This is a genomic window from Mycobacterium sp. AT1 (assembly GCF_002043095.1).
In the GTDB taxonomy this organism is placed as follows: domain Bacteria; phylum Actinomycetota; class Actinomycetes; order Mycobacteriales; family Mycobacteriaceae; genus Mycobacterium.
The window spans coordinates 1-57008 of the sequence record NZ_MVOC01000066.1; the positions used below are offsets into that span (position 1 = coordinate 1).

The 57008-nt window shown below is 67.9% G+C and carries 56 protein-coding genes and 1 other RNA gene (1 of these 57 running past the window's edge); 45 read left to right on the plus strand and 12 right to left on the minus strand.

Annotated features, from left to right (window positions below):
• On the plus strand, window positions 1-454 hold a 454-nt coding region (locus B1790_RS27815; RefSeq protein ID WP_233165355.1), incomplete at its 5' end, for a PPOX class F420-dependent oxidoreductase.
• Window positions 455-464: 10 nt separating this feature from the next.
• On the opposite strand, the gene B1790_RS27820 is transcribed toward B1790_RS27815, so the two are convergent.
• Window positions 465-1829, minus strand: coding sequence for an FAD-dependent oxidoreductase (locus tag B1790_RS27820; RefSeq protein WP_079926524.1), 1365 nt, complete (start codon window positions 1827-1829; stop codon window positions 465-467).
• Between the two features lie 122 nt (window positions 1830-1951).
• Here B1790_RS27820 and prfB point away from each other — a divergent pair, with 122 nt between their 5' ends.
• From prfB to B1790_RS27875, 11 genes are all read left to right on the plus strand, one after another.
• On the plus strand, window positions 1952-3058 hold the full coding sequence (gene prfB / locus B1790_RS27825; protein ID WP_079926525.1) for a peptide chain release factor 2: 1107 nt from the start codon (window positions 1952-1954) through the stop codon (window positions 3056-3058).
• Window positions 3048-4019: a mechanosensitive ion channel family protein gene (locus tag B1790_RS27830; protein ID WP_079926526.1), complete on the plus strand. Its 972-nt coding sequence runs from the start codon at window positions 3048-3050 to the stop codon at window positions 4017-4019. Before prfB ends, B1790_RS27830 begins: the two co-directional genes overlap by 11 nt.
• The gene (locus B1790_RS27835) at window positions 4016-4555 is read left to right on the plus strand and encodes a hypothetical protein (RefSeq protein WP_079926527.1); all 540 of its coding nucleotides are present in this window, start codon (window positions 4016-4018) and stop codon (window positions 4553-4555) included. The genes B1790_RS27830 and B1790_RS27835 overlap by 4 nt, the downstream gene beginning before the upstream one ends.
• A gap of 41 nt (window positions 4556-4596) precedes the next feature.
• Entirely contained in the window at window positions 4597-5286 is a 690-nt protein-coding gene (gene ftsE, locus B1790_RS27840; RefSeq protein ID WP_079926528.1) for a cell division ATP-binding protein FtsE, read from the plus strand.
• On the plus strand, window positions 5287-6183 hold the full coding sequence (gene ftsX / locus B1790_RS27845) for a permease-like cell division protein FtsX (RefSeq protein ID WP_079926529.1): 897 nt from the start codon (window positions 5287-5289) through the stop codon (window positions 6181-6183).
• 2 nt (window positions 6184-6185) lie between these two features.
• Window positions 6186-6686, plus strand: coding sequence for an SsrA-binding protein SmpB (smpB, locus tag B1790_RS27850; protein WP_056549511.1), 501 nt, complete (start codon window positions 6186-6188; stop codon window positions 6684-6686).
• A gap of 8 nt (window positions 6687-6694) precedes the next feature.
• Window positions 6695-7528: a DMT family transporter gene (locus B1790_RS27855; RefSeq protein ID WP_079926530.1), complete on the plus strand. Its 834-nt coding sequence runs from the start codon at window positions 6695-6697 to the stop codon at window positions 7526-7528.
• A 54-nt stretch (window positions 7529-7582) separates the two neighbouring features.
• Complete coding sequence (locus tag B1790_RS27860) at window positions 7583-8815, plus strand: AAA family ATPase (RefSeq protein WP_079926531.1); 1233 nt, start codon at window positions 7583-7585, stop codon at window positions 8813-8815.
• The gene (locus tag B1790_RS27865) at window positions 8812-9843 is read left to right on the plus strand and encodes a tetratricopeptide repeat protein (RefSeq protein WP_079926532.1); all 1032 of its coding nucleotides are present in this window, start codon (window positions 8812-8814) and stop codon (window positions 9841-9843) included. The genes B1790_RS27860 and B1790_RS27865 overlap by 4 nt, the downstream gene beginning before the upstream one ends.
• Window positions 9844-9957: 114 nt before the next feature.
• Window positions 9958-10326, plus strand: a transfer-messenger RNA (tmRNA) gene (ssrA, locus tag B1790_RS27870).
• Window positions 10327-10417: 91 nt separating this feature from the next.
• The gene (locus B1790_RS27875) at window positions 10418-11191 is read left to right on the plus strand and encodes a DUF4239 domain-containing protein (protein ID WP_079926533.1); all 774 of its coding nucleotides are present in this window, start codon (window positions 10418-10420) and stop codon (window positions 11189-11191) included.
• 24 nt (window positions 11192-11215) lie between these two features.
• On the opposite strand, the gene B1790_RS27880 is transcribed toward B1790_RS27875, so the two are convergent.
• Window positions 11216-13282, minus strand: coding sequence for an FUSC family protein (locus B1790_RS27880; protein ID WP_369832446.1), 2067 nt, complete (start codon window positions 13280-13282; stop codon window positions 11216-11218).
• A 131-nt stretch (window positions 13283-13413) separates the two neighbouring features.
• On the opposite strand from B1790_RS27880, the gene B1790_RS27885 reads away from it, so the two are divergent.
• The gene (locus tag B1790_RS27885; RefSeq protein WP_079926587.1) at window positions 13414-14187 is read left to right on the plus strand and encodes an SDR family NAD(P)-dependent oxidoreductase; all 774 of its coding nucleotides are present in this window, start codon (window positions 13414-13416) and stop codon (window positions 14185-14187) included.
• 9 nt (window positions 14188-14196) lie between these two features.
• On the opposite strand, the gene B1790_RS27890 is transcribed toward B1790_RS27885, so the two are convergent.
• Both B1790_RS27890 and B1790_RS27895 read right to left on the minus strand, forming a co-directional pair.
• The gene (locus tag B1790_RS27890; protein WP_079926535.1) at window positions 14197-14892 is read right to left on the minus strand and encodes a helix-turn-helix domain-containing protein; all 696 of its coding nucleotides are present in this window, start codon (window positions 14890-14892) and stop codon (window positions 14197-14199) included.
• Complete coding sequence (locus B1790_RS27895) at window positions 14883-15968, minus strand: substrate-binding domain-containing protein (protein ID WP_079926536.1); 1086 nt, start codon at window positions 15966-15968, stop codon at window positions 14883-14885. Before B1790_RS27895 ends, B1790_RS27890 begins: the two co-directional genes overlap by 10 nt.
• Before the next feature lie 210 nt (window positions 15969-16178).
• Between B1790_RS27895 and B1790_RS27900 the strand changes: the two genes are divergently transcribed.
• The 8 genes from B1790_RS27900 to B1790_RS27935 all read left to right on the plus strand — a co-directional run bounded on the left by B1790_RS27900 (window position 16179) and on the right by B1790_RS27935 (window position 24531).
• Window positions 16179-17234 carry an autoinducer 2 ABC transporter substrate-binding protein gene (locus tag B1790_RS27900; protein WP_079926537.1) on the plus strand — a complete coding sequence of 352 codons (1056 nt, stop codon included), beginning with the start codon at window positions 16179-16181 and terminating at the stop codon, window positions 17232-17234.
• 30 nt (window positions 17235-17264) lie between these two features.
• A complete protein-coding gene (locus B1790_RS27905) occupies window positions 17265-18776 on the plus strand; it encodes a sugar ABC transporter ATP-binding protein (protein ID WP_079926588.1) in 1512 nt (503 codons plus the stop codon).
• Entirely contained in the window at window positions 18773-19783 is a 1011-nt protein-coding gene (locus B1790_RS27910; RefSeq protein WP_079926538.1) for an ABC transporter permease, read from the plus strand. The genes B1790_RS27905 and B1790_RS27910 overlap by 4 nt, the downstream gene beginning before the upstream one ends.
• Entirely contained in the window at window positions 19780-20862 is a 1083-nt protein-coding gene (locus B1790_RS27915; RefSeq protein WP_079926539.1) for an ABC transporter permease, read from the plus strand. Before B1790_RS27910 ends, B1790_RS27915 begins: the two co-directional genes overlap by 4 nt.
• A gap of 25 nt (window positions 20863-20887) precedes the next feature.
• Window positions 20888-21655, plus strand: a complete 768-nt coding sequence (locus B1790_RS27920; RefSeq protein ID WP_079926540.1) for an SDR family NAD(P)-dependent oxidoreductase — start codon at window positions 20888-20890, stop codon at window positions 21653-21655.
• Between the two features lie 127 nt (window positions 21656-21782).
• Complete coding sequence (locus B1790_RS27925) at window positions 21783-23894, plus strand: alkaline phosphatase family protein (protein WP_079926589.1); 2112 nt, start codon at window positions 21783-21785, stop codon at window positions 23892-23894.
• Window positions 23895-24007: 113 nt separating this feature from the next.
• The gene (locus tag B1790_RS27930) at window positions 24008-24229 is read left to right on the plus strand and encodes a hypothetical protein (RefSeq protein WP_079926541.1); all 222 of its coding nucleotides are present in this window, start codon (window positions 24008-24010) and stop codon (window positions 24227-24229) included.
• Between the two features lie 41 nt (window positions 24230-24270).
• Window positions 24271-24531, plus strand: coding sequence for a hypothetical protein (locus B1790_RS27935; protein ID WP_079926542.1), 261 nt, complete (start codon window positions 24271-24273; stop codon window positions 24529-24531).
• 4 nt (window positions 24532-24535) lie between these two features.
• Here the strand turns inward: B1790_RS27935 and B1790_RS27940 are convergent, their stop codons facing one another.
• Window positions 24536-25363, minus strand: coding sequence for an aminoglycoside phosphotransferase family protein (locus B1790_RS27940; RefSeq protein ID WP_079926543.1), 828 nt, complete (start codon window positions 25361-25363; stop codon window positions 24536-24538).
• A gap of 101 nt (window positions 25364-25464) precedes the next feature.
• On the opposite strand from B1790_RS27940, the gene B1790_RS27945 reads away from it, so the two are divergent.
• From B1790_RS27945 to B1790_RS35115, 7 genes are all read left to right on the plus strand, one after another.
• On the plus strand, window positions 25465-26223 hold the full coding sequence (locus B1790_RS27945) for an SDR family oxidoreductase (RefSeq protein WP_079926544.1): 759 nt from the start codon (window positions 25465-25467) through the stop codon (window positions 26221-26223).
• A gap of 65 nt (window positions 26224-26288) precedes the next feature.
• Complete coding sequence (locus B1790_RS27950; protein ID WP_079926545.1) at window positions 26289-29060, plus strand: AAA family ATPase; 2772 nt, start codon at window positions 26289-26291, stop codon at window positions 29058-29060.
• Between the two features lie 101 nt (window positions 29061-29161).
• A complete protein-coding gene (locus B1790_RS27955) occupies window positions 29162-29830 on the plus strand; it encodes a nitroreductase (protein WP_079926546.1) in 669 nt (222 codons plus the stop codon).
• A gap of 115 nt (window positions 29831-29945) precedes the next feature.
• Window positions 29946-30560 carry a sigma-70 family RNA polymerase sigma factor gene (locus tag B1790_RS27960; protein WP_079926547.1) on the plus strand — a complete coding sequence of 205 codons (615 nt, stop codon included), beginning with the start codon at window positions 29946-29948 and terminating at the stop codon, window positions 30558-30560.
• Between the two features lie 43 nt (window positions 30561-30603).
• Window positions 30604-31095, plus strand: a complete 492-nt coding sequence (locus B1790_RS27965) for a MarR family winged helix-turn-helix transcriptional regulator (protein ID WP_079926548.1) — start codon at window positions 30604-30606, stop codon at window positions 31093-31095.
• Window positions 31096-31115: 20 nt separating this feature from the next.
• Window positions 31116-31532 (plus strand): DUF5313 domain-containing protein, encoded by a 417-nt coding sequence (locus tag B1790_RS27970; protein ID WP_079926590.1) that lies wholly within the window; start codon window positions 31116-31118, stop codon window positions 31530-31532.
• Between the two features lie 39 nt (window positions 31533-31571).
• Window positions 31572-31718: a hypothetical protein gene (locus tag B1790_RS35115; protein ID WP_198952141.1), complete on the plus strand. Its 147-nt coding sequence runs from the start codon at window positions 31572-31574 to the stop codon at window positions 31716-31718.
• A gap of 40 nt (window positions 31719-31758) precedes the next feature.
• Here the strand turns inward: B1790_RS35115 and B1790_RS27975 are convergent, their stop codons facing one another.
• The 3 genes from B1790_RS27975 to B1790_RS27985 are packed head-to-tail and all read right to left on the minus strand — an operon-like array spanning window position 31759 to window position 34135.
• The gene (locus tag B1790_RS27975) at window positions 31759-32430 is read right to left on the minus strand and encodes a S9 family peptidase (RefSeq protein ID WP_079926549.1); all 672 of its coding nucleotides are present in this window, start codon (window positions 32428-32430) and stop codon (window positions 31759-31761) included.
• 18 nt (window positions 32431-32448) lie between these two features.
• Window positions 32449-33012 (minus strand): nuclear transport factor 2 family protein, encoded by a 564-nt coding sequence (locus tag B1790_RS27980; protein ID WP_079926550.1) that lies wholly within the window; start codon window positions 33010-33012, stop codon window positions 32449-32451.
• Window positions 32981-34135, minus strand: a complete 1155-nt coding sequence (locus B1790_RS27985) for an LLM class flavin-dependent oxidoreductase (protein ID WP_079926591.1) — start codon at window positions 34133-34135, stop codon at window positions 32981-32983. Before B1790_RS27985 ends, B1790_RS27980 begins: the two co-directional genes overlap by 32 nt.
• Before the next feature lie 192 nt (window positions 34136-34327).
• On the opposite strand from B1790_RS27985, the gene B1790_RS27990 reads away from it, so the two are divergent.
• Window positions 34328-35224, plus strand: coding sequence for a PHB depolymerase family esterase (locus tag B1790_RS27990; RefSeq protein WP_369832443.1), 897 nt, complete (start codon window positions 34328-34330; stop codon window positions 35222-35224).
• A 6-nt stretch (window positions 35225-35230) separates the two neighbouring features.
• Here B1790_RS27990 and B1790_RS27995 read toward each other — a convergent pair whose 3' ends face one another.
• Entirely contained in the window at window positions 35231-35728 is a 498-nt protein-coding gene (locus B1790_RS27995; protein ID WP_079926593.1) for a DUF302 domain-containing protein, read from the minus strand.
• 97 nt (window positions 35729-35825) lie between these two features.
• Here B1790_RS27995 and B1790_RS28000 point away from each other — a divergent pair, with 97 nt between their 5' ends.
• From B1790_RS28000 to B1790_RS35930, 3 genes are all read left to right on the plus strand, one after another.
• Window positions 35826-36365: a TIGR00730 family Rossman fold protein gene (locus B1790_RS28000; protein ID WP_079926551.1), complete on the plus strand. Its 540-nt coding sequence runs from the start codon at window positions 35826-35828 to the stop codon at window positions 36363-36365.
• Between the two features lie 15 nt (window positions 36366-36380).
• A complete protein-coding gene (locus B1790_RS28005; protein WP_079926552.1) occupies window positions 36381-37262 on the plus strand; it encodes a LysR family transcriptional regulator in 882 nt (293 codons plus the stop codon).
• Between the two features lie 90 nt (window positions 37263-37352).
• Window positions 37353-38585 carry an MFS transporter gene (locus tag B1790_RS35930; RefSeq protein WP_369832444.1) on the plus strand — a complete coding sequence of 411 codons (1233 nt, stop codon included), beginning with the start codon at window positions 37353-37355 and terminating at the stop codon, window positions 38583-38585.
• Here the strand turns inward: B1790_RS35930 and B1790_RS28015 are convergent.
• On the minus strand, window positions 38569-40125 hold the full coding sequence (locus tag B1790_RS28015) for a PTS transporter subunit EIIC (protein WP_079926554.1): 1557 nt from the start codon (window positions 40123-40125) through the stop codon (window positions 38569-38571). The two genes, B1790_RS35930 and B1790_RS28015, sit on opposite strands and share 17 nt — an antisense overlap.
• Before the next feature lie 115 nt (window positions 40126-40240).
• Here B1790_RS28015 and B1790_RS28020 point away from each other — a divergent pair, with 115 nt between their 5' ends.
• Genes B1790_RS28020 through nagA form a run of 3 tightly spaced genes read left to right on the plus strand, consistent with a single transcriptional unit; the run spans window position 40241 to window position 42643 of the window.
• Window positions 40241-40711: a PTS glucose transporter subunit IIA gene (locus B1790_RS28020; RefSeq protein WP_079926555.1), complete on the plus strand. Its 471-nt coding sequence runs from the start codon at window positions 40241-40243 to the stop codon at window positions 40709-40711.
• Window positions 40712-41497, plus strand: coding sequence for a glucosamine-6-phosphate deaminase (nagB, locus tag B1790_RS28025; RefSeq protein WP_079926556.1), 786 nt, complete (start codon window positions 40712-40714; stop codon window positions 41495-41497).
• Window positions 41498-42643, plus strand: a complete 1146-nt coding sequence (gene nagA / locus B1790_RS28030; RefSeq protein WP_079926557.1) for an N-acetylglucosamine-6-phosphate deacetylase — start codon at window positions 41498-41500, stop codon at window positions 42641-42643.
• Here the strand turns inward: nagA and B1790_RS28035 are convergent.
• Complete coding sequence (locus B1790_RS28035) at window positions 42581-43924, minus strand: MFS transporter (protein ID WP_079926594.1); 1344 nt, start codon at window positions 43922-43924, stop codon at window positions 42581-42583. The two genes, nagA and B1790_RS28035, sit on opposite strands and share 63 nt — an antisense overlap.
• A 142-nt stretch (window positions 43925-44066) precedes the next feature.
• On the opposite strand from B1790_RS28035, the gene B1790_RS28040 reads away from it, so the two are divergent.
• From B1790_RS28040 to B1790_RS28085, 10 genes are all read left to right on the plus strand, one after another.
• Window positions 44067-45434 carry an acetamidase/formamidase family protein gene (locus B1790_RS28040; RefSeq protein ID WP_079926558.1) on the plus strand — a complete coding sequence of 456 codons (1368 nt, stop codon included), beginning with the start codon at window positions 44067-44069 and terminating at the stop codon, window positions 45432-45434.
• Window positions 45435-45516: 82 nt separating this feature from the next.
• Window positions 45517-46788: a hypothetical protein gene (locus tag B1790_RS28045; RefSeq protein WP_233165356.1), complete on the plus strand. Its 1272-nt coding sequence runs from the start codon at window positions 45517-45519 to the stop codon at window positions 46786-46788.
• Window positions 46785-47747 (plus strand): glutamate ABC transporter substrate-binding protein, encoded by a 963-nt coding sequence (locus B1790_RS28050; RefSeq protein WP_079926559.1) that lies wholly within the window; start codon window positions 46785-46787, stop codon window positions 47745-47747. The genes B1790_RS28045 and B1790_RS28050 overlap by 4 nt, the downstream gene beginning before the upstream one ends.
• A 5-nt stretch (window positions 47748-47752) precedes the next feature.
• Window positions 47753-48892 carry a hypothetical protein gene (locus B1790_RS28055; protein ID WP_079926560.1) on the plus strand — a complete coding sequence of 380 codons (1140 nt, stop codon included), beginning with the start codon at window positions 47753-47755 and terminating at the stop codon, window positions 48890-48892.
• Window positions 48889-51105 (plus strand): serine/threonine-protein kinase, encoded by a 2217-nt coding sequence (locus B1790_RS28060; RefSeq protein ID WP_079926561.1) that lies wholly within the window; start codon window positions 48889-48891, stop codon window positions 51103-51105. Before B1790_RS28055 ends, B1790_RS28060 begins: the two co-directional genes overlap by 4 nt.
• Entirely contained in the window at window positions 51102-52127 is a 1026-nt protein-coding gene (locus B1790_RS28065) for a PP2C family serine/threonine-protein phosphatase (protein WP_079926562.1), read from the plus strand. Before B1790_RS28060 ends, B1790_RS28065 begins: the two co-directional genes overlap by 4 nt.
• Complete coding sequence (locus B1790_RS28070; protein ID WP_079926563.1) at window positions 52124-53428, plus strand: VWA domain-containing protein; 1305 nt, start codon at window positions 52124-52126, stop codon at window positions 53426-53428. Before B1790_RS28065 ends, B1790_RS28070 begins: the two co-directional genes overlap by 4 nt.
• Window positions 53428-54039, plus strand: a complete 612-nt coding sequence (locus B1790_RS28075) for an FHA domain-containing protein (protein WP_079926564.1) — start codon at window positions 53428-53430, stop codon at window positions 54037-54039. Before B1790_RS28070 ends, B1790_RS28075 begins: the two co-directional genes overlap by 1 nt.
• A 123-nt stretch (window positions 54040-54162) precedes the next feature.
• Complete coding sequence (locus B1790_RS28080; protein WP_079926596.1) at window positions 54163-55506, plus strand: cell wall metabolism sensor histidine kinase WalK; 1344 nt, start codon at window positions 54163-54165, stop codon at window positions 55504-55506.
• Window positions 55507-55676: 170 nt separating this feature from the next.
• Window positions 55677-56552: a potassium channel family protein gene (locus B1790_RS28085; RefSeq protein WP_233165357.1), complete on the plus strand. Its 876-nt coding sequence runs from the start codon at window positions 55677-55679 to the stop codon at window positions 56550-56552.
• On the opposite strand, the gene B1790_RS28090 is transcribed toward B1790_RS28085, so the two are convergent.
• A protein-coding gene (locus tag B1790_RS28090; RefSeq protein ID WP_079926566.1) for a carboxylesterase family protein crosses the window boundary here: on the minus strand, window positions 56549-57008 show its 3' end. 875 nt of this gene lie beyond the right edge of the window; only the last 460 of its 1335 coding nucleotides appear in the window; its start codon lies off the right edge, out of view — the gene reads right to left on this strand; it ends in the stop codon at window positions 56549-56551. The two genes, B1790_RS28085 and B1790_RS28090, sit on opposite strands and share 4 nt — an antisense overlap.

Below are 57008 nucleotides of genomic sequence, written 5' to 3' on the forward strand. Positions count from 1 at the left end.
CGTGTCGAACACGTGTTCGAGTCTACTTCGGGTGTATGACAAGGTCATGTCCCAATCACTCCCAGAAGGCCTGCTCGAACTCCTCCGCAAGCCGAGCCCGTGCTTCATCGCCACCCTGATGCCGGACGGATCCCCCCAGCTGACCGAAACCTGGGTGACCACCGACGGCGAGAACATCGTGATCAACATCGTCGACGGCATGCAGAAGGCGCGGAACCTCGCCCGGGATCCGCGGGTCGCCGTGAACGTCGTCGACCCCGAGAACGTCTACGGCTACTACGCCGTTCGCGGCCGGGTGGTGAAGACGACCACCGAGGGCGGGCGCGAGGGCATTGAAGAACTGTCGCAGAAGTACCTCGGCATCCCGTACCCCAACTTCAGCGGGAACCCGAACGAGACGCGGGTGGTGATCACGATCGAGGCCGACTCGGTGAACTCACCGCAACGGGGCTAGCTCATCGTCGTCAGCCGTGCCCGATCCGCAAGAACTCCGCCACATTGCTCAACTTCACCCGCGGCCGACCCAACGGACCACCGGTGTTCCGTTCGTGGGCGTCGATCAACTTCCAATGGTCGTTGGTGACGAGGTGAGGCTGGCGAGACAGCAGCCAGTCGAGCGTGTCCTCGCGCTCGTCGGCCAGATCGGTCGTCGCGAGATCGGCCAGCAGGGTGTCGACGGTCGCCGCCGAGTCCTTCTTGTTGCTGCCGATGACGCCTGACGGACCACGCTTGATCCACCCGACGACGTAGGAGTTGCGAGTGCCGTCGACGTGGCCGTCGGTGTGCGGAATCGTCCCCGACCGCTCGTCGAACGGCAGCCCGGGCGTGGGAACGCCGCGGTAACCGACGGCACGGACGACGAGCTGGGCGGGGAGTTCCTCACGTGCGCCGGTGTCCTTGGCCACCAGTCGACCACCGTCGTCCACCAACTCGTTGCGGCCGAGCACGATCGAAGTGACCCGGTCGTCGCCCTTGATCTCGATCGGCGAGGTGTGGAACCGAAACACGATGCGCCGCTTGGCTCCTCGCGGAGGCTTGTCCGCATAGGAACGCAGCACCTTGACGTTCTGCTTGACGGTCTTGCCCGCCGCCTCGAGGTCCTCGTCGGAGATGCCTGCGAAGTCCGCCGGGTCGACGATCACGTCCACGTCGGCCATCGCTTCGAGGTCACCGAGCTCCCGCAACTCCAGCGTGGTGAAGGTGGCCTGCAGCGGACCGCGCCGCCCGAGCACCACCACCTCCTCGACGCCCCTGGCGTGCAGCAACTCCAGGGCGTGGTTGGCGATGTCGGTGTTGGCCAGCGCGTCGGGGTCGCTGACCAGGATGCGGGCGACGTCGAGTGCCACGTTGCCGTTGCCGACCACCACGGCGCGCCCGGTCGACAGGTCCGGCGTCATCTCCTCGAAGTGCGGATGGGCGTTGTACCAACCGACGAAGTCGACGGCCGCGACACTGCCCGGCAGGTCCTCGCCGGGGATGCCGAGTGGTCGATCGGCCTGCGCGCCCACGGCGTAGATCACCGCGTCGTAGCGGTCGGCCAGCTCCTCGGTCTGGACGTCCTCGCCCACCCGGATGTTCCCGAAGAATCGGAAGCGAGGGTCGGCCGAGATCTTCTCGAACTGGGCACTGATGGTCTTGATCTTCGGGTGGTCGGGGGCGACTCCCGAACGGACCAGGCCCCACGGGGTGGGCAACATTTCCAGCACGTCGACGCGTACGTCTCTGGGGGCGTCGCCGTCTGCCGTGGAGTCCGCGAACTTAAGCAGCGACGCGGCGGCAAAGTAGCCAGAGGGTCCGGAACCGACGATCGCCACGTGATAGGGGCGCATCTAATAGCCCTCCAAGGGGAAGCCGAGTAGGCCCGGAAACGCGCAAGGGGCTGTCGCGTCGTCACCGGGCTGGTTACCAAGCCGATGCTAGACCCGGACAGCTGTCGGTAACCTGATCTCCCGTGGATCCCGACCGGCAAGAAGACATCGCCTCGCTCGACACGACTCTGACGACCGTGGAGCGAGTGCTCGACGTCGACGGGCTGCGCGACCGCATCAAGACATTGGAGGACGCGGCGTCCGATCCGAAGCTCTGGGACGACCAAACGCGCGCCCAAAAGGTCACCAGCGAGCTGTCGCACGCGCAGAGCGAACTGCGCCGCGTCGAGGAGTTGAGGCAGCGGCTCGACGACCTCCCGATCATGTACGAACTCGCCGCCGAAGAGGGCGGGGAGGACGCGTTGACCGACGTCAACACCGAGTTGGAGAAGCTGCGCGAGGACATCGCCGCAATGGAGGTCCGCACCCTGTTGTCGGGGGAGTACGACGAGCGCGAGGCCGTCGTGACCATTCGATCCGGTGCCGGCGGCATCGACGCGGCCGACTGGGCGGAGATGCTCATGCGGATGTACATCCGCTGGGCCGAGAAGCACAACTACGGCGTCGAGGTCTTCGACACGTCCTACGCCGAAGAGGCCGGGATCAAGAGCGCCACGTTCGCGGTGCACGCGCCGTACGCCTACGGCACGCTCTCGGTCGAGCAGGGCACGCACCGACTGGTGCGGATCAGCCCGTTCGACAACCAGAGCAGGCGTCAGACCTCCTTCGCGGACGTCGAGGTATTGCCCGTCGTCGACACCGCCGACCACATCGACATTCCCGACGGTGACGTCCGCGTCGACGTCTACCGATCCAGCGGCCCCGGCGGGCAGTCGGTCAACACCACCGACTCGGCCGTTCGACTGACTCACATTCCCAGCGGTATCGTCGTGACTTGCCAGAACGAAAAGTCGCAGTTGCAGAACAAGGTGTCGGCAATGCGAGTTCTTCAGGCAAAGTTGCTGGAGCGCAAGCGGCTCGAAGAGCGCGCCGAGATGGACGCGTTGAAGAACGACGGCGGCAGTTCGTGGGGCAACCAGATGCGCTCCTACGTCCTGCATCCGTATCAAATGGTCAAGGATTTGCGTAACGACTACGAAGTCGGCAATCCGGCCGCGGTACTCGACGGCGACATCGACGGATTCCTGGAAGCGGGAATCCGTTGGCGCAATAGGAAAGATGACGACTAACACGTATTTGGCCATCGGCTGGGCCTCGACCTGGCACGACTTCTGGCGCGGTGACATCGGCGAGTGGATCATCACGCGCGGTCTCCGGATCGTCATGCTGATCCTCGCCGCGATCCTGGCGGCCCGGTTCGTCCAGTGGACGGCAAGAAGGATCACCCGCCGGATCGACGCCGACTTCCGCGAGAGCGACGCGCTGGTGCGGTCGGAGACGACCAAGCACCGCCAAGCCGTCGCCTCGGTGATCTCCTGGGTGACGATCGCACTGCTGTGCGTCGTCGTCCTCGTCGAGATCACCGACATCGTGGCCATACCGGTGGGGTCGCTGGTTGCTCCCGCCGCCGTTCTGGGCGCCGCGCTGGGTTTCGGTGCGCAACGCGTGGTGCAGGACCTGTTGTCGGGGTTCTTCATCATCACCGAGAAGCAGTACGGCTTCGGTGACCTGGTCGCCCTGACCGTCGCCGGGATTGCGCTGCCCGCCGAGGGCACAGTCGAAGACGTCACGCTGCGGGTCACGAAACTGCGGTCCAGTGAGGGTGAGGTGTTCACGATCCCGAACGGTCAGATCGTGAAGACCGTCAACCAGTCCAAGGACTGGGCCAGAGCCGTGGTGGACATCCCGGTGCCGACCACCTCCGACCTCAACAAGGTCAACGAGGTGCTGCACCACGTCTGCGACGAGGCGATGCAGGACAAGCAGATGGCCGCGTTGATGCTCGACAAGCCGCAGCTGATGGGTGTGGAGAGCATCGAGCTGGACACGGTCAACCTGCGGATGGTGGCGCGCACGTTGCCAGGCAAGCAATTCGAGGTCGGTCGGCAGCTGCGTGTGCTCGTCGTCGCCGCCCTGCGTCGCGCGGGCATCGCGAGCCCGGCCGAATCGTCGCCAACGGTCGGCGCTCTGTCGCCGACGGCGACGTCGTCGATCGCCGAAGACCCAGAGAAGGGGGGTCACGACAAGTGAGGTTGAACTTCAACTTCCGCAAGGAGGGCGAGGGCCGCGAATGGCCGGCGTACCTGCCGGGTGGTCGGGTGCGCACGTCGACTGCCGCCCTCATCGCCGCCTTCTGCTTCACCTGGTGGCTGCACTCGACGTACGCCCCGCCGCCACCCGCCGCCTCGGAGCCCACTCAGGTGGTGCCGCCAGGGTTCGTCCCCGACCCGGCGTACACCTGGGTGCCGCGCACCAACGTCGAGCGCCCGAAGACGACTTACAGCACGCCGAGGACCTCGAGGACCGAAACCTCGACGACGGTGTCAACGACCCCGACGGAGACCACCAGCGGCACGGAGACCCCCACCACGACCGGACCCGAGACTGCGACGACCGTCGTCGACCCCGACGGGCCGGGACCGCTCCCGCCGACGACCCTGACCCAGACCCCGATCACGTCGCCGGGACAGCCGGTGCCGAACCGTTCGGGCACGTCCACCACCACGACGACGGAGATCCTGCCGGGCATCACGCTGCCCGTTCTGACGCCCCCGCCCCCCGGGTAGTCGGGGGCTCGAACTCGGCCCGGCTACACTGGCGTGCCGTGATGATCACCCTCGACCACGTGAGCAAACAGTACAAATCCTCGGCACGGCCAGCTCTGGACAACGTCTCGCTCAAGATCGAAAAAGGTGAGTTCGTCTTCCTCATCGGGCCGTCCGGATCGGGCAAGTCGACGTTCATGCGGCTGCTGCTCGCCGAAGACACCCCGACGCACGGCGACATTCAGGTCTCGAAGTTCCACGTCAACAAGCTGCCCAGTCGGCACATCCCGGGTCTGCGGCAGGTCCTCGGCTGCGTGTTCCAGGACTTCCGCCTGCTGCAGCAGAAGACGGTCTTCGAGAACGTCGCCTTCGCCCTCGAGGTGATCGGCAAGAGGTCCGACGTGATCAACAGGGTGGTGCCAGACGTCCTCGAGATGGTGGGCCTGTCCGGCAAGGCCAATCGCCTGCCGACCGAGCTGTCGGGTGGTGAGCAGCAGCGCGTCGCCATCGCGCGCGCGTTCGTCAACCGGCCGCTGGTGCTGCTGGCCGACGAACCGACCGGCAACCTGGATCCCGAGACCAGCAAGGACATCATGGATCTGCTCGAGCGGATCAACCGCACCGGGACGACCGTGTTGATGGCAACCCACGACCATCACATCGTCGACTCGATGCGCCAGCGAGTCATCGAACTCGAGCTGGGACGACTGATCCGCGACGAACAGCGCGGTGTCTACGGAATGGATCGCTAAGTGCGCTTCGGCTTTCTCGTCAACGAAGTCCTCACCGGGCTTCGTCGCAACGTCACCATGACGGTCGCCATGATCTTGACGACCGCCATCTCCATCGGTCTGTTCGGCGGCGGCCTGCTCGTCGTCCGCCTCGCCGACAGCTCGAAGGGCATCTACCTGGACCGTGTCGAGAGCCAGGTCTTCCTGACCAACGACATCTCGGCCAACGACCCGACCTGCGACGCGGACGCGTGCAAGGCGGTGCGCAAGACGATCGAGGACCGCAGCGACGTGAAGTCGGTTCGGTTCCTCAACCAGAGCGACGCCTATGACGACGCGATCAAGAAGTTCCCGCAATACAAAGACGTTGCGGGCAAGGACGCCTTTCCCGCATCATTCGTGGTGAAGCTCGACAACCCCGAGCAACACAAGGACTTCGACGACGCCCTCAAGCAACAGCCCGGTGTGCTCAACGTGCTGAATCAGAAGGACCTCATCGACCGGCTCTTCGCGGTGCTCGACGGGTTGAGTGCGGCGGCGTTCGCGATCGCCTTGGTTCAGGCCATTGGCGCAGTTCTGCTGATAGCCAACATGGTTCAGGTCGCGGCCTACACCCGAAGAACGGAGATCGGCATCATGCGCCTGGTGGGTGCGAGTCGCTGGTACACGCAGCTGCCGTTCCTCGTCGAAGCCATGCTGGCCGCGTTCATCGGCGTGGTGATAGCGATCGCGGGGTTGATTCTGGTGCGCGCGTTGTTCCTCGAAAAGGCGCTGCGGCAGTTCTACGACGCGAACCTGATTGCCCAGGTCGACTACAAGGACGTCCTCTACTTCAGCGCACCCATCATGCTGTTCCTCGGTTTGGCGATGTCCGGCGTCACGGCCTACGTCACCCTGCGGCTGTACGTGCGGCGCTAGCTGTGGCGAAGAAGTCGGCCGCCGAGGTCAAGAAGCACCGCAACAACCAGGTGGTGGCCACCAATCGCAGGGCGCGGCACAATTATTCGATCCTCGAGACGTTCGAGGCCGGGGTGGCGTTGGTGGGCACCGAGGTGAAGAGCCTCCGTGAAGGCCAGGCCTCGCTGGCCGATTCGTTCGCGACCGTCGACGACGGTGAAGTGTGGCTCCGCAACCTGCACATCCCGGAGTATCACCACGGCTCTTGGACCAACCACGCACCGCGACGCAACCGAAAACTGCTGATGCACCGCACCCAGATCGACAACCTGATCGGCAAGATCAGGGACGGCAACCTCTCGCTGGTTCCGCTGTCGCTCTACTTCACCGAGGGCAAGGTCAAGGTCGAACTGGCCTTGGCGCGAGGCAAGCAGGCGCACGACAAGCGTCAGGATTTGGCGAGACGTGACGCCGATCGGGAAGTGATTCGTGAACTAGGCAGGCGCTCCAAAGGCATGACCTGATCGGGGTCCTGTTAGCCCTGGTCTCCGGTATCGGATACGGGGTCAGCGACTTCGTCGGAGGTTTGGCGTCACGGCGGGTCGCCGCGCTGCGCGTGGTGCTGGTGTCCTATCCCGTGGCGCTGGTCCTGTTGACCACGATCTCCGTCGTCGTCGGTGGGCACGTGACGACGCCCGCGATCGTGTGGGGCGGGCTGTGCGGTCTCAGCCAGGCGTTCGGGGTGTGGTGGTTCTACGCCGCGCTCGGCGCCGGTCCGATGTCGTTGGTGTCACCGCTGACGGCGATCCTCGTCGCGGGCGTCCCCATCGTCGCCGGTGTGCTGCTGGGGGAGCGGCCAAGCCTGCTGGCCTGTACGGGCATCGGACTGGCGTTGATTGCGGTCGCGCTGGTGAGTCGCGAAGAGCGCGGCGAGCTTTCGACCGTCCAGCGCTTCACCCCCAAGGTGGCTTGGCTGACGCTCGGGGCCGGCCTCGCGTTCGGGCTTAACTTCGTGCTGATCGACCAGGCACCCCATGACGCAGGACTCTGGCCGCTGGCGTTCGCCCGACTGTCGGCGACCCTGGTGGTCGTCGCGATCGCGGTGATGTCGGGGAACTTGGCCGTGCCGTCCGGGGTCCCCCTCCGGTTGGCTGTGGCGGCCGGGGTGTTGGACACCGTCGCCAACGTGGCGATGCTCCTCGCGCTGCAGGCGTCGTTGCTGTCGCTGACCAGCGTCCTCATCTCGCTGTACCCGGCGGGCACGGTGCTGCTTGCCTTGGTGGTGCTGAAGGAGAGGGTGACGCGGTGGCAGGCGGCGGGAATGGTGCTGGCCGTCGCCGCAGTCGGCTTGATCGCCGCAGGGTAGGGCGCATCGCGGCGGTCAGTAGGATCGAGCGTGCGCGAGCGAAGGGGGTGCGGGATGGCGAGTGACGCCGTGATCCGCGAGTTGACGGCGGCCGTTCAGCGAACCCCCGAGGCCGTCGAACTCCGACTGCACCTCGTCGACCTCCTGATTCAGCAGGGCAATGTCACCGAGGCGCTCACCCACTGCAGCGCGGCCCTGGCGCAGGATGCCTCCAACGCCGCGGCGCTGAGCCTGTTGCAACGGTGCACCGCCGCACTGGCGACGGGCAGCGCACCCGCGGCTCCTGCGGAACGCCCGAACGCCGACTTCAACTGGTCGGCCGCCGAGGAAGAGGTCTCCGACATCATCGGCCCCGCCTTCGTCGAGGGTGCCGCCGAGACCGTCGACGGAGAGGGGGACGCCGACTTCGACGTCGTCCGGCGCAGCGACGTCACCCTCGCCGACGTCGCTGGTATGGAGGCGGTCAAGCAGCGGCTCGACGTGTCACTGCTGGGCCCCATCCGCAATCCCGAACTGATGCGCGCCTACAAGGTCAACGCCCGCGGCGGGTTGTTGATGTACGGCCCGCCCGGGTGTGGCAAGACGTATCTGGCCAGAGCGGTGGCAGGCGAGCTCGGGGCGAACTTCTACGCCGTCGGCATCGCCGACGTTTTGCAACATTGGCTGGGCGACAGCGAGCGGGCGCTGGCTAGCATCTTCGACACGGCCCGCCGAAATGCGCCGTGCGTGTTGTTCTTCGACGAAGTGGACGCACTCGGGCAGCGGCGCGCGGCGTTGAGCAACAGCTCGGGTCTTCGCGTCGTCGTCAATGCGCTTCTCGCCGAACTGGATACCGCCACGTCCTCCAACGACGGGGTGTACGTGCTTGCGGCGACCAACATGCCGTGGGACGTCGACCCCGCCCTGCGCAGGCCGGGCCGCTTCGACCGGATGATCTTCGTGGGTCTGCCGGACGCGGAGGCGCGCGCCGCGATCGTGCGGATGAATCTTCGCGACCGTCCGGTCGAGCGCATCGACCCGGCCTCCGTCGCGAAGCGGACCGACGGCTTCTCAGGAGCCGACATCGCCCATGTCTGCGACACCGCAACGCAGCTCGCGATGGCGGCATCGCTGCGCGCCGGCGAGGTGCGTCCGGTGCGCATGAGCGACGTCGACGCGGCGCTGCTGCAGATTCGCCCGAGCGCAGGCCCGTGGTTCGACACCGCCCGAAACGTCGTCGAATTCGCCAACGGTGACGGTACCTACGACGAGTTGGCGAAGTACTTGCGCCGCAAGAAGATGCGTTGACCGCTGCCGGCGACGCCGACGGGGCGGTCGCTCTGGCCACCGCCTACGCCGACGCCCGCAACCACGCCCGCGCCGAACAGGTGTTGCGGGACGCACTCGTCACGTCCCCCGACAACGCTGTGCTGTTGGCCAACCTGGCCAGGGTCCAGGTGCTGGCCAAGCAGTACGACGACGCCGCCCGGAATGCATATGCCGCACTGGCCATTTCGCCCGAGTACGGTTTTGCCATCCGGATCTACGCGATCGCGCTCGACGCGATGGGGTGGGTGGAACAGGCGCTCTACATGGCCTGGCGCGGGGTTGCCCTGCAGCCGCACGACCGCGTCGCCCACTTCGTCTACGCCGAGCTGCTGCTGAAGGTCGGTCGACCTCAAGACGCCCTGGTGGTCGTGGGAGAAGCGTTGCGGCTGGACCCCACTAGCGCGGACAGTCATGTGCTGCGCGGCCAGATCCTGGCCAGGCTCGGCATGTCCGGGGAGTCGACGGCGGCGTACGAGGAGGCGCTGCAGCTCGATCCGACCAACGCGTCGGCCGTCCACAACATCGGCGTCAACCGACTTGCCCGCAGCAAGTGGTCGGCCGCGATGAGTGGTTTCCTCGGGGCGGCGAGGCTCGACCCCGGTCTCGGCGACCTGGCGCGCCGCAACATCGGCATCGCCCTGGCCCGCCTCCTCCGGTTCGCGACGGTGGGTGTGCTGGCGCTGGGCTGGCTGATCCTGGTGAGCACCCCTGCCATTGGTCAGGGTGCCACATTGACTGTGGGACACCGCATTGCGATCGGCGTTGGCACGTTGGCGTTGACGGTGTACGCGGGATGGTTGAGCCGCGTCGTACCGATGCGCACGTGGCGCTCCACACTGCGAACCCAGCACACGCTCGCGCTCCGGGTGGGGTTGCTCGCCGGTGCGATCCCGCTCGGCCTCGTCGCGGTATTCGGCGACGGGTTGACGGTGCCCGGGGTCGTCGGCACGGCCCTGGTCCTGGCGGCCGTCGTCGTCGCCGTGATCGGGCGCTTCGCGGGCGGGTAGTGCCAATTCCGCCTCAAGGCCGCGACCGGCGGCTGACACCCGGGAATTAATCGCTGGGCATCCGCGCTGAAGGCGGTACGATGAACGTCCTGCTGAAGTCCGGCAGGGGTGCGAGGGGCTGAACGGTTTCGACATCGCGCATCGAATCAAGGGAAGCGTGCCGGTGCAGGCAAGAGACCACCGTAAGCGTCGCTGCAACCAATTAAGCGCCGATTCCAATCAGCGCGACTACGCCCTCGCTGCCTAAGCGACGGTGTGTCCGTCAGACCGAGAGAGCCCTCGACTCGGACCCTGGCGTCATCTAGAGGGACAAACCCATACGTCCGGTCGCGGGATGTACGGGGACATCAAACAGCGACTGGGATCGTCATCTCGTCTTGTTCGCGTGAACGAGAGATCCAAGTAGAGACATAGCGGACTGCGCACGGAGAAGCCTTGAGGGAATGCCGTTGGACCCGGGTTCGATTCCCGGCAGCTCCACCGGAAAGAAGCAGGCCAGGGACATAATCCCTGGCCTGCTTTCGTATGTGTCGGAGCACTGTGCCGCCCCCCTTGGGGTGGTACTTTTCGCCGGATGAGGGACTTTCTTCTCGCCATGCCGTCCGGGGCGGTTGCACTGGCCCTCTTCGCCTTCTTCGGTGCGGTGGCCCTCGGCGCTCGCTGGCTTGGCCGCCGGTGCGTGAGCCAGGAACGCCGCACGGATTTAGCCGAAGAAGCAGGTCGCCTCCTAACCGGTCTCGCGGCAACCTTCGCCTTCTTCGTCGGCTTTGCGATCACCGTCACGTGGGGCGCGGTCTCTGCCGGGCAGTCGGCCGTCGAGCAGCACGCGTCGGCCCTGAAGCAGATGAGCTGGAGCATCAACAGCGTCCCGGATCGCGCCGAGTCGACCGCGCTGATGGAGAAGCTTCGCGAGTACGCAACTGCGGTGGCCAACGACGATGCCGTGCACCTCGTGAGGGGAGACACCACCAAACTCCCTTCCGCCGACCAACTCGATCGTTTCGAGGACGCGTTACACACGTATGCGTACGGTCCAACTGCGCGTGGTCCTGAAGTCTCCAGTCTGGTGCGAGAGGCGGCGTCGGTTAGCGGGACGTCAGCCGAGGTGTCGGCCGTCGCGCAGCGCAGCCTGCCCGGCAGATTGGCGGCCCTCCTACTGGTGACGGGGGTTCTCGTCGCCGGCGTGATGGGCCTCACGACGGTCAACGCGCAGTACCCGGTACTGATGTTCGTCTGGTGCCTGATCCCGGCGCTGTCGATCACCGTCGTCGTCACCTTGGCGTTTCCGTTCGCCGGCGTAAAGATGGCTCCGCTCGTGTCGGTGGCTCAGCAGTTGGTCGTCCGCTAAGCCGCCCCCGGGCGTCGGTGGCCGTCACACCCGAGCCGTCACCTCGAGCAGCGCGCGGTCCAGGTTGCTCAGCGCCCTGATGGCGCCGCGCACGGGTCCCGGCGGAATATCCGCCGTACCGGCCACGGTCAGGATCACCGCGTTGGTCGCCTTGTCCGTCCGCTCGACCGCGGCGCCGTCGACCACCCGTTTCACCGAGTCGATGGTGTCGCAGACGTGCGCCGCGGCGTCGTGCAGCGCGGCCACCGTCTCCTCCGGAGGAGCGGTGTCGGCATCGGCCCGGGCCGCGTTGACGCCCGCACGGGCCAGCGCGTGGGCCGACCGGTTGCTCACCTGCAGCCCGCGCAGCAGGCGTTGGACGCCGCGTCGGCTGCGTACGGCGGGACCCATCTGCAGCGGCTTGCCCGCCGTGACGACGGCCTGCAGGGCGTTGTCGAGCCGTCGGGTCTCGGCCACGAGGTCGGTCTCGCCGCCGGGCGCCACCACCGACGCGATCGCCACGTCGATCAGGTCGGTCATCTTTTGCAGGTAGTCGTCGACCTTCTCGACGAAGGTGGTCCGCGTTCCGGTGGAGAAGACGAAGTACGCGGACGCGATGCCGACCACGCCGCCGACCGCGGTCTCGGCGATGCGCAACTCCAGCACCCCGACGCTGAAGTCGCCGAGCAGTCCGTACAGCATCGCCAAGAGCACGGTAACGAAGAACGTCAACCACGCGTAGGCCACCGTGACGAGGTAGAACGCGCAGAACACGCACGTCACCAGCAGCAGCATCTGCACCAGCGGGTGGTGCCCGACAAGGGTGGCCAGCAGGACGCCCGCCACGACCCCGGCGATGGTGCCCACGATGCGATGGCCGACGCGGGTCAGGATCTCACCGCGGGTCGACACCCCGGTGAAGACCAGGAACGCGGTCAGCACCGCCCAGTACCACCGATCGGGTGAGACCAGTTCGCCGAGGATGGTGGCCGCGCTCGTGGCGACCGCCACCTGGATCGCCGCCTTGGTGCTGGGGTTGAGCCCGGTGTCGGCGTCGTCGTCGGGTGCCGTCGGCTCGGGTTCGGCGGGGTCGGAGGCGCCGAGTGCGTTGGTGGTGATGTGGTGCAGCGCCAGGTGCGCCTGGGCGGCGCGGAATGCCACGACCGTCGCGATGCCCTCGGTGCCGGACAGGTCGGCGCGGTCCGACGCGGCCGCCGCACTCTTGCGGGCGGCCCGGAGCTGCTCCTCGGAGGGGTGGGGCCAGAGACACACCCGGACGGCGGCGACCGCGTCTTGGAGGCCTCGGGGCCACGAGCTCGCTGGCCCCAGTGACCACAGCATGCTCGCCAGTTGTTCCATGGCGATCTGCGCGTCGAACACCTTCAGGGCCAGATCGTCACTGGTGACGTTCAGCGACTGTGCGGCGTCGTGACGGTCGAGCCAGTCGTCGATCATCAGCGCGGTCTCACCCAGGCGATCCAACCGGCGGCGCAGCAACGCGAGGTCGAGCTCGTCGCGTTCCGTGGCGACGTCCAGCACCGCCGTCGACGCGCCGCGCAGCGCCCGCACCAGACGTCGCACCTCCACGGCGGGCCGGTCCGGCAGGATCAGCGTGCGCACCAGCAGGGTGGAGCTGATGCCTATCGCGATCGCCACGGCGAGCACCGGTATCTGACTCGGCGTGGCGCGCAGGAACAGCGCGAAGAAGTAGGAGATGAACGCGACCATTCCCAGGGCGTTGCCCCGGGGTCCGAAGCGGCGGACCCACACCGCGCCGAAGAGGACGGCGATGAACCCGACGTCGGCCACCTTGCCGAAGTGGCTCAACGTCGCCGCCAGCGACACGGCGGCCACGGCCGGGAAGAAGAGCAGCAGGGTGGTGACGACGCGGCTGTGCTGTTGACGGTCCTTGACCGCGGCCGCGGACTGCATCGCCACGATCGTGCCGAGCATGGCCACCGTGATCGGCTGACCGGCGACGGTGATGAATGCGTACGACGCACTCAGGGCCAGGACGAGCGCCAGGGTGGTCGTCGTGGCGCTGCGCAGCCGCAGACGACCGGGGTCGGAGTCGACCAGCAATCTCCTGACGGCCCCTCGACCAGCCGCCATGTTCATCCGTCGATTGTGCGGCACGCAGCTGCGAGGACCGGGCGCGGGCAAAGCGCGGACACCGCGGGCCAGCGGTGAAACGATGGCGTACCCCAACGCGACCAGCGGTGGACCGACCGCGACGGGACACCGTGACGCAACGACAAGGCCGCCTCAGTGGGAAGTCCGCCGTGATCACCGGTGCGGCGTTCGGGATCGGGCGGGCGACCGCCGAGCTGTTCGCCCACGAGGGCGCGCGGCTGACCCTGACCGACATCCAGGAGGAGCCGCTTCTCGCGCTGGCCGACGAACTGCGCAACGCCGGCGTCGAGGTCGAGACCGTCGTCGGCGACGTCTCGGTCGAGGAGGACGCGCGGCGGATGATCGGGACGGCGACGGACCGCTTCGGACGGCTTGACGTGCTGGTGGCCAACGCCGGCATCATCCCGCTCGGCGACGTGATGGAGATGACCGCCGCCGGTTGGGATCAGGTGATGGCCGTCGACGGCCGCGGTATGTTCCTCACCTGTAAGTACGCGATCGAGGCCATGCTGACGACGGGTAGTGGCTCCATCGTCTGCCTCTCCTCGATCTCTGGACTGGCGGGGCAGAAGCGTCAAGCCGCCTACGGGCCCGCCAAGTTCGTCGCCACCGGCCTGACGAAGCACCTGGCCGTCGAGTGGGCCGACCGGGGAATCAGGGTCAACGCCGTCGCCCCGGGAACGATCCGGACCGACGCGGTCAAGCGCATTCCGGAGCTGCCTGGCGGCGCGGAGTACCTGGCGGAGGTCGAAGGCATGCACCCGATGGGGCGTCTCGGCGAACCGGCTGAAGTGGCAAGCGCCATCGTCTTTCTCGCCTCCGACGACGCGTCCTTCATCACCGGCGCCGTGTTGCCAGTCGACGGGGGATACCTCGCGCAGTAGGGCAGTAGGTCAGCATGCGTTGGTGGCGGCGTTCAGCGCGCGGGCCGCCTTCAGCGTCGACGGCTCGGGCCAGCGGTCGGGCACGTGCAACGTCAACGCGAACCCGGTCCCGGGCACCGAACAGGCGAACTGCCGCCCCATCTGAGGGGACTGTGACTCGTAGACCTTGCGGCGGTGGCGGTGTCGCAACTGCAGGCAGCGCTGGACGTCGTCGTCGCCCAAGCCCAGATGGGCGGCCGCGGCGGACACGGTCTCGGCCGCCTCCTCCGGTGTCATCGCCGACAGGATGGCTGCCGCCCCGGCACAGCTCGCGGCAGGCGCGCGTTGTCCCGGTCGCGGCGTCAACGGCAGCGGCAACCGCCCGAGGTGGACGTCGACGAAGACGACCTGATTGCCGAACAGTTGCACCAGCGAGATCGTGTGCCCGTCGAGGTCCGGGGTGGCACACGCACGAAAGAGGTTGTGCGCCATGGCGTCGGGGTCGGAGAGATCCGACCAGCGCCTGCCCATGTGAAGGTCTCCGTCGGCCCCTCTGGCGACGAAACCCACCTCCTCAAGGGTGCTCAGCAGATCGGCCATCGAACTCTTCGGAAGGCCGAGCAGTCCGATCAACGCCGCGGGGGTGGTGGCGGCACCCGAGGAGACGGCGTCGAGAATGCGGGCACCACGGTGCACCGCCGGGGTCCGTGAACCGTCTATCCCCATGGTCGGTACCTCTCGACGTTGTGCGCGTCGATCAACCGCGGCGCGAGGTAGCGCGATCGTCTGGCGACATGCGCCCCGCCGTGAAGCGCGACCCCGATGTCTATCGCGGTCCGCACCAACGCCGGGGGATCCTGGGTGGCGGTGGCGATGATGGGGCCGCCCGCCCGGATCTCGTCGATGGCCCCCATGGCCCCGTCGACCCCGACGATCGGCACCGAGAGCTTGCGGCCGCGCAACACGCCCGAGATGCCGATGGCTATCTGGTCGTTGGCGGCGAAGAAGCCGTCGACCGTCGCGTGGACGGCGAGGATCTCCTTGGCGGCACGTCGGCCCGATTTGGCGTCCAGCTCGCCGTAACTCGTTGCCACCACCTCGATTCCGGGGTGGGGGACGATGGCGGCGAGGAAGCCGGCGATGCGGTCGGAGTTGGCGGTGATCGGTATCCCACCGACCACGGCCACGCGGCCTTGCCCGTCGAGGGCCCTCGCCAGGGCGGACCCGGCGAGGAAGCCCGCCTTGGTGTTGTCGGTCGCCACGACGGCGTCCGCACCGCTGACCGCCGAGCCGAGGGCCACCACGGGGATGCGCGCCGCACGGGCCTGCGCGCAGGCCTCCTCGAGGCCGTCGGTGGCCACCGGCTCTATGAGCACCAAGTCCACACCGGCACTGACGAATTCGAGGATCCGCTGCGACTGGTTGGCCGTGCGCTGCTTGGCGGAGTGCACGTGAAGCCGCGCGCCGAGCCGGTCGGCCTCGGTGTGCAGTGCGTCGATCTCGGCGAGGAAGAAGCTCTCGTCGACCGGATAGCTGAACCCGATGTCGTGGATCGGCCAGCTGTGCGCCCGCGCCGCCGACGCCAATTCGAACAGATGCGAACCCAGCGCGTAGGTGCCGTCGACGCCGCGCACCAGCAGGGCCTCGTGGGTCAGGGCATGGCAGATACCCATCACGCTGCTCTTGGGGAATCCCGTCCGCGACGCCAAGTCGGCAAGCGTCATCGGTCGACCCGTGTCGCTGATTGCTTGGAGGACGACCGCGGCACGGGCCAGCGCGGGCACGCGTCCTGGCTCCGCCATCGGCTCACCATAAGCGATGTGGCACTGGCGAAGACCGCAAATCGCGATGAGGTGGCGCTCCTGCGGAGTTGTTGACAACGTCACGAGGCGGTGCTTAGTGTGTGTTTCATCACTCGACGCTGAGTTCGATATATGAAACGGCGCCGGTGTTCGCCTGCCCGGGTAGGTCTCGGGCGAGGTGGTTCTCGCCCCAGGCCGAAGGATGAGTCGATGCCGATTTCCCAGCGTTTCGTCGGAGTGATCAGCGTGGCCCTGGCCATGGCGATGGTCACCGGCGGTTGTACGAAGAAGAACGACGAACCGGCCGCACCGGCGACGGGTGGCGGAAGCTCGTCGCAGGCCGCCTCCGGTGACAAGGTCAAGGTCGCCTTCGTACCCAAGCTGCAGGGATCGCCCTACTTCGAGGCCATGGACACCGGTGCCAAGCAAGCCGCCACCGACCTTGGCAACATCGAATGGCTGTACCAGGGCCCCACGTCGGCCGACGCCGCCGCGCAGGCGCAGATCGTCCGGTCCTTCATCCAGCAGAAGGTCGACGTCCTCGTTGTCGCGCCGAACGACCCCGACTCGATGGCGCCGCTGATGAAGCAGGCGCAGGACGCCGGCATCAAGGTCATGACCGCCGACACCGATGCGCCCAACTCGGTGCGCGAGGCCTTCGTGAACCAGGCCACCGCCGAGGGCATCGGCAACAAGACCGCTGAGACGCTGATGACGGCGATGGGCGGAAAGGGCAAGTGGGCCATCGTGTCCTGCGGCGAGACGGCCGAGAACCTGAACTCCTGGATCGCCGCCGAGAAGGCCTACGTCTCGGCCAAGTACCCCGAAGCCGAACTCGTCGACGTCGTGTACTCCGGTGAGGATCAGGCCAAGGGAACGCAGATGGCCACCGACCTGATGAGCGCACACCCGGACCTCAAGGGTCTGCTCGGGCAGTGCACCACCTCCGCCGTCGGCGTGGCGCAGGCGGTCAAGGACGCCGGCAAGATCGGCCAGGTCTTCTCCGTCGGGATCGGCACGCCGAAGTCGATGGCGCCGTACCTCGCCGACGGATCCTCGTCCGGCTCGATCCTGTGGAACGTGGCGAACCTGGGCTACCTGACCGCATGGGCCGGCCAGCAGCTCGCGAGCGGCAAGACCTTCGAAGCGGACAACAAGGTCAACGACCAGATGACCGACGTGAAGTGGGACGAGGCCAGCAAGACCCTGGTCCTGGGTGAGCCGCTGCTGATCACCACCGAGAACGTCGGTCAGTTCGATTACTGACCTGCCGATCCTCGCCCCCGGGAGGCGTTGATGTCGCAGGAGTCGCGACTGAGCCTCACCGGGGTGGTCAAGAGCTACGGTGCGGTCAAGGCCATCAGGCACGCGGACTTCGAGGTCCAGGCCGGCCAGATCCACGCCCTGGTGGGGGAGAACGGTGCAGGCAAGTCCACGCTGATCAAGATCATCTCCGGCGCCACGATGCCCGACGCCGGCTCCGTCACCTACGACGGTGAGACGGTGACGATCGCGTCCACCAACGACGCGATCGCACTGGGCATCGCGACGGTGTACCAAGAGCCCCAACTGTTCAGCGAACTCACCGTCGCGGAGAACGTCTTCATGGGCCGCGAGATGGTCACCCGTGGCCGGGTCGACTGGGCGGCCCAGAACGAGAAGGTCGTCGACCTGCTCGAGGCACTCGGCCTACCCGCCAAGCTCTCGACCGCCGTCGTCGGCAACCTGTCGGTTGCCACCCAGCAGCAGGTGTCCATCGCCAAGGCGTTGGCGGGCAAGTGCGGTGTTCTCATTCTCGACGAACCGTCGGCCATCCTGACCGACGCGGAGATCGACGTTCTGTTCGAGATCATCCGGCGACTCGCCGACGACGGCGTGGCGATCATCTACATCTCGCACCGACTCGACGAGATCGTCAAGATCGCCGACCAGGTCACCGTGATGCGCGACGGCAGCACCATCGGCACCCATCCCATCCAGGACATGTCGGTGCGGCGCATCGCCGAACTGATGGTGGGAGAGGCGCTTTCGGATCACGCGGGTCCCAGAACGGTGCCAAAGGGCGAACCCGTCCTCGAGTTGAAGTCCCTCGCGCGGGCCGGGGCCTTCGACGACGTGAGCCTGCAGCTGCGGTCCGGCGAGATCCTCGGCCTGTACGGGCTGGTCGGCTCCGGCGTCGCCGAGATCGCCGCGTGCATCTACGGACTGGACAAGGCCAGCGCGGGCGACATCGTGATCGAGGGGCGTGCGGTGGCGCCCAAGTCACCTCGTGAGGCGGCCGAGGCGGGCATCGCGCTGCTGCCTGCCAATCGCAAGACCGAAGGGATGTTCTCCTTCCAGTCCATCGCCTTCAACGTGTCGATCGGCCACCTGCAACGCTTTTCGTGGGGCAAGGCGTTCGTCGACCGCCGTCGCGAACGCACCACGGTCAAGGACCTGATGAAGCGGCTCGCGGTCCGCGCCTCGGACGAGAACCAGAACGTCGGAGACCTTTCGGGTGGCAACGCCCAGAAGGTGATGCTGGCCCGACAACTGGTCGAACGGCCCAAGCTGCTGCTGCTGGCCGAGCCCACCCAGGGCGTGGACATCGGGGCCAAGGAAGAGATCCACCGCATCATCACCGATCTCGCCGACAACGGCACCGCGGTTCTCGTCGTCACCTCCGATCTGCAGGAGGCACTGCGCATCGCCGACCGACTGCTGGTGGTGCGCGCGGGCTCCATCGCCGCGGAATTCGGGCCGGACGCCAAGCAGGTCGACGTCCTTGCCGCAGCCGCAGGCGACCGCGAAGGGACGGCCACCGCGTGACCACCTCGACCGACCCGACCGTCGCCGCCGTCAAGACCCGTGGGCGGGTGCTTCCCCCACCGGTGACCCCCGCCGAGATCGCGTTGGTCGCAGTCATCGTCGTGCTGTGGATCGCCCTGGCCTTCGCGACGCCCGCATTCCTCAGCGCAGGCTCGATCGTGCCGCTTCTCGTCGAGATGTCGCCGGTCGCGCTGATCGGCATCGGCATGACGTTCGTCATCGTCACCGGCGGCATCGACGTCTCCGTCGGCGGCGCAATCATGGTCTGCTCGGTGATCACCGGAAAACTGATGCGGGACCACGCATTACCCGTGTGGTGGTGCCTTGTCGTGGCGATCTGCACCGGAGCCGTCCTCGGCCTGGTCAACGGCGCCCTCATCGCCTACGGCCGAGTGCACGCCATCATCATCACCTTCGGCACCGCGAATCTGTTCCTCTTCATCGGCCTTCAGATCTTCGCCTCGCAACCGATCTCCGGCATGCCCAACACGCTGGCCTGGTTCGGGCGGGGAGTCGACGGCCGAACACTCGCCGTCCCACACAGTTTCGCGATCACCGTCGTCCTGGCCGCCATCGCCTGGTGGTATCTGCGGCACACCCCGGGCGGCCGCCACTTCTTCGGTGTTGGCGGAGATCCGGTCGCCGCTCGACTGGCCGGCATCAGGGTGCAGCGCCGCATCCTGATCGCCTACGTGATCACCGGCGTGCTCGTCGGCCTCGCGTCGATCTTCACGCTGGCGAAGGGCACCTCGAACCTCGACCAGTCGGTCGGGTCGGGCCAGGAACTCGCCGTGATCGCCGCCGTCGTCATCGGCGGTACCTCGATCATGGGCGGCCGCGGCTCGGTGCTCGGGACGGTGCTGGGCGCACTCCTGGTGCAAACCGTGAAATCGGGTGTCACCCAATTGGGTTGGCCTTCGCAGCTGTCCGACCTGTTCGTCGGGATCTTCATCGTCGTCGCGGTGGGAACCGATCTCGTCCGCCGCCGTGCCAGGAGAGACCCATGAGCGTCGAGACACCCGCTCCGGCCGCGGAGAAGTCCACGACGCGACGTCCCGTGGACCGGATCGTCGAAGCGGTCCTGACGCAGCGGATCGTGCTGCTCGGCGTCCTGATCGTCGTGGTCGTCGCGTGGTTGTCGTACATGAGCGCCAACGGGTACCTCTCTGGCGACTACGACTTCGACTACATGTCGGCCACCCTCATCGACGCAGTCCCGTTGGCGCTGCTCGCCTTTGCCGAACTCGTCGTCATCGTGTCCGGCCGCGGTGGGATCGACCTGTCGGTCGGCGCCATGGTGTCGTTGGTCGGAATGATCTTCGGCTTCGCCTACGGCAAGTGGGGTTGGCCCCTGCTGGCCGCCGTCCTGCTGGCGGTGGTCGCCGGTGCCGTGCTTGGCGCAATCAACGGCTTCCTGGTGGCCCGCATCGGCTTTCCCGCGCTGATCGCGACGTTGGCGACCTACTACGCATACAAGTCCATCGCCCTGGTGATCAACGACCAGAAGCCGATCAACAGTCCACAGATCCAGGACCTGTACACCCTCACCGGTTCGGTGAGCGTTCCGATCATCGGCGACTACGTCCCCGACGTCCCCCTTGGCGTGTTCACCTTCCTGGTTCCCGTCCTGGTGGTGTTGTGGTTGGCGTTGGGCCGCGGCACCTTTGGCCGGCGGCTCTACGGTGTCGGAACCAACGACGTCGCCGCCCGCTGGGCCGGAGTCGACGTTCCAGGCACCCGGATGCGCGCCTACGTCACCTCCGGAGTGTTGTCCGGCCTGGTGGCGGTTTACATCACCGCCGAATTCGCCTCGGCGCGGCCCGATTCCGGCACCGCGGGCAACGGGTTGGCCCTGCCCGCGATCACCATCGCCGTGCTCGGCGGGGTGGCGATCACCGGCGGCGTCGGGCGGTTGGCCGGTGTCCTGCTCGCCACGCTCCTCATCGTGTGGCTCAACGCCGGCATCATCCTGTACTTCGAGGGCAACACCGGCACCCAGTTCCAATTGCTCGCCCTCGGTGTAGTTCTCATCGTGGCCGCTCTGCTCAACGGGCTGACCACACGACGATTCCGCGGCGGCGATTAGCTCGCCAAGAAATGGAGAAGACCACATGACCGTTCTCGACGCGTTCTCGCTGGCCGGCAAGCGCGCCCTGGTCACCGGGGGCAACCGTGGCCTCGGACTGGCGTTCGTCCGCGGGCTCGCCGAGGCGGGTGCCGACGTCGTGTTCGTCTCACGGGACGCCGACCGCAACGCCGCCGCCGTCGCCGAACTGGCTCGAGACGGCCTCGACGTCAAGGCATTCGAGGTCGACATCACCGCCCAGGACGGTCCCGACGCGGCCATCGAAGGCGCCGTCGAGCGGCTGGGTGGACTCGACTTGCTGCTCAACAACGCCGGTCTTGCCCTCCACAAGCCTGCACTGGAGATCACCGACGACGAGTGGGACTTGGTCTTCGACGTGAACACACGGTCGCTGTGGCGGCTCAGCCAGCGCGCGGGCGCGTACATGAAGGACCACGGCGGCGGCAACATCCTCAACGTGGGCTCGATCAGTTCGCTCATCGTCAACCGGCCGCAGTGGCAGCCGTCGTACAACGCGTCGAAGGCAGCGGTGCATCAGCTGACCAAGTCGTTGGCCGCCGAGTGGGCGCCGTACGGCATCAGGGTCAACGCGATCGCCCCCGGATACGTCAAGACGGAGATGGCGCCAGTCGACAAGCCCGAATTCCGCCAGCACTGGATCGAGGACGCGCCGATGAAGCGGTACGCGCTTCCGGAGGAGATCGCGCCGACGGTGGTCTACATGGCATCCGACGCCTCGTCCTTCATGACGGGTTCGGTCGTCGTCATCGACGGCGGCTACACCGTTCACTGACCCAAGGACGACTTCCCCGATTCCGGGGTGGTCGGCGCCCGACTCGCGTAATTTTCGCCACAGTGAATTGACGGCGAAGGCTCAGCAAGTTGGCAGCCGACGCCGCGGCGAAACGGAGGACACCGTCGTGGGTCATGCCAGATACATCGGCCGGGTCGGAGCGCTTGCCGTGACGCTCGGGGTGGGAGTGGCAATGGCCACCACCCCGGGACTCGCCTACGCCGAACCAACCTCGGACTCGTCGACGTCGAGCGAATCCCCGTCGTCGGCAGGCACCGGCGCGCCGTCGACCAAGGAATCCACCGGTCCGGATACCGCGGCGGGGCCCAAGAAGCCGGTGTCTGTCACCGCAGGCGCCGGCACGACCGGGACGCACGGTAGTCCCAAGGCTGACGAGCCCAAGAGCGACGAGAAGGCGGACGAGCCCACGGGTGACCCGAAGGCCGACGAGCCGAAGGCCGTCGAGGAACCGCCCGCGACGGACGATGACACCCCGCCACCCGTCGTCGTCGACGACCCGAAAGTCGTTCCGGCGCCGGAGGTTGCGGTCGGTCAGCCGGCGTCGACCAGCCCGAAGAACGAGCACCCAACCGTCACCCCGACGGCCACCCGCGACGTCACGACGGTCGTCGCCTCGACCGGTCCGGCCCACCAGCAGTCGAAGACGGTCAGTCGCACCGCGTCGGTCGACGCTCCCGCGCCGGCCTCCACAGCGAGGGCCTCGCTATTGTCGGCCCCGAGCTCGACTCCCACGGCGGCGGCGGTCACGGCCCTGGCGCCGGTCGTCGCACCACGACCGCAGACCCTGGTGACGGCCATCGCCGACTTCGTCGACGCCCTGTTCCGGCCGCTGCTCAATCCGATCAGCGGGTCACCGTTCCAAATTCCGATCCTGTCGGCCGTGTTGTCGTTGGTGCGCAACGAGTTCGAGCGGGCGTTCACCCCACGCCCCGCGCGGGTGGGCTCGCAGCCGGTGGTCACCCAAGTCGACCCGACCAAGCAGCACGTCCTGGTCATCGGCGTGGACGGGACCAACCTGAGCAGGATCCTGGCCGACGCCGAGAACGAGAACTTCCTCGACCTGATGGAGCACAGCACGACCGCCGCGTCGAGCATCGTCGGGCACACCACCATCTCCAACCCGTCCTGGACGTCGATCCTGACCGGGGTGTGGGGTGAGCGGACGGGCGTGATCAACAACGTCTTCACACCATGGACCTACGACAAATGGCCGACGGTGTTCGACCAACTCGAGGGGATCGACCGGGACGTCAAGACGATGACCGTGGCCAACTGGAATGTCATCAACGCCATCTCGGGCGCAGGCAAGTATGGGGCCGACGTCAACACCTTCGTGTCGCAGGTTCCCGGTGACAAGAACTGGATCGACACCGACGACGCCGTCGCCAACGAGACGATCGCCGCGCTGACGGCCGCCAACACCCCCAACTTCCTCTTCTCCTACTTCGTCGGGGTCGACGAGAACGGGCACATGTACGGCGGTGCGTCGGAGGAATACAAGTTGGCCATTCAGAACATGGACGACAACCTCGGTCTGATCCGGGCCGCGATCGCCGACCGTGAGGCCGCGGGCGAGGACTGGACCATCATCGTCGTCACCGACCATGGCCATCAGCCGCAGGTGGGCTTCGGGCACGGGTTCCAATCACCGGATGAGACGGCGACTTTCGTCATCGCCAACGGCAGCGCCTTCACCGCAGGCGACGTCAACTCCGAGTACGAGATCGTCGACACGACGCCGACCGTGGTGAGCCTCTTCGGTGGCACGCCGAGGCCGAGATCCGACGGTGTGCCCCTGACGTCACTCGGCGGCGGCAGCACGCATCCAATTGATGTGAAGGCGGCGTTGCTGGCCGCGATCGCGCAGAACGACTACCCCGACCTCGTCACCAACGTGACGCTGGGCATCCGCACGATCTTCGCCACGATTCCGTACTACGTCTACACGTTCGGCAACGACAGCGCCGCGGGCCTGCCGAGTTTCCTGGTGGTCCCGGTGAAGGTCCTCTTCGACGGTCTGTACGTGATCACCAACGTGCCCGCTCAGGTCGTCGCCTTCCTGACCGGTGTCAGCGGCGCTCGTATCTTCCCCATCCTGCCGCCTGCCCAACCGATGTTCCCGCCGTCCGAGGGGGCCACGCTAATGAGCGCTCTGGTCTGCGGTGGCGGGTCCGGCGTCCCCGCGGACGCCTGGTGCGGCGCGGAAAGCGTCGCGTAAAGCCGCACTCGCAGAAAACGCCTCGGGTGAACGCGTTTGAGACGGGCGCTTACGTGGAACCTACTTACCTAGAGTAACGAACTGTTACTCGACGACTCTAGGAGAAGCCGCACATGAAGATCTTCGCCGTCATCGGAGGAAGCGCCGCCGTCACCGCCGCCGCCATCGGAATCGCCGTCCTGCAGGGACCAGCCAGCAGCGGCGCCGTTGCGGGTGACATGGAGACCGGGGTGACCATGACGCAGTCCTCGCCCGCCCCGACCGAGATGTCGGTCGCCCCCCAGATCACGGGTCCGGCCGCGCTGCCGCCCGAAGAGCAGGGTCTTCCCGGCTGATTCGGTCGATACCGCGGGCGCGATGCGGTAGGCAGTAACGCATGGACGCACGAAGCGAGATGACCGTATTCGGTCAGCAATACGAGACGCCGGACGGCGCAACCGTCATCCCGGTGTCCAAGCCAGTCGGCGTTTTCGTCGTCAAGGACGGCAAGCCCATCTGGTCACCCGCGACGGACGACACCCGCATCGCGCTGATGGGGATCCTCGTCGGGTTGATCGCGACGCTGCTCGCCGGGGTCGCCATGGTCCGCAGACCGCCGTGGCCCGATCTGCACGGTGAGGTGTCCAAGCACCTCTAGCCGGTCAATCCTGAACGGCCTTCGCCAGCGCCACGTACATGGTGAGTTGGGCTGGGCCAGAAGGTGATTGGGTCCGAAGCGCTCGCACCGCCTGGTGCACCACGCGAACGAGGACCCACGATCGTGCACGCGCCTCGTCGAAGCCGGCCGCCTCGACGAGGGCGTGCAAGCGCGTGCGGATGCCGCCGCGAACGTATCCCTCGAGTTCGTCCCAGCGGTGCCAGAGCATGGGAGCGATCTCGAAGTGCGGGTCGCCGTTCAGGGGTTTGGGTCCGATTGTCAACCAGGGTTCACGTTCGCCGGCGAGCACCTTCCGGTAGTGCAGATCGCCATGCAGAACGACGCCGGCGTCTGGGTCTGAGGTCAGCTCGCGCGCCGCGGAGATTGCCTGCTCCACCAGCCGATGAGGGATCGGCGCGCCGCGGGGAAGGTCCTCGAAGTCACGCACCCATTGCTCGACAACGGTTGCCAGGGAACGCAATTGGGGCAGAGCTGGAACGTGAATCCGCCGGTATAGTGCCGCCACCACCTCGCAGGCCTCGACGTCCCACAGCGTGTCGAGACTCTGGGTGCTCAGCCGCTCCACCAGCAGGGCGTGGCGGTGCGGGTCGGCCCGCAGCAGGCGAACCGCTCCGACACCGCCCCAGCGTCGGAGCGCGAGGTGCTCGTGTTCGGATTCGACGGCGGGGGAGGCGATCTTGAGGACCGCGGGCGTGTCGTCCGACGTGCGCACTGCCACCACGGTTGACGCGGCCCCGTGCATCACCGGTCCCTCGGCGGTGAGCTCCCATTCGTCGAGCTGGCTGCGGACGCCGGGTGGGAGGTCGGTCACCCACGAATGGTGACACGGCCGACGGGATGAATTTGCGCCGTCCCATCCGTTCTGACCGCCGAGCAGGTGCCGTCGCCGGACGGACCGGGAAGAGGCCCAGCGTGAGGATCGTCGTCGTCGGAGGAACCGGTCAGGTTGGCTCGAAGCTGGTCAAGACGTTGATCGCGGACGGTCACGAGGCCGTGGCAGCCGCGCCGTCGACCGGCGTCGACTGCCTGACCGGTGAGGGCCTGGCGGCGGCGCTCGCCGGCGCGTCGGCAGTGGTCGACGTGTCGAATTCGCCGTCCACCGAGGACGAGGCGGCGCTGGAGTTCTTCCGCCGGTCGACCACCCACCTGCTCGAGGCGGAGGCCGACGCGCGCGTCGGCCATCACGTGGTGTTGTCTGTGGTGGGCACCGACCGCTCTGCGCCGCAGAGCGGTTACTCCCGGGCGAAGTCGACGCAGGAAGCGCTCGTCGCCGCCGGGCCGATCCCGTACACGATCGTGCGGGCGACGCAGTTCTTCGAATTCCTCAAGACGATCGCCGATTCGGCAACGGTGGACGCGACGGTGCGGTTGCCTGCCGTGCTGATTCGACCGATGGCCGCCGCCGACGTCGCACGCGCCCTCGCCGCCGCCACGCTCGGCGAGCCGCGCAACGGCATCGTGGAGGTCGGCGGACCGCGGGAATTCGCGCTGCCGGAACTGATTCGGACGGGGCTCACCGCCCGTGGCGACGCTCGTCAGGTGGTCGTCGACCCTGCTGCGAAGTACCTGGGGCTCGCCGTCGAGGAGCGCACCCTGCTTCCCGGCGATGGGGTCGTCGCCTACGACGTCCGTTTCGAGGACTGGATCATCGAAACGGCAGCCAAGGGTTAGTCGATCCTCGACGCGTCGTTACGATCGGCGGGCAAGAGGGTTCACTCGAACAGACGCGGTGGTAGATGTCGGGCAAGGATCTGCGCGGGCGCGCCGGTGAATGCGCGACGCTGCGGCAGGTGTTGTCGAGCGTCCGATCAGCCGAGAGCCGGACGCTCGTCATCCGTGGGGAGGCGGGGGTCGGCAAGTCGGCGTTGGTCGACTTCGTCATCGCTGAAGCCGAGGGCTTCCAACTGGTCCAGGTGGCCGGTGTCGAGTCCGACATGGAGCTTGCGTATGCGGGGTTGCAGCAGCTGTGCGCGCCCCTGATGGATCGCGTCGACGAAGTGCCAGAGCCGCAACGCGAGGCGCTGTCGGTGGCCTTCGGCAGGGGAGTCGGACCCGCACCCGACCGCTTTCTCGTCGGGTTGGCGGTGCTCAGCTTGATGGCGGCGGCGGCCACCGATCGGCCGCTGCTCTGTGTCGTGGACGACGCGCAATGGCTCGACCAGGTGTCGGTGCAAACCCTCGGGTTCGTCGCGCGCCGCCTGATGGCCGAGCCTGTCGCCATGATCTTCGCGGTGCGCGACGGCGTCGCCGACGTCCTCGAGGGCCTGCCCGAGCTGAGGGTCGGCGGCCTCTCCGACGTCGAGGCGCGGGAGCTGCTCGAGTCGGTGGTCCTCGGCAAGATCGACGCGCGAGTGCGTGACCGCATCGTGGCGGAGACGCGTGGCATTCCGCTGGCTCTGCTGGAGGTGCCGCGCAACGTTTCCGCCGCCGAGCTGGCCGGTGGCTTCGGGACGGCGGTCCGGCGGACCTCCGCGGGTCAGATCGAGGACGGCTTCCTCAGGCGCATTCAGGCGCTGCCCGAGTCGACGCGGCGGCTGCTGCTCGTCGCCGCGGCCGAGCCGGTGGGGGACGCCGCCCTGTTTCTTCGCGCTGCGGCGCGGCTGGGGATCCCGGTCGACGCCCTCGCACCGGCCGAGGCCGCGGGAGTGATCGAATTCGGCAGGCGCATGCGGTTTCAGCATCCGTTGATGCGGTCGGCCGCCTACCGGGCCGCCGACCTGACCGAGCGCCGGGAGATCCACCGGGCGCTGGCCGACGCGACCGATCCAGAGGCGGCCCCCGACCGTCGGGCATGGCACGCCGCGAACGCCGCGTCGGGACCGGACGACGCGGTGGCCGCTGAACTGGAGACCTCCGCGGAGCGCGCCCAGAGCCGAGGCGGTGTGTCGGCGGCAGCCACGTTCCTCGAGCGTGCGGCGGTGCTGACCTCCGATCCGGTCCTGCGCGGGGCACGGGCCATCGCCGCCGCCCAGGCCAAGCGGGAAGCGGCCGCACCCGAGGCGGCCTACGAGCTGCTCGCGATCGCCGAACTGGGGCCCCTGTCGGCGCTGCAACGGGCTCAGATCGCCCGGATGCGTGCACAGATGGACTTCACGAGCAGCCGCGCCGGTGAGCCGGGGGCGCCGACGGCGGCCGACGCCGCGTGGCAACTCCTCACTGCCGCAGAACGACTCGACGGTCTCGCCGACGAATTGGCGCGGGACACGTACTTCGAGGCGCTCACCGCAGCCATGTACGCGGGTCGGCTCGGTGAGCCGGGCATGCTGTCGAGGGTGGCTAGGGCGGGCCGGTGGGCCGTCGGGCGCGTCGCAGAGTTGCAGCGTCCGATCGACTTTCTGCTGAGCGGCATGACGAGTCGAATCCTCGACGGTCCCGGCGCCGGTGCCGAACACATGCGATCGGCGCTGGAACTGTGGAACGTCCACGGCGGCAACGACACTGGTCAGGCCGTGCAATGGCCTTTTCCGATCGCCCAGGAATCTGCCGCGCACGAGCTGTGGGACGACGCGGTCCTTCAGCAAATTGCGACCGACACGGTGCGCCGCGCCCGCGACACCGGCGCCTTGGCCGTGCTGCCGCCTGCGCTCGCCTATCGGGCCGGGGTGCACGTGTACACCGGTGAATTCGGCATGGCGCAAACCCTCATCGAGGAGGCCAACGCCATCACCGCGGCGACGGGTTACACGCCGGTGAAGTACCACTCCCTGAACCTCGCGGCGTGGCGGGGCGACCCCGACGAGGCCGTCGAGAGGCTCGCCGCCGCCGCTGCGGACGGAATCGCAAGGGGCGAAGGACGACTCGTCGGCGTCAGTCGGTTCACCTCCGCGGTCCTCTTCAACGGGCTCGGCCGCTACGACGAGGCACTGGCCGCGGCCCGCGAGTGCTGCGAGTACGAGGATCTCGGGTTCTACGGGTGGAGCCTCTTCGAATTGATCGAGGCCGCAGCACATGTGGGTGATCACGAATCCGGTTCGTCGGCTCTGGCCCTCATCGAGCAGCGGCCGGGCGCAAGTGGCACCGACTGGGGATTGGGCGTGGTGGCTGCCGCCCGGGCCCTCCTGGCGACCGACGAGCGTGCCGAGGGGCACTTCGAGGAAGCCGTCGAGCGCCTCGACCGCGCCCGAGCGGCGCTGCACGGTGCGCGGGCCAGGCTGTCCTACGGCGAGTGGCTCCGGCGGGCGAATCGCCGCATCGACGCCCGCAAGCAGCTGAACGTGGCGCACGAGGCGTTCACCCGGATGGGTGCGGCGGCCTTCGCCGAGCGGACTCGGCGCGAGCTGGTCGCCACAGGCGAGAAGGTGCGCAAGCGCGCCGTCAGCGCCAGCGGCGAGTTGACGGCCCAGGAGACGCAGATCGCCCGGTTGGCCGGCGACGGGCTCACCAATCAGGAGATCGGCGCCCAACTGTTCATCAGCACCCACACCGTGGAATGGCATCTGCGCAAGGTGTTCGTCAAGCTCGACATCTCCTCACGCCGGCAGTTGCGGACGATCTCCTGGGCGAGCTAGGCCCGCACCCGTAGTCGCCGAAAACCACGAATCGTCAAGGGTTCGCGACCGCCCTCGCCGAGCCACGCTGAAGCCAGGCTTCACGAGGAAGGGCGATTGAGATGGACGTATACGAGGCGGTCACCAGCCGGCGGTCGGTCCGCGGCTTCACCGACCAACCCGTTTCCAGGGACGTGCTCGAACGTGTCTTGAGCGCGGCGGCGTGGGCGCCGTCCGGGTCGAACATTCAGCCGTGGCACGTGTACGTGGTTACCGGCGAAACGCTCACGTCCTTGAAGAAGGCGGCCACTGAGCGGGTGGCCGCCGGTGAGCCCTGGGACGAGCGCGAATACGTGATGTACCCGCCGGCGCTGCACTCTCCGTACCGGGAGCGGCGGGCGTCGTTCGGCAGGGAGCGGTACAGCGCACTTGGCGTGGCCCGTGAGGATTGGGAGGCGAGGGCCAGGGCGGCGATCGCCAACTGGGACTGCTTCGGGGCGCCTGCTGCGCTGTTCTGCTATGTCGACCGGGAATTGGGCCTGCCGCAATGGTCGGACCTCGGGATGTACCTGCAGTCGGTCATGCTGCTGCTGCGGGCCGAGGGACTGCACAGCTGCCCGCAAATGGCGTGGTCACAGGTTCGGACCACCGTGGCCGACGTGCTGTCGCCGCCACCGGAGCTGGTCTTGTTCTGCGGAATGTCGATCGGCTACGAGGACCCGGCGGTCACCTACGTCAGAACGGGTCGAGAACCCCTCGAGTCCACGGTGACGTTCGTCGACCCCTGGTGAGTCCACCACGGACGGAGCCGCGGTCCGACTACGGACTTTCAAGGGTTCGGTTCCTTCTCCCGACCGTGATTCTGAGGATGCACCTTCAGCGACACCGAACAGGGGACCTCTCGTCATGACCATTGCCACCGCCGAGTCTCACCGGGAGTCCGACGCGGAACTGGCCGCGCGCTTCGCCCGCGACGCGGTCCCTCTGTTCGACGCCCTCGGTCGCCGTGCGCGTCGACTGACTCTCAACGACGCCGATGCCGAAGATCTGTTGCAGGACACGCTGTTGCACGCCTATCGGGGGTTCCGGTCGTTTCAGCCCGGCACCAATCTGAAGGCGTGGCTCTTCCGGATTCAGTACCACCGGTGGATCAGCGCGCACCGGTACAAGCAGCGGCGCCCGGCGGAGGTGACCGTCGACGACGTGGGCGAGCACGAGTCGGCCGGTGGTGCGGCACGGCTGTCCGCGGATCGGCCCTCGGCCGAGGACGAGGTGTTGGACATGCTGTCGGACAACGACATTCGTCGCGCGCTGGCGACGTTGCCGGATGGGACCCGCACGGTGATGTACTACGCGGGGGTGGCGGGGTACACGTATGCGGAGACCGCGGCCCTGATGGACATCCCGATCGGCACAGTGATGTCGCGGGTGTCGCGCGGTAGGCAGCGCCTGCGCGTTGCGCTCGCTCACCTCGACCACGGTCAGACGGCATTCGTCGAGTCCGAACGGCGTAGTGCCTGACGACACATTGTTAGTGCCCTAATTATTAGCGTACGATCAAAATATGACTTCCTCGGCCGCGGTGGACACCGACCCGCTGGCGCTCGAACGCCAGGTCTGCTTCGCGTTGGCCGTCACCAACCGTGCCGTCCTGGCCGTCTACCGACCGCTGCTGGAACCGCTCGGCCTGACCCACCCCCAGTACCTGGTGATGCTGGCGCTCTGGGATCACCAGAAGTCGGCGTCGGGGGAGGCGCCCGCCCTGTCGGTGAAGCGGATCGCCACGGCGCTGCAGCTGGACTCGGCCACCTTGTCGCCGATGCTCAAGCGCCTCGAGGCCATTGGCCTGGTCACCCGTAAGAGAAATGCGGTCGACGAGCGCGCCACCGACGTCGAGCTGACCCCGGCCGGCGCCGCCCTACGGGCGCAGGCCCTGAACATTCCGCCCGCGGTCGTCGCGCGACTCGGGGTGGACATGCCCGAGCTGGAAGAACTTCACCGCGTCCTGACGCGAATCAACGTGGCCGCGTTGGCGGCCGGCGCGCTCGACGCCTGAACCGAAAGATGGGAGCCACCATGAACGACGCCCGACCGACGCCATTGCAATACGTCGCCTACTCCTACGGGAAGCGCCTGCCACCGTCCATGCGCAACTGGGTGGCCGAGGACCTCGCCGGCGAGGGCGCGGTTCGCAGGCACGTCCTGCGGATGGCCATCCCGCCGCTGCTGGTGCTCGCCCCGCTGTGGCTGCTGCCCGCGTCGCTGTACGTCCACCTGGAGATGACGGCGCCGATCTACATCTGGGCCATCCTGATGTCGCTGGCGCTGAACAAGGTGTGGCGACGACACCGCCTCGTGCAGCACGACCTGGACCCGACATTGGTCGACGCGCTCAGGCGCCGCAAGGACTCCCGGCTTCACGAGGACTACGCCGCGCGCTTCGGTCCTCGGCCCGATTCCGCGAAGTGGCAGTCCAACAGCAGCCCGTTCTAGGCGCGGTTGAAGTTCGGTCGGCCGGGGCATCTGATTCTCATGGCCGAGAAGCACGAGAAGAACGACGATCACACCGACGCGGCGGACCCGCCGCCGGGACCGGCCGACCACGGTCGCAGCGGCGGCATGGCCACCCGCGAGGTGGCCCCGGACGTCGTGAAGCGGTCGGACGAATCGGCTGACTGATGGCTGAGGGCCACCAGGCCCACGGCGTCGCAGGCGTAGCTCAGCGTCCCGCCGCGACGGCGATTCGTCCGGCGACCTCGGCGGCGATGCTCAGCGTCGAGGGATCGTCGGACGGTTCGTAGCGGTCGCCGGCCGAGTCGTAGCGCGCACCGGCGATCGAGCCGTGGTCGGCGTCGAGCTCCACGACCTCTGCGGGCCAACCGCATTCGCCGAGCCGCGCCGCGAACGTCGTCGAGACGGTGATGGGTACGACGTCGTCGTGCAGGCCGTGCAGCAGCGTGAAGGACCCGGTCGGTCCGCCGTCGAGACCGTCGGCCAGATTTGCGCCCGAGATCGGGTCGGTGGCACCGAAGGCGCCGGCGAGGCACACGGTGTGGCCGACGCGCATGCCGATGGCATCAGACTGGATCGTCAGCCCCGCCGCGGCGAGACCTCCCATCGACCACCCGACCACCACCAGATCGTCGGCATTGGTGGCACTGTCCCGCGCAAACGCTGCCGAACCGAGCAGGTCGGAGCGGCCGCCGTCGTCGGCGTGGGAGTTCCAGTCCGGGACCACGACGGCGAGGCGATGCCCGGCGATCGCCACGGCGAGTGGCCGTAGCGCGGCCTTGGAATCGGTCTGCATCCCGTGCCACAGCAGCACGGTGGGGTTTGACGGGTCGCCGTACAGGTCGACCGAACGCCCCGGCGAGTATTCGACGGTCTTCATGGGGGTGGTGTTCCCCGCTCAGCGAAGACCAAGCAGCGAGAAGAATTGGTGCGACGGGTCGTTCGGGCCGGGGCTGCCGCGCGGGGTGTCCCTGGTGATCGGGTGACCGAACTCCACCGGCGACGGATCGTCGACGCGTGCCCAGTCGGTGACGATGGTCCGCTCGGAGATCCGCCACGTGCCGTCGCGCTTGCCGTACTTGTCGAGATAGCGGCCGCCGACGGTGACGTCGACGTCGCGGGCACCCGCGATCAGCGTGTGGGTCGCGACGGTGTAGATCTCACCTTCGGCCGTGTCCCCGTTGACGGCGAAGGTCACGGTGGTGACGTGGTGCTGCATCGACCGGAGGTGGGGTCTCGCGGCGGCGAGCCCGCCGATGAAGTCGTCGACCGATCCGCCCGAGAACGTGCCGTGGGCGTCGGTGGCGTCGTGGTGATAGAGGTCCCTCAGCGCGTCGAGGTCACCGCGGTCGACGGCGCGGCAGTAGGCGTGGACGAGCCGTCTGAGCTGATGCTCGTCGAGCATTTCCTGCAGGAGTGGATCCACCGCGTCAGATCTGCTTGGCGGATTGTTCGGCGGCATGGTCCTCGATCGCCTTGCCGATCGCGTGCGCGGCGCGGTCCATGAACTCCGTCCCGCTGGAGAGCACCCAGTCCCGGGAGGCGACCGGGGCGGTGAGTTGACCGGTGAAGTGCGGCATCACGTACTCGGCGAAGAGCTCGTAACTCCTGAGCTTCGCCGCGGGTGGCGCCCAGTCGTGGTCGAAGAGCAGGAACGCCCCGAAGCCGCCGTCGCTCGCCTCGACGAGTTCGGAGATCTTGGCCACCGCGTCCTCGGGCGTCCCGATGACCGCGAAACCGGACTGCCGGTTGTTGGCGAGGATCTCGGCGACGGTGTCACCCTGCACCGGTCCGGCGGGCAGCAGATGCTTGAAGTACTGCGAGAACTCGACGATGCCGTGTTCGACGTCGCGCTCGGCCTGCTCGCGGGTCTCGGCCAGGTGCATCGGGCCGACGAGGCGCCACTTCGACCGATCGGCGACGTGACCATGCTCCAGGGCGACGTCCTCCCACGTCTTCCAGTGTTGGGCAAGCAGATCCATGCCTTGGCGCGCCGTCGCGGCGATCGACAACATGCCGACGCCGTGCCTGCCTGCGCCGCGTGGTCCGGTCGGTGAGAACGACGCCGCCACCGCAACGTCGAAACATGGCTCGCTGTAAGGCTTCAACTGAAGGCGCGCGTCCTGAAGGGTGAAGCCGTCGGTGTGCATGGTCACCGTTTCGCCGCGCAGCAGTCGCATGATCGCGTCGAGGCTCTGCTCCATCCGCGGGCGTTGCGCGTCGGCGGGAATGCCGAGCATGTGGGCGTCCGAGGTCAGCTGCCCCGGCCCGCACCCAAGCATTACCCGGCCACGGGTGAGGTGATCCAGCAGGACCATCCGGTCGGCCAGCATCAGGGGATGGTGGTACGGCAACGAGCTGACGCCGGTGCCGAGTTTGATGTGCTTCGTTCGCTCGGCGGCGACACCGATGAAGACCTCGGGGGAGGAGATGATCTCGAACCCGGCGGAGTGATGTTCGCCGATCCACGCCTCGGCGAACCCGAGGCGGTCCATCGCCACGATCAGATCGAGGTCCCGTTCGATGGCGAGCGTCGGGTTTTGCCCGACCGGGTGGAAGGGGGCCATGAAGTTTCCGAAGCGCATCGGCCCATTCTTGCCCGACGGCAGTGGCCTCACGTGCGGTTTCGGGCTGGCCGGATGCGCTCGGCGTTTCAACGTCGTTGCTGGCGGTAACGCGAGACGGTGACGAAATTCGGCCAGGTCCCTCAAGTTCACCCGTCGTCCAACTTTGCCGTCGACACTGTGCAGGTGCTCGCATCGATCAGGACGGCCTTCGTGCGTCTGACAGCCATCGCATCCGTTCTCGGCTGCGCCCTCTTCGGATTCGTCGCGACCGCGTCGGCGGGCGACTTCCGGGGTGACATGTCGTTCGGCGGGCTGCAGCGGACCTACCTGGTGCACGCCCCAAGTGGTGTCGACCGGCCCGCGGGGCTGGTGGTCAACCTGCACGGTGCCGGTAGCGACGCAGCGGCGCAGGCAGCCAGCACGAACTACGCCGCAGCGGCCGACGCACTCGGCTTCGTCGTCGCCTACCCCGACGGCATCGATCAGAGCTGGGCCGACGGACGCGGTGCGTCGATCCCGGATCGGCAGGGCGTCGACGACGTCGGGTTCCTGACGGCGTTGGTCGACCGACTCGTCCGCGACTACGGCATTCCGCCGGGGCGAGTCTTCGCCACCGGAATGTCGGCGGGCGGCTTCATGGCCACCCGGCTGGCGTGCGACCGGGCCGACGTCTTTTCGGCAGTGGCGCCGGTGGCGGCCACGCTGGGGTCAGGCGTTGCCTGCAATCCGTCCCGCCCGGTGTCGATGCTGGCCTTCAGCGGCACCGCCGATCCCGTCGTGCCCTTCGCCGGCGGTGGCATGGTGGGCCGCGGCGGACCCAGCGACATCCTCGCCGCGCCTGCCTTGTCGGCACGCTTCCGCGACGTCGACCGCTGCGCGAGTGCGCCGGTCGAGGACGAGTTGCCGAGCGCCGGTGACGGTACGTCGGTGCGACGGTTCAGCGCGATCGGATGTGCCGACGGCACCGCCGTCGTCCTGCTGCAGATCAACGGCGGCGGGCACACCTGGCCCACCGGCAACTTCACCCTGCCGGGCGCGGGGCTGACCACCACGGCGACCAACGCGTCGCTGGCCAGCGCGCAGTTCTTCGCCGCCCACGGCAGGTAGGGCGGTTTAGGACTCCGTGATCGACGCGGCCAGGGCAGCGAGTTTCGTGTCGAGTGCGACGGCGGCCTCGAGCAGCGGCGGGTTGGGTTCGACGACCATCAACGAGGACGGGCGGACGTAGGTCAGGGCGCTGCGGTCGCCGTCTTCCTCGGTGAGCAGAAGCTCGACCGGCGCGAACAGGCCCGCCGTGACGTCGTGTCGAATCATCGTGATGGCGATCAGCGGGTTGCCGACGATCACGCGCAGCACCTGACGGTCGATCCCGGCCTTCGTGATCCACCCACCGTGGTCGAAGGACCCGAAGAGCATGAAGCCGTGGGGTCCGACGTGGTCTTGGACTTCGCGTTCGTAGGACGCCCAGTCGTCGTGCCGCTCGGCGATGGCCTCGATCGGCACGGGCTGGCGGCCGACGTCGGCCATCAGCGCGTCGACCAGCGAGGAGAAGCTCCTCGTGCTGTCGAAGCGCAATCGCACCCCGGTGAAGGGGATCTCCACTCCGGTCATGTCGGCCACCTCTCGTTCTCTCGTTCGTCGTGCCTCATCTGAGTATAGTAAACAATATTCAGCTGTGAGTCTGGTGTATGCCCGTCATACTGGGCCCGTGAAGATCTGTGTCTTCCTCTCCGCCGCCGACCTCGACGAGCGGTACACCACCCCGGCCCGTGAGTTCGGCGAGCTGATCGGGGCGGGCGGCCACACGCTGGTTTGGGGTGGCTCCGACACCGGGCTGATGAAGGTCGTCGCCGACGGCGTGCACGCCTCCGGGGGCCGGCTGGTGGGCGTTTCCGTCGAGTTCCTCCGCGCCAAGGCCAGGGCCGATGCCGACGAGATGGTGTTCGCCGCCGACCTCGCCGAACGAAAGGCGTTGCTGCTGGCCGGATGTGACGCCGTCGTGGTGATGGTCGGCGGACTGGGGACACTCGACGAGGCGACCGAGATCCTGGAACTTCGCAAGCACGGCTTTCACGACAAGCCGGTGGTGCTGCTCAACACCGCTGGCTTCTACGACGGGCTCGCCAAGCAACTCGCGAGGATGGACGCCGACGGATTCCTGCCGATCCCGTCGGCCGACCTGGTCTACGTCGCACCCGATGCGGCGAGCGCACTCGCCCATCTCGAGGAGTCCGTCGACGCGCCGTGAGGCTATCGTCGGGCCGTGCGCCTCGAGGAACTGCAGTGGTTCGTCACCCTCGCCGAGACCGAACACGTCACGGTGGCCGCCGCCGAGCTGAGGGTGAGTCAGCCGACGCTGTCCCGCGCCCTGGCCCGATTCGAGGAGCAAGCCGGCACACCCCTGTTCGACCGCGTCAACCGGCGCCTGCGGCTCAACGCCTACGGGCAGATCATGCTCGAGCACGCGCGTCGCAGTATCGCCGAAATGCAGTCGGCGGGCGATCGCATTGCCGCACTGCGAAATCCGGACAGCGGTCGGGTGCGGCTTGCGTTCCTGCATTCGCTCGCGAGCTGGTATGTGCCGGAACAACTTCGACGGTTTCGCGATGCCGTCCCCGGGATCGGCTTCGACCTCTTCCAGGGGCCGGCGCACGAGATCACCGACCGCGTCCTCACCGGTCGAGCCGACCTGGCGATCACCGCCCCGCGCCCCGACTCCTCCGACTTCACCTGGCGCCGGCTCTACGTCGAGCGCCTGTGCCTGGCCGTTCCACCGGGGCATCGACTCGCCACGCGAACCAGAATGCGGCTCTCGGCGGCGGCCGGGGAGCCGTTCGTGGCGTTGGCCGAGCAGTACGGGCTGCGTCAGGTCACCGACGAACTCTGCGCAGAAGAGGGGTTGACCCCGGACATCGTGTTCGAGGCCACCGAGATTCCGACGATGGAAGGGTTGGTCGCCGCCGGGTTCGGCGTCGCCGTGGTGCCGGTGCCGCGCGACGATTCGGGTTCGGCCAAGACGGTCCACGTCGCGCTGACCAATGGCGGAGCCAAGCGCGAGGTGGGGCTGGTGTGGGAGCGCGACCGCCCGTTGTCTCCGCCGGCACGAAGATTCTCGGACTTCCTCGTCGCGGCGGAGCAGTCCTGAGCCGCTGACGAGCAATGATGTGTTCGACGTATCAAGTTGGTCAACCACATGCATTGGACACATGGCATGGGGCTTTCTACCGTGGACCGAGTGTCGATCGAACAATGCGCCGCGCCGCGATGGGTGGGTCATAGCCGCGGGTCGGCGGAGTACGGGCGACTGTTGGCCGCGCTGTTCTTCGCCGGGGTGGCGACGTTCGCGCAGCTGTACTCGCCGCAGGCGGTGCTGCCGCTCATCGCGGGCGGCCTTCAGATCGGTGCCGCGGACGCCGCGCTGACGATCTCGGCGTCGACCGTCGGATTGGCGCTCGGCGTCATTCCCTGGTCGACGTTGGCCGACCGCATCGGGCGAGTGAAGGCGATGACGATCTCGGTCAGCGTCGCCACCACCGTCGGGCTACTGGTTCCGTTCGCGCCCACCTACGAGGCGTTGCTCGCCGGCCGCTTCGTCGAGGGCCTGTTCGTCGGTGGAGTGCCCGCCATCGCGGTCGCGTATCTGACCGAAGAGATCGACCCGGCGCACGCCGCGCGGGCCGCAGGGACATTCGTCGCAGGCACCACCATCGGCGGTCTTCTCGGCCGGCTGGTGGCCAGCCCCGTGGCGGAGTTCGCCGGCTGGCGTGGGGGAGTGTTCACCGTCGCGGTGCTGTGCGGTTGCGCCGCACTGGCATTCGTCAAGCTTGCGCCCGCACCACGCGGCTTCGTTCCCCGTCGAGGAGCAGGACCCGAGGGGACGCTCGTCCACCGGTTGGCGGCCAACCTGCGGTCGCCCCGGCAGCTCGCCCTGTTCGCCCAGGGCTTCCTGTTGATGGGCGGCTTCGTCGCGCTCTACAACTTCCTGGGGTTCCGGCTGACCGGTGCGCCGTTCTTCCTGCCGTCGTTCCTGGTCAGTCTGGTGTTCCTGGCGTACCTGGCCGGCACCTGGGCGTCGTCTCGCGCCGGGGCCGAGGCCACCCGCTTCGGCCGCAAGCGGGTGCTGCTGGTGTCCGTCGCGATCATGGTCGCCGGCGTTGCAATCACCATGAGCGACAACGTGATCGTGGTCCTGGTTGGTCTCGTCGTGGCGACGGCGGGGTTCTTCGGAGCGCATTCGATCGCCTCGGGGTGGACCGGGCAATCGGCCCCCGTCGGCAAGGCGCAGGCGTCGTCGCTCTACAACCTCTTCTACTACGCCGGCTCCAGCGTCATCGGCTGGTTCGGCGGGGTGGCCTTCGACCGGTACGGCTGGACCGCCGTCGCCACCACGATCCTGGCGTTGGCGGTCGCCGCCGCCGCCATCGCGGCGCTCGTCCTGCCGAAGGACAGCGCTAGAGCACGTCCTTGATGTCGTTCTTCAGCGCCTCGGCCTGCGTGCCGAACACGGCCTGGACGTTGTTGCCGACCTCGATGACGCCGGCGGCGCCGAGAGCCTTCAACTGCGCCTGGTCCACCTTCGACGGATCGGCGACCTCCATCCGCAACCGCGTGATGCAGGCGTCGACGTTGACGAGGTTCTCCCGGCCGCCGAACGCCGTGATGAGTTTCTCGGCCGTGCTCTCGGTCGTGGCAACCGACCCGCCCGCCGTCACGGCCGTGGCAGAGGCGTCTCCCTCGCCGAGGTTGGCGCGCTCCTCCGCCTCGAACTCGAGCTCCGGCTCGCGGCCGGGAGTCCGCATGTTCCACTTCGTGATCGCGAACCGGAACAGCAGGTAGTAGACGACGAAGAACACCACGCCCATGCCGATGAGCAGCGGAATGTTCTTCGCCGCGGGAGCCGTGCCGTAGAGCAGCAGGTCGATCAGCCCCGCCGAGAACGAGAAGCCCAGATGGATGTCGAGTAGATAGGCGATAGCCAGGGACAGCCCGGTGAGGACGGCGTGCACGACGTACAGCGGGAACGCCACGAACATGAACGCGAACTCGAGCGGTTCGGTGACGCCGGTCAGGAACGCGGTCAACGCGGCCGCCGACAGGATGCCGACCGCGACCTTGCGTTGCTTCTTGTTTGCGACGTGGATCATGGCAAGCGCCGCCGCGGGCAGGCCGAACATCAGGATGGGGTAGAAGCCCGACGTGAGAAGGCCCGCCGACGGGTCGCCCGCGGCGAAGCGAGTCAGCTCGCCGGTGACGACCTTGCCGTCCGGGGTCTGGTAGTCGCCGTAGATGAACCACACGAACGAGTTGACGATGTGGTGCAAGCCAAGGGGAATCAGCATGCGGTTGGCGAATCCGTAGATGAAGGCGCCGATGGCCCCCGAGCCGCCGATGAACTTGCCGAGACCGGTCAGGCCTGCGTCGAAGAGCGGGTAGCAGTAGCTCATCGCGAAGGCGAGGAACAGGCAGGCCAGGGACACCACGATCGGAACGAAGCGCCGACCACCGAAGAAGCCGAGATACGAAGGCAATTGGATGGTGTGGTACTTGTCGAACAGATACGCGGTGAGCAGGCCGACCAGGATTCCGGCAAACACGCTGTAGTTGATCTGTGCTTGCTCGCCCGCCTTGTCGACCTCACCGGCCAGCACGATCGGCGACATCGTCTTGAACACCGCCTGCACGACGAGATACCCGACGACGGCGGCCAGCGCCGTCGACCCGTCGGCCTTCTTGGCGAACCCGATCGCGACGCCGACTGCGAACAGCAGCGGCAGGTTGCTGAAGATCGCGTCGCCCGCCGCGGTCATCGCCTGGAAGAACGGTCCGATCACCGGAGCCTTGATGCTGCCCAGCAGGTCGTCCTGACCAAGACGGAGCAGAATGCCCGCCGCGGGCAACACCGCGATGGGGAGCATCAGACTCTTGCCGAGTCGCTGCAGTTGCGCGAAGCCAGGGATTCGCACACCCGACTTCTTTTGTGATCCTTGGGGTTTCGTCGTACCGCTCATGTATGGTCACCCTCCTCTGCCGGCCACGCCGGCCACCGCCAAAGCTGCGGGGAAGCCTAGACGAGAACCCGGGAACACGAGACCCGGTTGCACCGGTACTCGTATTGTTGAGCAGATGAGCACCACACACGTCCTCGCGCCGGTCGCCGGGCGCGCGGTATCCCTGCAGGACGTTCCCGACCCGGTCTTCTCTCAAGGCATGGTTGGATACGGCGCCGCCGTCGAACCGCCGCACGAGGTCACCGAGGCGATCGCACCGGTCGGCGGCAAGCTGCTGAAGCTGCTGCCGCACGCCTTCGTCGTCCTGACCCCGGACAACGTGGGCGTCCTGGTGCACCTCGGTCTGGACACCGTCGCACTCAAGGGCGAGGGCTTCACGGCACACGCCACCGAGGGTGACGTCGTCACCGCCGGTCAACTCGTCATCACCTACGACGTCCCGGCGATCGTCGCCAAGGGACTCAACCCGATCGTCCCCGTCGTCATCATGGACGAGCGCGAGTCGGGCAACGTCGCCGCCGCCGAAGCGGTCCTGGAAGGCGCCGAGATCCTCGCCGGCGCACACCTTTTCACCGCCAACAAGTAAATGGAAGTCGTCATCTGCCGCGACGCCACGGAGATCGGTGGCATCGCCGCCGACGCGATCGGCGCCCTGCTGACCAGGAAGCCGGACGCCGTCCTCGGGCTGGCCACCGGATCGTCGCCACTGGCGATCTACGACGAACTGGCGGTGCGCTGCGACGGCGGGCACCTTTCGTTTGCCCGCGCCCGCGGATTCACGCTCGACGAGTACGTCGGCCTACCCGCCGACCACCCCGAGCGGTACCGCAACGTCATCGACGAGGTGTTCACCTCGCGGGTCGACATCCCACCGGACGCCGTGGCGAGCCCCGACGGCGAGGCGGACGACATCCCGGCCGCCTGCGCGGCGTACGAGGCCGCGATCCGGGCCGCCGGCGGAGTCGACCTGCAAATCCTCGGAATCGGGACCGACGGGCACATCGCCTTCAACGAGCCGGGATCGTCGCTGGCGTCCCGCACGCGCATCAAGACGTTGACCCGGCAGACCCGCGTCGACAACGCGCGGTTCTTCGGCGACGACGTCGAATCGGTGCCGACGCACTGCCTGACGCAGGGACTCGGGACCATCATGGAGGCCAGGCACCTGATTCTGGTGGCCACGGGTCGCAGCAAGGCCGAGGCGGTCCACCATCTGGTCGAGGGCGCCGTCAGCGCAATGTGGCCGGCGACGATTATGCAGCACCACCCGCACGTCACGGTGCTGCTCGACGACTCCGCCGCCCGCCGACTCCAGTTGGTCGACTACTACCGCGAGACCTATCTCTCGAAGCCCGGGTGGCAGGGCATCTGAGTGCTCATCACCGCCAACGCCCTGCTCACCGGCCGAGAACTGTTGCGGCCCGGCTGGATCGACGTCTCCGACGGAGTGGTGCTGGCCGTCGGCGGTGGTCCGCCACCGCGAGCCGCCGACCGCGACCTTGGCGCGGTCACGGTGGTTCCCGGCTTCGTCGACACCCACCTGCACGGTGGCGGGGGAGCCAACTTCACTGCGGCCACGCCCGAGGAGACGGCGACCGCCGTCGGGGTGCACCGCAGGCACGGCACCACCGCGGTCCTCGCCTCCCTCGTCACCGCGGGTCCTGACGAATTGCTCAGGCAGGTAACGGAATTGGCCGGCGACGTCCGAACCGGGCTGATCGACGGCATCCACCTCGAAGGCCCATGGTTGTCGACCAAGCGGTGTGGCGCTCACCAGCCCTCGTTGATGCGCGACCCGGACCCCGACGAGATCGACCGCGTACTGGCGGCGGGCGGGGGAGCCGTCCGGATGGTCACCATCGCCCCGGAGCGCGACGGTGCGCTGGCGGCCATCGGCCGGCTAGTGGCGGCCGGGGTGGTCGCCGCCGTCGGTCACACCGAGGCGACCTACGAGCAGACGCGGGCCGCGATCGCCGCCGGGGCCACCGTCGGCACTCACCTGTTCAACGCGATGCGCCCCGTCGACCGCCGCGAGCCGGGGCCCGTCGTCGCGCTCCTCGAAGACCCGCGGGTGACCGTCGAACTGATCACCGACGGCGTCCACGTCGCCCCCGCGATCTACCGGCACGTCACGCGCAGCGTCGGGCCCGACCGGGTGTCGCTGGTGAGCGACGCGATGGCGGCGACCGGGATGGCCGACGGTCGCTACCATCTGGGGCCGCTGGCCGTGGACGTCGTCGGCGGGGTCGCGTCGGTGGCCGGCACGGACACCATCGCCGGAAGCACGGCGACGATGGACCGGGTGTTCCGGTTCGCCGTCGAGCACTGCGGTTTGCCGCACGACGAAGCGCTGGAGCTGGCCGTGCGGCAGTCCTCGCTCAATCCGGCCAGGGCCCTTGGCCTTCCGGCCGACGGGCTGGTCCCCGGCGCGAAAGCCGATGTGGCGGTGCTTGACTCAGATCTTCGGGTGGTTGGCGTGCTGTATCGGGGCTCCTGGGTCGTCGACCCCGCTGGCTAGCGGCCGGTTCGCCGTCTCCCGCATGGTGAGCACCGTCGCGAGCGTCACCACCGCGGCCACGATCACGTAGTAGGCCGGGGCGACGGCGTTGCCGGTCCGATCGGTCAGCCAGGTCGCCACGTACGGTGCCGTGCCGCCGAACAGGGCGACCGAGACGTTGTAGCCGATCGAGTAGCCGGTGGACCGCACCCGGGTGGCGAACAACTCGGCGCCCGCGGCCAGCGACGCCGACACGAACACGGCCTCGAGGGCGGCAAGGCCCGCGTGGGCGGCGATGGCGGCGCCGAGAGAGCCGGCGTTGAGCAGGGTGAACAGCGGATACGCGAACACCGCGAATCCGACGGCGCCTGCGATCAACAACGGTTTGCGGCCGATCCGGTCCGACAACGCCGCCAGCGGCAGAATCAGCAGCAGTGCGACGACGCTGGCCACGGTGATCGAGACGAAGGCGTCGGTCTTGGTGAATCCGAGGGTCTTGGTGAAGTAGGTGGGCAGATAGGTGAACACCACGTAGAAGCCGACGTTGTGGACGACGACCAAGCCGACGATCTGCAGAATGGGCCGCCACGCCGTGTGCAGCGCTTCCCGCAGTGGGGATTCGGCCACTTCGCCCGAGTCTTGAAGGTTTTCGAATTCAGGGGTGTCGCGGAGCCGCAGCCGGATGTACAACCCGACTACGCCGAGGGCGCCGGCGATGAGGAACGGAATGCGCCACCCGTAGGCGTTCATCGCCTCCTCGGACAGGATCGCCTCCAGCGCGGTGACGGTGACCGATCCCAGCAAGAAGCCGACCACCACCGACCACACCAGGAAGGCGACGACGAGCCCGCGGTGCCGCGTCGGGGCGAATTCGGCCAAGAAGCATGCGCCACTGCCATATTCGCCGCCGGCTGAGAAGCCTTGCACGCAGCGCAGCAGCACCAGCAGCACCGGCGCCGCGACCCCGATCGTGTCGAAACTCGGTACCAGGCCGATGCCCAAGGTGGACAACGACATCAGGACCACCACGATCGCCAGCACCCGCTTGCGGCCGATCCGGTCGCCGAGTGGGCCGAAGAAGAACCCGCCGAGCGGACGCATGAAGAACGCCACCGCGAACACGGCGAACGTGCTGAGCAGCGCGGCCGTGCCGTCGACGGACGGGAAGAACTTCTCGGCGATGTAGGTGGCCAGGAAGCCGTAGATCGCGAAGTCGTACCACTCCACGGTGTTGCCGATGCCCGCTCCGACGATGGCCTGACGAAGCGAGCCCGGCTCGACCTTCGGCGTTGCTGTGCTCATGCCCATTGGTTCCCTCGCGCGGCGTCGGGTAACCCCCAACCGAGGCTCGTCGCGAGTCGTTACGTCCCAGCAACTTCTCAGAAACGCAACCGGGGAATCCGTACGGGGATCGCTTCGCCCCTCGACGAGCTGGGAGCTCTACATGACCGATTCACTGGCCGAACACGCCGCCGAGACCATCGCCCGCGGCATTGGCCGCAGGGGGTTCGCGCAGGCGGTGGTCGGAATCTTCGCCGGCGTGGGCATCGCAGGCACCGCGGCAGCGTGCTCGTCGGCGACCGGGGGTGGCGGCGGTGTCACCCCGTCGAGCCCGGTGGTGCAGGGCAACGGCCCGATCCTTCAGCCGGGCACCGGGGACAGGCCTGGCGACCACTATCTGAGCTCAGAGGTCGACCAGGTGCTGTGGGGCTACGTGCCGACCGTCGAGTCGCGGCCGGTGCTGCAGATGAAATCCGGTCAAACCGTCACCGTCGACGCGGTGTCGCACGAGGGAATCCTCGAGGACCAGGGCCGAAATCCCCTCGAATACTTCGGTTCTCACGGCGTTGCGGAGGCCGACGTCCTTCGTGACGCGGTGGACATCGCCTCGGGATACGACCGCACGCCCCGAAACTTCGACGTCGACGGCCCGCACGTCGTCACCGGTCCGATCTTCGTCGAGGGCGCTCAGCCCGGCGACGTCCTGAAGATCGAGACGCTCGAAGCCACCCCGAGAGTCCCGTACGGCGTGGTGTCGAGCCGCCACGGCAAGGGTGCGCTCGGAGTGACCGCCGACGGGACGCCGCCGGCGGGCATCGCACTCGACGAGGTGATGCCACCGCTGGCCACCGACGGCAGGAAGACCAAGAACCCGGCCGAGTACGGCAACGTCTCCACCTTCACCGCCGTCGAGGACGGCCACGGCGTCATGCCGTTCGGCAATGCCGCCGTTCGCTTTCCACTGCGGCCGTTCATGGGGATGATGGGTGTCGCCTACGCCAGCGCGCCCGGCCTGACGTCGCCGAACGCCAACTCCATCCCACCCACCCTCGGCGGCGGAAACATCGACATCGGCCTGCTCGGTCCCGGCTCGACGTTCTATCTGCCCGTGTTCGCCGACGGCGCGCTGTTCTATGTCGGCGATCCCCACCTGGCGATGGGCGACGGGGAGGTCGCGCTGACGGCGATGGAGGGGGCCTTGCGCGGCACCTTCCGTTTGACGGTCTGCAAGAAGGGCAGTGGCGACGCCCCGTCGGTCGCGTACGGGTACCCCTTCGCGGAGAACGCGGATGCCTGGATCCCGATCGGATTGTCCGATCCCGACGGCGCGGTGAACGGCCAAGGCAACGACCTGAACGTCGCGATGCGACGCGCCGTCGTCAACGCGTTGAACTTCCTCCAAGACGACCGGGGCATGGATCGCCCGACCGCATACGCCTATCTGTCGGCCGCGGCGAACTTCTCCGTGAGCCAGGTGGTCGACAAGACCGTCGGCGTGCACGCGCAGATCCCCAAGGCCCACTTTGGATAGCCCGCGTTGACGACGGCGAATATCGTTCTACCTCCGAGCCGCTGACCGCCTGCGGTTACGATCGCGGCTGGGGGTGAACGACATGACCACGACGCAGGCACCGACGCCCACGCTGGACGCCAGGGCATCCGCGGGATGGCTGCGGCGCTTCGCCCGCACCACCCCCGGCGTGATCGGGCTGATTGCCGTGCTCGTCGCGGCGTCGTGTGTCGTCGCCGGCGTCGTCGTCGGAGGCCAGCTCGACAGCCGGATCGCCAAGGGCAACGCCGTTCTCGACCATTCCGAGCCGTTCGCCTACAACGCGCAGAAGCTCTACGCCGCACTCTCGGCCGCCGATGCCGCCGCCGCGACCGAATACCTGTCCGGCGGACTCGAGACGGCCCCGATGCGGGCGCGCTACCAACAGGCCCTCGCCGACGCCGCCGAGGCGTTGACCGACGCCACGCTGGGAGCCAGCGACGCGCAGACGCGTACCGCGTTGGCGCAGATCTCGGCCGAATTGGCCGCCTACACCGGTCAGGTCGAGTCCGCGCGGGCCAACAACCGGCAAGGCTTCGCCGTCGGCGCCGCGTACTTCCGTGAGGCGTCGTCGTCGATGCAGACCTCGATGCTCCCCAGTGCCGAGCGGGTGTACACCGGAGCCCTCGCGGCGGTCGACGAGGACCAGAAGGCGGTGGCGTCGCTGCCGGTCGTCGGGCTCGTCCTGCTGGTGATCGTGCTGGTGCTGATCGCCGTCGGCTCGCTGATCCTGGTGGGGCGCACCAACCGGCAATTCAACCGGGGTCTGATGGCCGCGACGATCGCGGTCGTTCTGGTGATCGGGTGGATCGTGGTGGCCAACGTGTTCGCGGCCAACAGCATCGAGGCAAGCCGAACGCAGGGGACGGCGCGATTCGAGCAACTCGCGAACGCGCGCGTCATCGCGCAGAAGGCCAGAACCGACGAGACCCTGCAGCTGATCTCGCGCGGTGACATCACCGCAGGGGAGAAGTCCTTCGGCGACCGCATCGGCCAGCTGACCGCCCTGCTCGACGACGAACCCGTGGCGGCCGACGGCGTCGCCGCGTGGACCGCCAGCCACGGCAGGCAGGTCGAGCTCTACCAGGGTGGCGACTATCCCGGTGCCCTCGCCCAGGCGATCGGACCCGATCCGAGCGCGTCGGCCGCGTTGTTCGCGAGCATCGAGACCAGCCTGAACGACGCCATCGAACAGACCCGCACCACGCTGCGCGACGACGTCTCCGCCGCAGGAACTCGCCTGTCGTGGAGTCCCACCGGCACATTGGTCCTGATGGTGATCGCCGCGGCGGCCGCCGTCGTCGGGCTGTGGCCGCGGCTCAAGGAGTTCCTGTGAAGGTGCGAATCGCCGTGGCGCTCGTCGTGCTCGCGCTCACCTCTGGCTGCGGATCTCCCGAGGCGCCTCAGGCGGTCACCGTCACGCCCGTCAACGCCATGCCGGGCGGCGCCGAGGAAATCGGCACCGCACCGGCTGCAGGCAACGCGGACTGCGACAGGGAGGCGAGCCTTCGCCCCGGTCCGCAGCCCGCGCCCGGCGCGATGCCACCGGGCTCGACGATGGCCAACATCCTTGCGCGCGGCCGTCTCATCGTCGGCGTCGACCAATCCACCAACCTGTTCGGCTCCCGCAACCCGGCCACCGGTCAGCTCGAGGGTTTCGACGTCGACCTGGCTCGCGAACTGGCCCGCAGCATCTTTGGCGACCCCAATCGGGTCGACCTGCGAGTGGTCACCGCGGCGCAACGGGAGACCGCGCTCCAGGAGGGTCAGGTCGACCTGGTCGTCCGCACGTACTCGATCACCTGCGACCGCAAGAAGAAGGTCGCCTTCTCCACGCCCTACTACATCGCCAAGCAGCGGATCCTCGCGACGAAGAACTCCGGGATCCGAACTGCCGCAGACCTTTCCGGCAAACGGGTGTGCGCGGTGAAGGGGACGACGTCCCTGACTGCATTGTTCGCCCTCGACCCGCGGCCCACGCTCTACGGCGTCGGGCAGTGGACCGACTGCCTGGTGATGGTGCAGCAGGGCCAGGTCGACGCGATCAGCACCGACGACGTCGTGCTCTCCGGATTGTTGGCGCAGGATCGAAGGAACCTGGAGCTGGTTGGCGCCAGCATCGGCGACGAACCCTATGGAGTGGGCGTCAAACTGGAGAACCAGGACCTGGTGCGCTTCGTCAACGGTGCCCTCGACCAGATGCGCGAGGACGGTACGTGGGAGCGGCTCTATCAGGCCAACCTGCAGCAGGTCGCGCCGTCACCCGGCCCGCCGACGGCGCGGTATCAGGATTGACGACGATGCTGACCACCGAGGAGATCGACCGCGAACTCCTGGCGCGCACCGACGAGGTGAACGCGGCCTCGGCGACGCTGCTCGAGCTCGACGACCACCCAGGGCTTCAGCACGTCCGACGCTATCCGCCGGCCGGCGAGACGGCCCGGCGCTGGGCCGAGGTGGGGACGTCCCTCGACGGGTTGTGGCAGGACGTGGGACGGATGACCTCGATTCTGGAGTCCGCCAAGGCGCTGCGGGCCCGACGGTCCAAGCTTGACGATGACGAGCGCCGCGAGTTGACCAGATGGCTGCGGGACCGCCCGTTGGAGGTCTCCCGCGAGCGGATCCCCTTGGCGCAGCGCGTGATCACCGGCCCCGGTGAAACCGTCGACTGCGTCGGACTCGCCGACATGGCGGCCCACCTGCGCGACGCGTACCCCGCGGTCGTGGAGTTCCTCGACGACGTCGACGGCGTCAACACGCTGATCGTCGACCGGCTGGCGCCGTTGCAGCAGCGCCTCGACGAGGCGGGTGCGACGTTCCCGAAGGAGGTCGCCGACCTGTTGGCGGTGTCGGCGACGGACCCGCTGTCGCTGAGCCCCCAGGACGTCGAGGCGCGCATCCGGGTGATCGCCGCCGAGGTCGAGCGCAGGTCATCCGAACTCGCCGAACTGGCTGCGCTGCGGTCCAATTGGGTCCACGCCCACGGCGAGACAGCGGCCCAAATCGACACGTTGCGAGAGGGGGTCGACCGGCTGGCGGAGGTTCGCGCGAAGGCCGAGCGCGACGTGATCTCGGGTCCGCTCCCGGTGCACGCCGACGTGGAGCCGGCCTTGCGCGCGGAGTTCGGTGCGATCACCTCACCGGACCCGGCCGCGCTGCGGTCGCTTCGAGGGCGAATCGCTGCGGCGTTACGCGTCGTCGCCGAGGAGGAGGAGCTGGCCCAGGGGTTGTTGGACCGCCGCATGGAACTGAAGGGGCGGCTCACGGCCTACCAGGCGAAGGCCGCCAGGCTCGACCTCGGTGAGGATCGAGACCTGTTGGCGTGCAGCCGAATTGCCTCCGGGTTGCTGCACAGGCAGCCGTGTGATCTGCGCGCGGTCACCAGGGCGGTCGCGGACTATCAGGAGCTGCTCGTCGAGAAGCAGGGGAGCCCGAGATGACCTGCGCCGAACCTGGCTGCACCGGCACCGTCGTCGACGGGTACTGCGACGTCTGCGGCACCGCCCCGCCCGCGCCGGGATCCACTCCCGCGCCGCCTCCCGTGCAGTCGAAGGCCACCGCGGCGAGTCGGCCCACCGCCAGGTCGAAGGGCACGGCGCGGACCGGATCGTCGCGGTCGTCGAGCACGCGGGGCCGCCTCGGCGCCGGCGTGGTGACCATCCCGAGGATTCCGAAGGGCGACCCGGCCGCAGCCATCCTGACCGACCCCAAGGTGCCAGAGGGCAGCCGGTTCTGCGGAAACACCGACTGCGGCAAGCCCGTCGGCCGCGGCGCCGACGGAAATCCTGGCCGAGTGGAAGGCTTCTGCACTCAGTGCGGCACCCGATACTCGTTCGTGCCCAAGCTGTCTCGCGGCGACGTCGTCGGCGGCCAGTACGAAGTGCAGGGTGCCATCGCACACGGTGGTCTCGGCTGGATCTACCTCGCCGTCGACCGCAACGTGCACAACCGCTGGGTCGTCCTCAAGGGTCTGATCAACTCCACCGACGCCGACGCGATGGCCGCTGCCGCCGCCGAGGTGCTCACGCTGTCCGAGGTCGAGCATCCGAACATCGTCCGGATCTACAACTTCGTCGAACACCTCGACGCGGGCGCCACGGCCCCCGTCGGCTACATCGTCATGGAGTACGTCGGCGGCACGTCGCTCAAGCAGATCCGCAAGGCCCGCAACGCCCCACTGCCGCCAGACCAGGCCGTCGCCTACCTCGTCGAGATCGCACCCGCCGTCGCCTACCTGCACGCCCAGGGCCTGGCCTACTGCGACTTCAAGCCGGACAACGTGATGCAAACCGACGAACAGCTCAAGTTGATCGACCTGGGTGCCGTCATCGCGATGGACGACGAGGAGAGCGCGATCTTCGGCACCGCCGGCTATCAGGCGCCGGAGATCGCCCGGACCGGCCCCACCGTCGCCAGCGACGTCTACACCGTCGGGCGCACCCTCGCCGTCCTCGTGATGGACGTGCCGCAGGAACACGGCCGCTTCGTCGACCAGTTGCCGGGGCCTGCCGTCGTGCCGGTACTGGCGAAGTACGAGTCGTTGTACCGCGCCATCCTTCGCGCGACCGACGTCGACCCGCTGCGCAGGTTCTCCTCGATGGAGGAGATGGCCGACCAGCTCACCGGCGTCCTGCACGAAATCGCCTCCACCGACACGGGAATTGCGCAACCGCGGCAGTCGAGCTACTTCAGTCCCCAGCGCGAGGTGTACGGCGCCGGTCGGGACGTGCCGGTGAAGCCGGCCAGGGTCATCGCCGCGTTGCCCGTCCCCGTCGTCGACCCGACCGATTCGGGTGCCGCGCTGCTGGCGACCACCAGCGGAACCCCACCCGCCCAACTCGAGTACGCCCTTGACCTCGCCCGTGGCGGCACCAACCAGGGCAAGAGCACGTCGGTCGAGATTCCGTTACGCCTGGTGCGCGCGTCCTTGGAGCTGGGCGCCCCCGACAAGGCCCGGGCCCGCATCGCCGAGCTCGAGGCGATCGCCCCGGGGGATTGGCGACTGCCGTGGTACAGCGCGCAATGCGCTCTCCTCGAGAGCGAATTCGACAAGGCCGCAGCAGATTTCGACACCGTGCTGGCCACGCTGCCCGGCGAGCTCGCACCCAAGTTGGCGCTCGCCGCCACCGCCGAGCTGCGCGGCGCCCGCGAGGACGCCCAGCGGTACTACGAGATGGTGTGGCGGACCGACCACGGCTACGTCAGCGCCGCCTTCGGTCTGGCCAGGCAACGCGAGCTGGCCGGCGACCGTGTCGGCGCCGTCGCGGCCCTCGACCAGATCCCCGCTGCCTCATCGCATTTCACCGATGCCGGCGCTGCCGCGATCGAAATCATGCTCGAGGGACGCACCGCGCAGAATCTGGACGAGCAGACGTTGGTCGACGTCGACCGGCGGGCCAGCGCCCTGGCCATCGAATCGACCGCCAAGCGGGCGTTGCTGCGGCTGCGCGTGCTCGGCGCCGCACTCGGGTGGCTGGAGGCCGGGCAGTGCACCACGATCCCGCGGCTGCTCGGGGCGGACTTCACCGTGCCGGGGTTGCGAGCCGGGATGGAGCGCTGTTACCGCGACCTGGCCCGCGAGTCGTCGGGGATGTGGGAGCGCATCGAGTTGGTGGAGAAGGCCAACGCGATCAGACCGAGGACGCGGGTGTGACCGGGGCGCCGGCGACGTGCTCCGCGTGCGCGGCACCGGTCGGGGCGTCGGATCGGTTCTGTGAGGGCTGTGGTGGGCCACTGTTCGAGGTGCCGCGGCCGGTCTTCGACCGCGTGGCCGTCCCGCGACCAGTCCCGCTCGAGGGAGTGTGCGCCGACTGTGGCAACGACGCGTTCTCCGACGGTTACTGCACCGGATGCGGTCACGGCCGCGCCGCACCCGACCGCGACGAGGCGCAGCTGGGGGTGATGGCGCTCGTCACCGACCGCGGACTGCTCCACTCGCGCAACGAGGACGCCGCGGCGGCGGGAACGGTGGCCGGCGTTCCTGGCCGGTCGGAGGCGTTCGCCGTCGTGGTGTGCGACGGCGTCTCGACATCGGGTGAGCCGCAGGTGGCGTCGGCCGCCGCGTCCACGTCGGGCGTCGAGGGCATGCTCGCCGCGTTGGCCGACGCGGGCACGACCCACGCCGCGGTCTTGGCAGGTCTCGTCGCGGCGACCACGGCAGCCCGCGACGCCGTGACGGGCCTCGACCCGCAGAATGCGCCGTCGTGCACCTACACCGGTGCGGCCGTCGTGTCGAAAGATCAAGGGGCAGTGGAGATCACGGTGGGCAACGTGGGGGACAGTCGAGCCTACTGGCTGCCGGATCCACCCGAAGTTCCGCGGCAGTTGACGCTCGACGACTCGGTGGCCCAAGAACTCATGACGGCCGGTGCCACGCCCGATTCGGAGCTGGTGCAGCGGGGCGCGCACACCATCACCCGATGGCTGGGCGCCGACTCCGACGCGCAGCCGTGGTCGGATTCGAGCGTGCAGACCCTCACCGTCACGGGCCCAGGAACGCTGCTGCTGTGTTCGGACGGACTGTGGAACTACCTGCCCGACGCCGCCGACATCGCCCGATTCTGCTCGGGCGTCGACCCCGTAGCGGCAGCACGCGCACTGACCGACTTCGCCATTCAGGCCGGCGGCAACGACAACATCACCGTCGCAGTGATTCCGATCGGAGCAACGACATGAGTTCAGCTGGGCAAGAGGGTATCCCGGGCTTTTCCGTAGACGTCGACCACAACCCGTACCTGCCAGAGGGGTCCGGAACGGTCGACGCGATCGTCAGCATCACCGTGGGAAGCGACGCCGCGGTGGACGCCGCCCCCGCCGAACGCGTGGAGGCCATCATCGTCGACTGCTCGACGTCGATGCTCAAGCCCGCCGGGAAGTTCGACGGCGCGAAGCGGGCGACGCTCACCGCGATCGACGAGCTCAGCGACGGAACGTACTTCATCGTCGTCGCCGGAACCGCCGACGCGGCGGCGATCTACCCGCCGGACGGCACGCCGACGCGGGCGAGTGCGTCGACGAGGAAGGAGGCGGCGCGGGCGGTCGACGGCTTGCTCCCCTACGGCGGCACCGCGATGGGCACCTGGCTGGCGTACGTCCGTGACGTCGTCGGCCGGTATCCGGGCGCGCTGACCCACGCGATCCTGCTGACCGACGGCAAGGACGAACACGAGACTCCGGAGCAACTGCAACAGGAGATCGCGCTCAGCGTCGGAAAGTTCACGTGCGACTGCCGCGGAGTGGGAACCGCGTGGCGCGTCGACGAATTGCGCTCCATCTCTTCGGCATTGATGGGGACCGTCGACATCGTCGCCGATGCCGACGACCTCGCCGAGGACTTCGCGGCGATGATGCGCACGTCTATGGGCAAGTCGATCCCCGACCTGACCCTGCGGGTCTGGACGCCCGCGGGCGCCACCGTCGAGTTCGTCAAGCAGGTCGCCCCCACCGTGGAGGACCTGACCCACCGGCGGGTTGAGGTGAGTGGGCAGATCGGCGAGTACCCGCTGGGGTCCTGGGGAGCCGAGGATCGGGACTACCACGTCCAGGTCGCCGTCGAACCCGCCGCGGCAGGCAAGGAGAAGTTGGCCGCAAGAATGACCGTCGTCGCCGGCGACCAGGTTCTCGGGCAGGGTCTCGTCAACGCGCTGTGGACGGCCGAGGTCGCGTTGTCGGCGAGGATCAATCGTCGGGTGGCGCACTACACCGGCCAGGCGGAGTTGGCCGACGCCGTCCAGCAGGGTCTCGCGGCGCGTCGTGACGGAGACGTGGCGACGGCGACGGCCAAACTGCAACGCGCCATGGAGTTGGCCGTGGAATCGGGCAACGACGACAAGGTCGCCGAACTCGGCAAGGTCATCGACGTCGACGCGAGGACCGGGACGGCTCGGCTCAAACGCGAGGTGGCTGCGGCCGACGAGATGGCGCTGGATGCGCGGTCGACGAAGACCGCCCGCGTACGGAAGGAGAACCCCGCCTGATGGCGATCTGCGCCGAAGGACATACCTCGACCGCCCAGGACTACTGCGACGTGTGCGGGGCTCCCATCGGGCCGCCTGCCGCTCCGGCGCCCGCGGCCGGAGCGAAGAGCTGCCCCGCGTGTGGGGCGTCGGTCAGCGGACGCTTCTGCGAGACGTGCGGGCACGACTCCGCACTGCCCGCGCCGGCGACACCCGCGCAGGCATCGGTGACGTGGACCGCGGTGGTGCGGGCCGACCGGGAGTTCTACGACCGCGTGGTGGCCCGCGGCGGCCCGGACTCAGTCGACTTCCCCCAGTTCTTTCCCGAGCGCCGCATCGCCCTGCAGAACGACACCGCGTTGATCGGACGGCACAACCGCGATCAGGGTGTGACGCCGGAAATCGACCTCGGCCTGCAGCCCGCCGACCGCGGCGTGTCCACCCAGCACGCGGTGCTGCGGCTCCATGACACCGGTCCGACGATCACCGATCTTGGCTCCACCAACGGCACCAGCCTCAACGACAGCGAGGACCTGTTGGCCGAGGGTGTGGAGACTTCTCTCGCCGACGGCGACCGCATCCACGTCGGCGCCTGGACCACCATCACGATCACGGCGGACCCGGGTCAGTAACCTGGTGCACGTGTTGATCGAGGATCTGCCTGCCCGACCAATCCCGCAGGTCACCGCAGGGCTTGTCTTGCGGCTTCGATAGTGGAGCTCAACGACCGCGTCTATCGGCTGCTGGGGCCGCTGATCCGCGTGGTGTCACTGCGTGCGATCGTCGCCGTCTCGGCCCTGTCGGTGATCATCCTGGTCATCGTGCTCGGCACCTGGGTGTGGGTGGGCGTGACCGACGACCAGTACAGCCAGCTCGACCGTCGACTCGACTCGGTGAGCAGCCTCGGTGACGTGAGCAATCTGCTGAGCAACACGCCCAACACCGACAGCCGTCAGCCAAAGCCCGACGGCAACGTGGTCCGCACCGCCCGCATCGGCGGCATCACCGTCTCGGTGCCGAACGACGTCGTCCTGCCCGAACTTCCCGACGGTTACGCCACCACCGAGATCGACGGCATGCAGTACCGGGTGCGCACGTTCACGGCCGGTCCTGGCTCGATCGCGTTGGGTGCGCCACTTGCCGAAACCCAGCACCGGATCGACGAACTGCACTTGCGCGTCCTGCTGATCTGCAGTGGCGTGATCGCCGGAACCGTGTTGGTCGGCTGGGTGATCTCGCTGCTGATGATCGTGCCGTTCCGGTTGTTGGCGCAGCAGGCCCGCGCCATCAACGCTCAATCGATGCCCGACGAAGTCCAAGTGCGCGGGGTGCGCGAGGCCGTCGAGATCGCCGAGGCGGTGGAGGGCATGCTCGCCCGCATCGGCACCGAGCAGCAGCGGACGAAGGCCGCGCTGGAGTCCGCGCGTGACTTCGCTGCCGTCGCGTCCCACGAGCTGCGGACACCTTTGACGGCGATGCGCACCAACTTGGAGGTGCTGTCCACCTTGGACCTTGCCGCCGAACAGCGCGACGAAGTCATCAACGACGTGGTGCGCACGCAGGGCAGGATCGAGGCGACGCTGACGGCTCTGGAGCGCCTGGCCCAGGGTGAGCTCACCACGGCCGCCGACTTCGTCTCCTTCGACGTCACCGAGATGCTCGACCGCGCCGCCCACGACGCTCAGCGCGTCTACCCCGACCTTCGCGTCACCCTCGCGCCGTCGCCGTCCAAGTTGATCGTGGGACTGCCCGCCGGGCTACGCCTGGTGATCGACAACGCGATCGCCAACGCCGTCAAACACGGTGACGCCACCGAGATTCGGCTCAGCGTGGTGAGCTCGGTCGCCGGAGTCGAGATTGCCGTCGACGACAACGGCGCCGGTGTTCCCGAGGACGAGCGCGCCGCGGTGTTCGAACGCTTCGCCCGTGGGACCACCGCGTCGCGGTCGGGCTCGGGACTGGGTCTGGCGCTCGTCGCCCAGCAGGCCGAATTGCACGGTGGCTCAGCCGAACTCGACGTGAGCCCGCTCGGCGGTGCCCGGCTGCTGTTGCGGTTGCCGAGCCAGGAGTCGAAGTGGGACGGCGTACTTCCGGCCTAGCCGAGCAGAAGTGGCCTAAGGCCCTGTCATGAAATGCCTTTTGGCTCGCGCGCAGCGACGACCACAATCGATAGTCTTCTCTCCATGGCCTGCTCTCCATGGTCTGTGTGATCGGAAGCGATCGCGAAACCGACCTAGCGAGGAGGTGCGCGACGGATGCCTTGATTGCAGTGGTCGGAGCCTTGTTGGTGGCCGTGGTGGTGCACGACGTGTTTCACACGCTGTTTCACCCAGTCGGCCGCGGCAGCGTCTCGCCCCACGTCATGAAGCTCGTCTGGTGGCTGTTGCGACTGTTTCGACATGATCGTCGGATCGCTTCGCTGACAGGCCCTCTCGGCATTGCCCTGGTCGTCGTCACCTGGGGTGCCATGGCAGTGCTCGGTTGGGCGATGCTGTACTTTCCGCAGATGGCGGGCGGCTTCGCCTACGGCACCGAACTGAACCCCGCCGATCGTCATTCCGCCTTGGATGCGCTGTACGTCTCACTGGTGACCATTGGGACCCTCGGGATGGGCGATATCGTGCCTACCTCGCCGTTCCTTCGCGTGATGGTCCCGATGGAGGCGCTGTTCGGATTCATGCTCCTGACCGCAGCCGTGTCATGGGTGCTCCAGATCGATCCGGCCCTGCACCGCAGACGCGTTCTGGCGCTGCAGCTCTCGACGTTGCGAGAGGCTCGCAGAGCAAATCCCGACCTCGACGTCGACGGCATCCCCACCGGTGTCCTCACTGGGTTGGCCGCCGCCATCGTCGAGGCGCGAAACGACTTCACTCAGTACGGAGCGACCTACTACTTCCGCGACGTCGAGGCCGACGCCTCGTTGGCCGCCTCACTCGAGTACGCGGCGCGGCTCGCCGACGATGGCGCTGGCAGCACCCGTCCTCAGACCCGCCTCGCCGCTGCTCTCATCGCGGCCGCCGTGGAAAGCCTTGCCGTTCTGCTCAATCAGAACTTTCTCAAACTCGACGGGAACGTCGACGCAGTCATCCAGGCCTACGCCACGGATCACCGCCACGGCGGGCAGCGACGCGCGCCTACGGCCTAGTCGTCCGCCATCCTCGGTAGCACCAGGTGTTCGTCGAGATCGTCGCGAGCACCCTTGGCGAAATCGGACCAGAGCCGGCGCATCCGTGGTCCCAGCTCGGCGAGCGCCTGCCGGGGATCCGCGCCGAGCATGGGTGCGCGGGACCAGGCGTCGAATGTGCCCATCAGAAAGGGAAGTTCGATGCAGTGGCACGCTCCGAGGGGGCTGGCCTTCGGTTGCCAATCGAACACGTAGGTCGTGGCGTGACCACCGTCGAGCCGGTGCTGCTTGGCGAATGCCGCAGCCGGACCGGTGAAGTTACGGTCGGTGGCGATGCCTCCGAGTACTCGCAGCGCAGTCGAGCCGACCAGTGGCACGCCGAGGAGGGGCTTCAACCGCGGGTTGAACATCGTGAAGGGTCGGGCGTCGTCGGCGGTCGTGCCGATCATCACGGGGATTCGCTTGGCCACCTCGCGG

What these genes read in the sequence shown, in the direction of transcription:
- B1790_RS27875 (WP_079926533.1), top strand. Translation starts at nt 10,418, where the DNA reads ATGAGGGACTTTCTTCTCGCCATGCCGTCCGGGGCGGTTGCACTGGCC.
- B1790_RS27935 (WP_079926542.1), top strand. Translation starts at nt 24,271, where the DNA reads ATGGACGCACGAAGCGAGATGACCGTATTCGGTCAGCAATACGAGACG.
- B1790_RS27830 (WP_079926526.1), top strand. Translation starts at nt 3,048, where the DNA reads ATGACGACTAACACGTATTTGGCCATCGGCTGGGCCTCGACCTGGCAC.
- B1790_RS27890 (WP_079926535.1), bottom strand. Translation starts at nt 14,892, where the DNA reads ATGGGGATAGACGGTTCACGGACCCCGGCGGTGCACCGTGGTGCCCGC.
- ftsE (WP_079926528.1), top strand. Translation starts at nt 4,597, where the DNA reads ATGATCACCCTCGACCACGTGAGCAAACAGTACAAATCCTCGGCACGG.
- B1790_RS27950 (WP_079926545.1), top strand. Translation starts at nt 26,289, where the DNA reads ATGTCGGGCAAGGATCTGCGCGGGCGCGCCGGTGAATGCGCGACGCTG.
- B1790_RS28045 (WP_233165356.1), top strand. Translation starts at nt 45,517, where the DNA reads ATGACCACGACGCAGGCACCGACGCCCACGCTGGACGCCAGGGCATCC.
- B1790_RS27880 (WP_369832446.1), bottom strand. Translation starts at nt 13,282, where the DNA reads ATGGCGGCTGGTCGAGGGGCCGTCAGGAGATTGCTGGTCGACTCCGAC.
- B1790_RS27860 (WP_079926531.1), top strand. Translation starts at nt 7,583, where the DNA reads ATGGCGAGTGACGCCGTGATCCGCGAGTTGACGGCGGCCGTTCAGCGA.
- B1790_RS28060 (WP_079926561.1), top strand. Translation starts at nt 48,889, where the DNA reads ATGACCTGCGCCGAACCTGGCTGCACCGGCACCGTCGTCGACGGGTAC.
- B1790_RS27820 (WP_079926524.1), bottom strand. Translation starts at nt 1,829, where the DNA reads ATGCGCCCCTATCACGTGGCGATCGTCGGTTCCGGACCCTCTGGCTAC.
- B1790_RS27920 (WP_079926540.1), top strand. Translation starts at nt 20,888, where the DNA reads ATGACCGTTCTCGACGCGTTCTCGCTGGCCGGCAAGCGCGCCCTGGTC.
- B1790_RS27995 (WP_079926593.1), bottom strand. Translation starts at nt 35,728, where the DNA reads ATGACCGGAGTGGAGATCCCCTTCACCGGGGTGCGATTGCGCTTCGAC.
- B1790_RS27985 (WP_079926591.1), bottom strand. Translation starts at nt 34,135, where the DNA reads ATGCGCTTCGGAAACTTCATGGCCCCCTTCCACCCGGTCGGGCAAAAC.
- B1790_RS27970 (WP_079926590.1), top strand. Translation starts at nt 31,116, where the DNA reads ATGAACGACGCCCGACCGACGCCATTGCAATACGTCGCCTACTCCTAC.
- B1790_RS27930 (WP_079926541.1), top strand. Translation starts at nt 24,008, where the DNA reads ATGAAGATCTTCGCCGTCATCGGAGGAAGCGCCGCCGTCACCGCCGCC.
- nagB (WP_079926556.1), top strand. Translation starts at nt 40,712, where the DNA reads ATGGAAGTCGTCATCTGCCGCGACGCCACGGAGATCGGTGGCATCGCC.
- B1790_RS28070 (WP_079926563.1), top strand. Translation starts at nt 52,124, where the DNA reads ATGAGTTCAGCTGGGCAAGAGGGTATCCCGGGCTTTTCCGTAGACGTC.
- B1790_RS28015 (WP_079926554.1), bottom strand. Translation starts at nt 40,125, where the DNA reads ATGAGCGGTACGACGAAACCCCAAGGATCACAAAAGAAGTCGGGTGTG.
- B1790_RS27975 (WP_079926549.1), bottom strand. Translation starts at nt 32,430, where the DNA reads ATGAAGACCGTCGAATACTCGCCGGGGCGTTCGGTCGACCTGTACGGC.
- B1790_RS27955 (WP_079926546.1), top strand. Translation starts at nt 29,162, where the DNA reads ATGGACGTATACGAGGCGGTCACCAGCCGGCGGTCGGTCCGCGGCTTC.
- B1790_RS27960 (WP_079926547.1), top strand. Translation starts at nt 29,946, where the DNA reads ATGACCATTGCCACCGCCGAGTCTCACCGGGAGTCCGACGCGGAACTG.
- B1790_RS28040 (WP_079926558.1), top strand. Translation starts at nt 44,067, where the DNA reads ATGACCGATTCACTGGCCGAACACGCCGCCGAGACCATCGCCCGCGGC.
- B1790_RS27905 (WP_079926588.1), top strand. Translation starts at nt 17,265, where the DNA reads ATGTCGCAGGAGTCGCGACTGAGCCTCACCGGGGTGGTCAAGAGCTAC.
- B1790_RS27965 (WP_079926548.1), top strand. Translation starts at nt 30,604, where the DNA reads ATGACTTCCTCGGCCGCGGTGGACACCGACCCGCTGGCGCTCGAACGC.
- B1790_RS28020 (WP_079926555.1), top strand. Translation starts at nt 40,241, where the DNA reads ATGAGCACCACACACGTCCTCGCGCCGGTCGCCGGGCGCGCGGTATCC.
- B1790_RS28055 (WP_079926560.1), top strand. Translation starts at nt 47,753, where the DNA reads ATGCTGACCACCGAGGAGATCGACCGCGAACTCCTGGCGCGCACCGAC.
- B1790_RS27915 (WP_079926539.1), top strand. Translation starts at nt 19,780, where the DNA reads ATGAGCGTCGAGACACCCGCTCCGGCCGCGGAGAAGTCCACGACGCGA.
- B1790_RS28075 (WP_079926564.1), top strand. Translation starts at nt 53,428, where the DNA reads ATGGCGATCTGCGCCGAAGGACATACCTCGACCGCCCAGGACTACTGC.
- B1790_RS27895 (WP_079926536.1), bottom strand. Translation starts at nt 15,968, where the DNA reads ATGGCGGAGCCAGGACGCGTGCCCGCGCTGGCCCGTGCCGCGGTCGTC.
- B1790_RS27900 (WP_079926537.1), top strand. Translation starts at nt 16,179, where the DNA reads ATGCCGATTTCCCAGCGTTTCGTCGGAGTGATCAGCGTGGCCCTGGCC.
- B1790_RS28035 (WP_079926594.1), bottom strand. Translation starts at nt 43,924, where the DNA reads ATGAGCACAGCAACGCCGAAGGTCGAGCCGGGCTCGCTTCGTCAGGCC.
- B1790_RS35115 (WP_198952141.1), top strand. Translation starts at nt 31,572, where the DNA reads ATGGCCGAGAAGCACGAGAAGAACGACGATCACACCGACGCGGCGGAC.
- B1790_RS27980 (WP_079926550.1), bottom strand. Translation starts at nt 33,012, where the DNA reads ATGCCGCCGAACAATCCGCCAAGCAGATCTGACGCGGTGGATCCACTC.